47 protein-coding genes and 4 pseudogenes are annotated in these 47,284 nt (G+C 71.2%); 28 read left to right on the top strand and 23 right to left on the bottom strand.

The features are described 5' to 3' along the window. The 3 genes from H0H10_RS01320 to H0H10_RS01330 all read right to left on the bottom strand — a co-directional run. A partial coding sequence (locus H0H10_RS01320; protein WP_188178956.1) for a TetR/AcrR family transcriptional regulator occupies positions 1 to 276 on the bottom strand: 276 nt, incomplete at its 3' end. 51 nt (positions 277 to 327) lie between these two features. Then, a complete protein-coding gene (locus H0H10_RS01325) occupies positions 328 to 1,116 on the bottom strand; it encodes an SDR family oxidoreductase (RefSeq protein WP_188178919.1) in 789 nt (262 codons plus the stop codon). Next, positions 1,113 to 2,279: an acyl-CoA dehydrogenase family protein gene (locus H0H10_RS01330; RefSeq protein ID WP_188178920.1), complete on the bottom strand. Its 1,167-nt coding sequence runs from the start codon at positions 2,277 to 2,279 to the stop codon at positions 1,113 to 1,115. Before H0H10_RS01330 ends, H0H10_RS01325 begins: the two co-directional genes overlap by 4 nt. Positions 2,280 to 2,381: 102 nt before the next feature. Between H0H10_RS01330 and H0H10_RS01335 the strand changes: the two genes are divergently transcribed. The 6 genes from H0H10_RS01335 to H0H10_RS01360 all read left to right on the top strand — a co-directional run bounded on the left by H0H10_RS01335 (position 2,382) and on the right by H0H10_RS01360 (position 8,638). Continuing rightward, a complete protein-coding gene (locus tag H0H10_RS01335; RefSeq protein WP_188178921.1) occupies positions 2,382 to 3,239 on the top strand; it encodes an enoyl-CoA hydratase in 858 nt (285 codons plus the stop codon). Next, positions 3,239 to 4,408, top strand: a complete 1,170-nt coding sequence (locus H0H10_RS01340; RefSeq protein ID WP_188178922.1) for an acyl-CoA dehydrogenase family protein — start codon at positions 3,239 to 3,241, stop codon at positions 4,406 to 4,408. The genes H0H10_RS01335 and H0H10_RS01340 overlap by 1 nt, the downstream gene beginning before the upstream one ends. Continuing rightward, entirely contained in the window at positions 4,408 to 5,397 is a 990-nt protein-coding gene (locus H0H10_RS01345; protein ID WP_188178923.1) for an acyl-CoA dehydrogenase family protein, read from the top strand. Before H0H10_RS01340 ends, H0H10_RS01345 begins: the two co-directional genes overlap by 1 nt. Positions 5,398 to 5,599: 202 nt before the next feature. Then, positions 5,600 to 6,874 (top strand): MFS transporter, encoded by a 1,275-nt coding sequence (locus tag H0H10_RS01350; protein WP_373566785.1) that lies wholly within the window; start codon positions 5,600 to 5,602, stop codon positions 6,872 to 6,874. 40 nt (positions 6,875 to 6,914) lie between these two features. After that, positions 6,915 to 7,988, top strand: a complete 1,074-nt coding sequence (locus tag H0H10_RS01355; protein ID WP_188178925.1) for an acyl-CoA dehydrogenase family protein — start codon at positions 6,915 to 6,917, stop codon at positions 7,986 to 7,988. A 71-nt stretch (positions 7,989 to 8,059) separates the two neighbouring features. Then, positions 8,060 to 8,638: a flavin reductase family protein gene (locus H0H10_RS01360; RefSeq protein ID WP_188178926.1), complete on the top strand. Its 579-nt coding sequence runs from the start codon at positions 8,060 to 8,062 to the stop codon at positions 8,636 to 8,638. On the opposite strand, the gene H0H10_RS01365 is transcribed toward H0H10_RS01360, so the two are convergent. Next, positions 8,566 to 8,814, bottom strand: a complete 249-nt coding sequence (locus H0H10_RS01365; RefSeq protein ID WP_223179223.1) for a hypothetical protein — start codon at positions 8,812 to 8,814, stop codon at positions 8,566 to 8,568. The genes H0H10_RS01360 and H0H10_RS01365 overlap by 73 nt on opposite strands. Before the next feature lie 182 nt (positions 8,815 to 8,996). Here H0H10_RS01365 and H0H10_RS01370 point away from each other — a divergent pair, with 182 nt between their 5' ends. The 3 genes from H0H10_RS01370 (at position 8,997) to H0H10_RS01380 (ending at position 13,267) form a co-directional block, all read left to right on the top strand. Continuing rightward, positions 8,997 to 10,610: a FadD3 family acyl-CoA ligase gene (locus H0H10_RS01370; protein WP_188178927.1), complete on the top strand. Its 1,614-nt coding sequence runs from the start codon at positions 8,997 to 8,999 to the stop codon at positions 10,608 to 10,610. Between the two features lie 123 nt (positions 10,611 to 10,733). Continuing rightward, positions 10,734 to 12,299 carry an FAD-binding protein gene (locus H0H10_RS01375; protein WP_188178928.1) on the top strand — a complete coding sequence of 522 codons (1,566 nt, stop codon included), beginning with the start codon at positions 10,734 to 10,736 and terminating at the stop codon, positions 12,297 to 12,299. Between the two features lie 89 nt (positions 12,300 to 12,388). Next, positions 12,389 to 13,267 (top strand): DUF2889 domain-containing protein, encoded by an 879-nt coding sequence (locus H0H10_RS01380; RefSeq protein ID WP_188178929.1) that lies wholly within the window; start codon positions 12,389 to 12,391, stop codon positions 13,265 to 13,267. A 59-nt stretch (positions 13,268 to 13,326) separates the two neighbouring features. On the opposite strand, the gene H0H10_RS01385 is transcribed toward H0H10_RS01380, so the two are convergent. Both H0H10_RS01385 and H0H10_RS01390 read right to left on the bottom strand, forming a co-directional pair. Next, positions 13,327 to 14,955, bottom strand: coding sequence for a flavin monoamine oxidase family protein (locus H0H10_RS01385; RefSeq protein ID WP_188178930.1), 1,629 nt, complete (start codon positions 14,953 to 14,955; stop codon positions 13,327 to 13,329). Positions 14,956 to 14,964: 9 nt separating this feature from the next. Beyond that, positions 14,965 to 16,512 (bottom strand): APC family permease, encoded by a 1,548-nt coding sequence (locus H0H10_RS01390; protein WP_188178931.1) that lies wholly within the window; start codon positions 16,510 to 16,512, stop codon positions 14,965 to 14,967. A 245-nt stretch (positions 16,513 to 16,757) separates the two neighbouring features. On the opposite strand from H0H10_RS01390, the pseudogene H0H10_RS01395 reads away from it, so the two are divergent. Beyond that, positions 16,758 to 17,054: pseudogene (locus H0H10_RS01395) on the top strand (hypothetical protein); the annotation flags it as partial. Positions 17,055 to 17,686: 632 nt separating this feature from the next. Here H0H10_RS01395 and H0H10_RS01400 read toward each other — a convergent pair. Both H0H10_RS01400 and H0H10_RS39495 read right to left on the bottom strand, forming a co-directional pair. Next, a complete protein-coding gene (locus tag H0H10_RS01400; protein ID WP_188178932.1) occupies positions 17,687 to 18,361 on the bottom strand; it encodes a lytic polysaccharide monooxygenase in 675 nt (224 codons plus the stop codon). Between the two features lie 279 nt (positions 18,362 to 18,640). Continuing rightward, entirely contained in the window at positions 18,641 to 18,922 is a 282-nt protein-coding gene (locus tag H0H10_RS39495; RefSeq protein ID WP_188178958.1) for a hypothetical protein, read from the bottom strand. A 308-nt stretch (positions 18,923 to 19,230) separates the two neighbouring features. On the opposite strand from H0H10_RS39495, the gene H0H10_RS01410 reads away from it, so the two are divergent. Continuing rightward, positions 19,231 to 19,989, top strand: a complete 759-nt coding sequence (locus tag H0H10_RS01410) for a calcium-binding protein (RefSeq protein ID WP_188178933.1) — start codon at positions 19,231 to 19,233, stop codon at positions 19,987 to 19,989. Between the two features lie 162 nt (positions 19,990 to 20,151). Here H0H10_RS01410 and H0H10_RS01415 read toward each other — a convergent pair. Further along, positions 20,152 to 20,481 (bottom strand): annotated as a pseudogene (locus tag H0H10_RS01415) (response regulator); the annotation flags it as partial. A gap of 271 nt (positions 20,482 to 20,752) precedes the next feature. Between H0H10_RS01415 and H0H10_RS01420 the strand changes: the two are divergent. Next, entirely contained in the window at positions 20,753 to 20,935 is a 183-nt protein-coding gene (locus tag H0H10_RS01420; RefSeq protein WP_188178934.1) for a hypothetical protein, read from the top strand. An 84-nt stretch (positions 20,936 to 21,019) separates the two neighbouring features. On the opposite strand, the gene H0H10_RS01425 is transcribed toward H0H10_RS01420, so the two are convergent. After that, positions 21,020 to 21,895 carry a helix-turn-helix transcriptional regulator gene (locus H0H10_RS01425; protein WP_188178935.1) on the bottom strand — a complete coding sequence of 292 codons (876 nt, stop codon included), beginning with the start codon at positions 21,893 to 21,895 and terminating at the stop codon, positions 21,020 to 21,022. A 71-nt stretch (positions 21,896 to 21,966) separates the two neighbouring features. Here H0H10_RS01425 and H0H10_RS01430 point away from each other — a divergent pair, with 71 nt between their 5' ends. The 4 genes from H0H10_RS01430 to H0H10_RS01445 all read left to right on the top strand — a co-directional run bounded on the left by H0H10_RS01430 (position 21,967) and on the right by H0H10_RS01445 (position 26,048). Next, positions 21,967 to 22,683 carry an SDR family oxidoreductase gene (locus H0H10_RS01430; protein ID WP_188178936.1) on the top strand — a complete coding sequence of 239 codons (717 nt, stop codon included), beginning with the start codon at positions 21,967 to 21,969 and terminating at the stop codon, positions 22,681 to 22,683. Between the two features lie 1,095 nt (positions 22,684 to 23,778). Further along, positions 23,779 to 23,949, top strand: coding sequence for a 50S ribosomal protein L32 (gene rpmF, locus H0H10_RS01435; protein WP_007387878.1), 171 nt, complete (start codon positions 23,779 to 23,781; stop codon positions 23,947 to 23,949). A gap of 6 nt (positions 23,950 to 23,955) precedes the next feature. Beyond that, on the top strand, positions 23,956 to 25,143 hold the full coding sequence (locus H0H10_RS01440) for a GTP-binding protein (protein ID WP_188178937.1): 1,188 nt from the start codon (positions 23,956 to 23,958) through the stop codon (positions 25,141 to 25,143). Positions 25,144 to 25,217: 74 nt separating this feature from the next. Next, positions 25,218 to 26,048 carry a class I SAM-dependent methyltransferase gene (locus tag H0H10_RS01445; protein ID WP_188178938.1) on the top strand — a complete coding sequence of 277 codons (831 nt, stop codon included), beginning with the start codon at positions 25,218 to 25,220 and terminating at the stop codon, positions 26,046 to 26,048. Between the two features lie 48 nt (positions 26,049 to 26,096). On the opposite strand, the gene H0H10_RS01450 is transcribed toward H0H10_RS01445, so the two are convergent. The 6 genes and pseudogenes from H0H10_RS01450 to aztB all read right to left on the bottom strand — a co-directional run bounded on the left by H0H10_RS01450 (position 26,097) and on the right by aztB (position 32,429). Further along, positions 26,097 to 27,530: a salicylate synthase gene (locus H0H10_RS01450; protein WP_188178939.1), complete on the bottom strand. Its 1,434-nt coding sequence runs from the start codon at positions 27,528 to 27,530 to the stop codon at positions 26,097 to 26,099. 64 nt (positions 27,531 to 27,594) lie between these two features. Next, a pseudogene (locus H0H10_RS41055) lies at positions 27,595 to 27,777 on the bottom strand (ABC transporter ATP-binding protein); the annotation flags it as partial. A 275-nt stretch (positions 27,778 to 28,052) separates the two neighbouring features. Then, positions 28,053 to 29,255, bottom strand: a complete 1,203-nt coding sequence (gene aztD / locus H0H10_RS01460) for a zinc metallochaperone AztD (protein ID WP_188178940.1) — start codon at positions 29,253 to 29,255, stop codon at positions 28,053 to 28,055. An 88-nt stretch (positions 29,256 to 29,343) separates the two neighbouring features. Continuing rightward, entirely contained in the window at positions 29,344 to 30,321 is a 978-nt protein-coding gene (aztC, locus tag H0H10_RS01465) for a zinc ABC transporter substrate-binding protein AztC (RefSeq protein ID WP_188178941.1), read from the bottom strand. After that, positions 30,318 to 31,553 (bottom strand): hypothetical protein, encoded by a 1,236-nt coding sequence (locus H0H10_RS01470; protein WP_188178942.1) that lies wholly within the window; start codon positions 31,551 to 31,553, stop codon positions 30,318 to 30,320. The genes aztC and H0H10_RS01470 overlap by 4 nt, the downstream gene beginning before the upstream one ends. Before the next feature lie 21 nt (positions 31,554 to 31,574). After that, positions 31,575 to 32,429, bottom strand: coding sequence for a zinc ABC transporter permease AztB (gene aztB, locus H0H10_RS01475; RefSeq protein WP_188178943.1), 855 nt, complete (start codon positions 32,427 to 32,429; stop codon positions 31,575 to 31,577). 16 nt (positions 32,430 to 32,445) lie between these two features. Here aztB and aztA point away from each other — a divergent pair, with 16 nt between their 5' ends. Then, the gene (gene aztA / locus H0H10_RS01480; RefSeq protein ID WP_188178957.1) at positions 32,446 to 33,189 is read left to right on the top strand and encodes a zinc ABC transporter ATP-binding protein AztA; all 744 of its coding nucleotides are present in this window, start codon (positions 32,446 to 32,448) and stop codon (positions 33,187 to 33,189) included. Between the two features lie 1,141 nt (positions 33,190 to 34,330). On the opposite strand, the gene H0H10_RS40425 is transcribed toward aztA, so the two are convergent. Beyond that, on the bottom strand, positions 34,331 to 34,453 hold the full coding sequence (locus H0H10_RS40425; RefSeq protein ID WP_262506220.1) for a hypothetical protein: 123 nt from the start codon (positions 34,451 to 34,453) through the stop codon (positions 34,331 to 34,333). Positions 34,454 to 34,738: 285 nt separating this feature from the next. On the opposite strand from H0H10_RS40425, the gene H0H10_RS01485 reads away from it, so the two are divergent. From H0H10_RS01485 to H0H10_RS01515, 7 genes are all read left to right on the top strand, one after another. Beyond that, complete coding sequence (locus H0H10_RS01485; protein ID WP_223179224.1) at positions 34,739 to 35,170, top strand: Fur family transcriptional regulator; 432 nt, start codon at positions 34,739 to 34,741, stop codon at positions 35,168 to 35,170. Between the two features lie 8 nt (positions 35,171 to 35,178). Then, a complete protein-coding gene (locus H0H10_RS01490) occupies positions 35,179 to 35,385 on the top strand; it encodes a hypothetical protein (protein ID WP_223179233.1) in 207 nt (68 codons plus the stop codon). A 12-nt stretch (positions 35,386 to 35,397) separates the two neighbouring features. After that, entirely contained in the window at positions 35,398 to 36,411 is a 1,014-nt protein-coding gene (locus tag H0H10_RS01495) for a CobW family GTP-binding protein (RefSeq protein WP_188178946.1), read from the top strand. Then, positions 36,408 to 37,439, top strand: coding sequence for a WD40 repeat domain-containing protein (locus tag H0H10_RS01500; RefSeq protein ID WP_188178947.1), 1,032 nt, complete (start codon positions 36,408 to 36,410; stop codon positions 37,437 to 37,439). The genes H0H10_RS01495 and H0H10_RS01500 overlap by 4 nt, the downstream gene beginning before the upstream one ends. Further along, a complete protein-coding gene (locus tag H0H10_RS01505; RefSeq protein WP_188178948.1) occupies positions 37,436 to 37,840 on the top strand; it encodes a (2Fe-2S) ferredoxin domain-containing protein in 405 nt (134 codons plus the stop codon). The genes H0H10_RS01500 and H0H10_RS01505 overlap by 4 nt, the downstream gene beginning before the upstream one ends. Before the next feature lie 4 nt (positions 37,841 to 37,844). Beyond that, positions 37,845 to 38,195: an ArsR/SmtB family transcription factor gene (locus H0H10_RS01510; protein ID WP_188178949.1), complete on the top strand. Its 351-nt coding sequence runs from the start codon at positions 37,845 to 37,847 to the stop codon at positions 38,193 to 38,195. A 100-nt stretch (positions 38,196 to 38,295) separates the two neighbouring features. Further along, positions 38,296 to 38,439, top strand: coding sequence for a hypothetical protein (locus tag H0H10_RS01515; protein ID WP_188178950.1), 144 nt, complete (start codon positions 38,296 to 38,298; stop codon positions 38,437 to 38,439). 277 nt (positions 38,440 to 38,716) lie between these two features. Here the strand turns inward: H0H10_RS01515 and H0H10_RS01520 are convergent. Both H0H10_RS01520 and H0H10_RS01525 read right to left on the bottom strand, forming a co-directional pair. Further along, positions 38,717 to 39,082, bottom strand: a pseudogene (locus tag H0H10_RS01520) (ATP-binding cassette domain-containing protein); the annotation flags it as partial. Between the two features lie 11 nt (positions 39,083 to 39,093). Beyond that, positions 39,094 to 40,032, bottom strand: coding sequence for a metal ABC transporter solute-binding protein, Zn/Mn family (locus H0H10_RS01525; protein ID WP_188178951.1), 939 nt, complete (start codon positions 40,030 to 40,032; stop codon positions 39,094 to 39,096). Positions 40,033 to 40,059: 27 nt separating this feature from the next. Between H0H10_RS01525 and H0H10_RS01530 the strand changes: the two genes are divergently transcribed. Further along, positions 40,060 to 40,284: a hypothetical protein gene (locus H0H10_RS01530; RefSeq protein WP_223179225.1), complete on the top strand. Its 225-nt coding sequence runs from the start codon at positions 40,060 to 40,062 to the stop codon at positions 40,282 to 40,284. Here the strand turns inward: H0H10_RS01530 and H0H10_RS01535 are convergent. Further along, the gene (locus tag H0H10_RS01535) at positions 40,281 to 40,676 is read right to left on the bottom strand and encodes a (2Fe-2S) ferredoxin domain-containing protein (protein ID WP_188178952.1); all 396 of its coding nucleotides are present in this window, start codon (positions 40,674 to 40,676) and stop codon (positions 40,281 to 40,283) included. The two genes, H0H10_RS01530 and H0H10_RS01535, sit on opposite strands and share 4 nt — an antisense overlap. Beyond that, positions 40,673 to 42,652, bottom strand: a complete 1,980-nt coding sequence (locus H0H10_RS01540; protein WP_188178953.1) for a heavy metal translocating P-type ATPase — start codon at positions 42,650 to 42,652, stop codon at positions 40,673 to 40,675. The genes H0H10_RS01535 and H0H10_RS01540 overlap by 4 nt, the downstream gene beginning before the upstream one ends. 133 nt (positions 42,653 to 42,785) lie before the next feature. Here H0H10_RS01540 and H0H10_RS01545 point away from each other — a divergent pair, with 133 nt between their 5' ends. Then, positions 42,786 to 43,229, top strand: coding sequence for an ArsR/SmtB family transcription factor (locus H0H10_RS01545; protein WP_223179226.1), 444 nt, complete (start codon positions 42,786 to 42,788; stop codon positions 43,227 to 43,229). Positions 43,230 to 43,566: 337 nt separating this feature from the next. Here the strand turns inward: H0H10_RS01545 and H0H10_RS39505 are convergent, their stop codons facing one another. Continuing rightward, positions 43,567 to 43,782 (bottom strand): transposase, encoded by a 216-nt coding sequence (locus H0H10_RS39505; RefSeq protein WP_373566783.1) that lies wholly within the window; start codon positions 43,780 to 43,782, stop codon positions 43,567 to 43,569. A gap of 59 nt (positions 43,783 to 43,841) precedes the next feature. Between H0H10_RS39505 and H0H10_RS01555 the strand changes: the two genes are divergently transcribed. Together H0H10_RS01555 and H0H10_RS01560 are read left to right on the top strand one after the other, a co-directional pair. Next, on the top strand, positions 43,842 to 44,036 hold the full coding sequence (locus tag H0H10_RS01555) for a hypothetical protein (protein WP_188178959.1): 195 nt from the start codon (positions 43,842 to 43,844) through the stop codon (positions 44,034 to 44,036). Positions 44,037 to 44,344: 308 nt separating this feature from the next. Continuing rightward, positions 44,345 to 46,030, top strand: a complete 1,686-nt coding sequence (locus tag H0H10_RS01560) for a ribonuclease J (protein ID WP_188178954.1) — start codon at positions 44,345 to 44,347, stop codon at positions 46,028 to 46,030. Positions 46,031 to 46,175: 145 nt separating this feature from the next. On the opposite strand, the gene H0H10_RS01565 is transcribed toward H0H10_RS01560, so the two are convergent. After that, a complete protein-coding gene (locus H0H10_RS01565) occupies positions 46,176 to 46,664 on the bottom strand; it encodes a GNAT family N-acetyltransferase (RefSeq protein WP_188178955.1) in 489 nt (162 codons plus the stop codon). Between the last annotated feature and the right edge of the window lie 620 nt (positions 46,665 to 47,284).

The following is a 47,284-nucleotide window of genomic DNA, read 5'->3' on the forward strand; positions in this document are numbered from 1 at the left end:
CCGGAAGGACTCGGTGACGAGGGCCTCGATCGTCTCCCTCGGTCCGAGCCCGGCGGCGAGCACGGCGTCGTACCGGGCCCACAGCTCGTCCAGGAAGCCGGAGAGGATCTCGTCGAGCATCGACTCCTTGGAGTCGAAGTGGTAGTAGAGGCTGCCCGCGAGCATCCCCGCCGCGTCGGCGATGGTGCGGACGGTGGTGGCGTTGTACCCCTGTGCGGCGAACACCTCCGCGGCGGTGGCCAGGAGCTCCTCGCGCCGCTCCGGCGACGGCCTCATCGCGGGCTTCCCGCTGTCGCTGCTGCCTTCGGACACCCGGCCGTTCCTGCCTCACGCATGCTGGCTGCTGACCGACAGGACCTCTCCCGTCATGTACGAGGAGTAGCCGCTGGCCAGGAACACGATGACGTTGGCGACCTCCCACGGCTCGGCGTGGCGGCCGAACGCCTCGCGGGAGGTCAGCTCCTCAAGCAGCTCGGGCGTGGTGACCTTGACCAGGTGCGGGTGCATGGCCAGGCTCGGCGAGACGGCGTTGACGCGCACGCCGTACTCGGCGGCCTCCAGCGCGGCGCAGCGGGTGAGCGCCATGACCCCGGCCTTGGCGGCGGCGTAGTGCGACTGGCCCTTCTGGGCGCGCCAGCCGATCACCGAGGCGTTGTTGACGATGACGCCCCCGCCGCCTGCCGCCCTCATCCGGCGCAGCGCGGCGCGCGTGCACCGGAAGGTGCCCTTCAAGGTGACGTCGAGGACCTTGTCCCACTGCTCGTCGGCCATGTCGACGAGGTCGGCGGTACCGCCGAGCCCTGCGTTGTTGACGACGATGTCGAGCCGGCCGTGGCGTTCCTCGGCGAGGTCGAAGAGCGCCGTGACCTGGGCCTCGTCGGTCACGTCGCAGGGCAGCGACGCCACGCGGTCCGCGCCGAACTCCGCGGCCAGCTCCGCCTCGGACTCCTTCAGCCTGCGGGCGTGGGCATCGGAGACGACCACACGCGCGCCTTCCTCCAGCAGCCGCCGGGCGGTCGCGCCGCCGATGCCGGCGCCCGCGGCGGCGGTGACGACCGCGGTGCGCCCGGCGAGCAGGCGGTGGCCGGGCACGTACGGCGGCAGGGCCGAGGTCATGGGCGAACCTCCTTGGGGAGACCGAGCACGCGCTCGGCGATGATGTTCCGCTGGATCTCGTTGGAGCCGGCGTAGATGGTGTCGGAGCGGGAGAAGAGGAACAGCCGCTGCCAGTCGGTGAGGTCGTACGGCTCGCCGGCCGCCAGCATTCCGCCGGCGCCGCAGACGTCCATGGCGAGTTCGCCCAGCTCGCGGTGCCAGGTCGCCCAGAAGATCTTGCCGATGGACGCCTCGGGGCCGGGCGCACCCGCGGCGACGCCGTCGAGCATGCGCAGCGCGTTGCCGCGGATGATCTCCAGGCCGATCCAGGCCCGGGCGATCCGGTCGCGGATCAGCGGGTCCCGGGCCGCGCCGTTGCGCTTGGCCAGCTCGATGACGGACTCCAGCTCGCGCCGGAAGCCGACCTGCTGGCCGAGGGTGGACACGCCCCGCTCGAAGCCGAGCGTGGCCATGGCGACCTTCCAGCCGTCGCCCGGCGCTCCGACGATGTTCGACGCAGGGGTGCGGGCGCCGTCGAAGAAGACCTCGTTGAACTCGGAGGTACCGGTCAGCTGGGTGATGGGCCGGACCTCCACGCCGGGCTGGTCCAGCGGGACCAGCAGGTAGGACAGGCCCCGGTGACGGGTGGAGCCGGGCTCGGTGCGGGCGACGACGAAGCACCAGTCGGACTCGTGGGCGAGTGAGGTCCAGGTCTTCTGCCCGGTGACCACCCACTCGTCGCCGTCGGGCTCGGCCCGGGTCCGCACGTTCGCCAGGTCCGATCCGGCGTCCGGCTCGCTGTAGCCCTGGCACCACAGCTCCTCGACGGCGACGATCCGGGGCAGGAAGCGCTCGCGCTGCCCGGGGGTGCCGAAGGCGATCAGGGTGGGGCCGAGCAGCTGCTCGCCGATGTGGCCCACGCGGGCGGGGGCGTCCGCGAGGGCGTACTCCTCGTGGAAGGCGACCTGCTGCTCCAGGGTGGCGCCGCGGCCGCCGTACTCCTTCGGCCAGCCGACGCAGGTCCAGCCCGCGGCGGCCATGTGCCGCTCCCAGGCCAGGCGTTCGGCGAAGGCCTCGTGTTCCCGGCCGGGGCCGCCGCTTCCGCGCAGGGCGGCGAACTCACCCGTGAGGTTGTCGCGCAGCCAGCTGCGGACCTCGGTGCGGAACTCCTCGACGCTGCTCATGGGCGGCTCCGGACGACTCTCGACGAAGGGGCGGCTCGACTTCTCGACGGCCGAGGACCCGTAAGCTAACCTACCAAACACTTGTTAGGGAAGGAGGGGTGCATGTCAGCCGCCCACACCGCGCCCACATCGCCTGTCCGATACGAACGCCGCGGCCCCGTCGCCGTGGTCACCATGGACCGGCCCGACTACCGCAACGCCCAGAACTCCGCGATGACGTACGCCCTGGACCGGGCCTTCTACCGCGCGGCCGACGACGGAGAGGTCAAGGTCGTCGTCCTCGCCGGAGCGGGGAAGCACTTCTCCGCCGGCCACGACATCGGCACCCCGGAACGGGACGCCCACCTGCCGTTCGACCGCAGGGCCGGCCTCTGGTGGGACCACTCCGACAAGGAGGGCGCCGAGAGCCGCTTCGCCCGCGAGTCCGAGGTCTACCTGGGCATGTGCCGCCGCTGGCGCGAGCTGCCCAAGCCGTTGATCGCCTCGGTGCAGGGGGCCTGCGTCGCGGGCGGCCTGATGCTCGCCTGGGTCTGCGATCTGATCGTCGCCTCCGATGACGCGTTCTTCGCCGACCCCGTGGTGCGCATGGGGATACCGGGCGTGGAGTACTTCGCCCACCCGTGGGTGATGCCGCCGCGCATCGCGAAGGAGTTCCTGTTCACCGGCGACCGGATGAGCGCACAGCGCGCGTACGAGGTGGGAATGGTCAACCGGGTCGTGCCGCGCGCGGAACTGTCCGAGCGGACGATGGAGCTGGCCGCCCGGATGGCCGAGATGCCGCGCCTGGGGCTGGCGCTGGCCAAGCGTGCCGTCAACCAGGCCGAGGATCTGCAGGGCCTGCACACCGGGCTGGACTCCGTCTTCGGACTGCACCACCTGGCGCACGCGCACAACGCGGAGACGGCGCGGGACCCGCTCGGCGGGATGGACATCCGCACGATGAAGGAGGCGGGTGCCTGATGGACCTCGGCTTCACGGCGGCGGAGGAGGCGTTCCGCGCCGAGGCCCGCGCGTGGCTCGCCGCCCATGTCCCCGCCAGCCCCCTGCCCTCCCTGGAGACCGCCGAGGGTTTCGCCGCCCACCGGGAGTGGGAGCACACGCTGTTCGCGGACCGCTGGTCGGTCGTTTCCTGGCCCGAGGAGTACGGTGGCCGTGCGGCCACCATCTTCGAGTGGCTGATCATGGAGGAGGAGTACTACGCGGCCGGCGCGCCCGGCCGGGTCAGCCAGAACGGCATCCATCTCCTCGCCCCCACCCTCTTCGAGCACGGCACGCCGGAGCAGCACGCCCGCATCCTCCCCTCCATGGCGAGCGGCGAGGTGATCTGGGCCCAGGCGTGGTCGGAGCCGGAGTCGGGGTCCGACCTCGCGTCGCTGCGCTCCACGGCCGTGCGGACCGACGGCGGCTGGCTCCTGAGCGGCCAGAAGACCTGGTCGTCCCGGGCGGCCTTCGCCGACCGCGCGTTCGGCCTCTTCCGCAGCGACCCCGACGCCGACCGACCGCACCGCGGCCTCACCTATCTGATGTTCCCGCTGGACGCGGAGGGTGTGACCGTACGCCCGATCGGCCGCCTCGACGGCAAGCCCGCCTTCGCCGAACTGTTCCTCGACAACGTCTTCGTGCCCGACGAGGACGTGATCGGGGAGCCGGGCCAGGGCTGGCGGGTCGCGATGAGCACGGCCGGCAACGAGCGCGGACTGACCCTGCGCAGCCCGGGACGCTTCACCGCGGCCGCCGACCGTCTCACCGCACTGTGGCGCTCCGCCGCGGACCCTGACGACACCGCCCTGCGCGACCGGGTCGCCGACGCGGTCATCGGCGCCCGCGCGTACCGGCTCTTCACCTACGCGGGCGCCTCGCGCATCGCCGCCGGCGGTTCGATCGGCGCCGAGTCGAGCCTCAACAAGGTCTTCTGGTCCGAGCTGGACATCGCCCTCCACGAGACGGCCCTGGACCTGCTCGGCCCGTGCGGCGAACTGTCCGACGAGGCCGAGGAGGCTCCCGCGCACGGGAGTTGGGCCGAGGGGTACACCTTCTCGCTCGCCGGGCCCATCTACGCCGGCACCAACGAGATCCAGCGCGACATCATCGCCGAGCGGCTGCTCGGCCTGCCGAAGGGACGCCGGTGATGCGGTTCCTCCTCGACGACGAGCAGCGGGAGTTCGCCCGCTCCCTGGACGGCATGCTGGCGGCGGCCGACACTCCCGCGGTCGTACGGGCGTGGGCGGCCGGGGACACCGCGCCCGGCCGCGCGCTCTGGTCCCGGCTCGCCGAGGCCGGGGTCTTCGCCCTCGCCGTGCCGGAGCGGTACGACGGGGTGGGCCCGCTGCCGGTCGAACTCGCCGTCGCCTTCACGGAACTGGGCCGCCACGCCGTACCGGGGCCGCTCGTGGAGACGGTGGCCGTGGCTGCCTTCCTCGACCGCGTGGGCGACGAGGCGGCGGCCGCCGCCTGGCTGCCCGGCATCGCCTCCGGCAAGACCGTCGCCACCCTCTGCCCGCTCTCCCCCGACAGCCCCTACGCCCTGGACGCCGACGCCGCCGACGCGGTCTTCGTCGTGGACGACGGCACCGTACGCCTGGCTCGGACGGCCGGAACCGTCCAGCCGTCCGCCGACCCGGCGCGCCGGCTGGCCCGGCCGCTCGGCGGGACCGTCCTCACGCACGGGGCCGGGGTGACGGCCGCGGCGGCGTACGCCGCCGGTGTCGCGGCGCTGGCCACAGCCGCCCAGGCCCTCGGACTGGGCCGCACCCTGCTGGCGCGGACGGTCGAATACGCGCGGCAGCGCACCCAGTTCGGGGTGGCCATCGGCTCGTTCCAGGCGGTGAAGCACCGTCTGGCCGACGTCTTGATCGCCCTGGAGTTCGCCCAGCCCCTGGTCCATGCCGCGGCCCTCGCGCTGGCGTCGGAGGATCCGGGCGCCGACCGCGAGATCGCGGCGGCGAAGGTGTCCGCGTGCGAGGCCGCGTACACCGCGGCCCGCACGGCCCTGCACGTCCACGGTGCCCTCGGCTACACCGACGAGCTCGACCTCTCCCTGTGGATCCGCAAGGCCCGCGCACTGCGGTCCGCCTGGGGCACACCGGCCGCCTGTCGCGCGCGCGTCCTCGCCGACTGATCCGCGCCTCCCCACGGCTCACCTTCCACGGGACATCACCGCTCGTACATCCCCTGCACGTCCCCAACACCCCTACCGCTCAAGGGAGTCAGCCATGTCCGCCGCACCGTCCCCGCAGAGACCCCGGAGAGCCGACGGACCGGCAAAGCCGGAGAGGTCACCGAGACCGGAGAGCCCGTCGACGGCTCCGAGTCCGGCCCTGCTGCGCAAGGTGGCGCTGTCGAGCCTGCTCGGCACCGTCATCGAGTACTACGACTTCCTGCTCTACGGCACGATGGCCGCGCTCGTCTTCGGCCCCTTGTTCTTCCCCGAGTCCAATCCCACGGTCGGCACGATCGCCTCGTTCGGAACCCTGGCCGCCGGCTATGTCGCGCGGCCCGTCGGCGGTGCCGTCTTCGGCCACTTCGGAGACCGGCTCGGCCGCAAGAGGATGCTCGTCCTCACCATGGTCCTCATGGGGGCGGCGAGTTTCCTGATCGGGTTGCTGCCCACGTATGCGGCCATCGGCATCGCGGCCCCCGCCCTGCTGGTCCTCTTCCGCGTCGTCCAGGGCATCGCCATCGGCGGTGAATGGGGCGGGGCGACGCTGATGGTCGTCGAGCACGCCGACGCGCGGCGCCGCGGCCTGTGGAACGGTGTCATGCAGATGGGGTCACCGATCGGCTTCCTGCTGTCCACGCTCGCGGTCACCGCGACCACACTCCTCCCCCAGGACGAGTTCATGGCCTGGGGCTGGCGCATCCCGTTCCTGTTCAGCGCGCTGCTGCTGGGCATCGGCCTGTACGTGCGGATCAGCATCAGCGAGAGCCCGCTGTTCCGGCAGGCGATCGCGGCGCAGAAGGAGCGGGAGGCGGGCGGTCCGTCCCGCATTCCGCTGGCGCAGGTGCTGCGCAGGCCCCGGGCCCTGGTCCTCGCGTGCGCCGTCGGTATCGGCCCCTTCGCCCTGACCGGGATGATCAGCATCTTCATCCTCACCTACGCCACGGGCATCGGCTACGCCACCTCCGAGGTGATGAACGGGCTCATCGCCGCCTCGTTCATGGGCCTGGTGACGATTCCGCTCTTCTCGGCGCTGTCCGACCGCGTCGGCCGCCGGAAGGTCGTCCTGAGCGGTGCGGTGGGCATCGTGCTGCTCGCCTTCCCCATGTTCGCCCTCATCGACACCAAGTCGCCCGCCCTGCTCATCGTCGGCATCCTCCTCGGCCAGTTGCTGCAGTCCGCCATGTACGCGCCGCTGGGCCCGCTGCTGTCCGAGATGTTCGGCACCGAGGTCCGCTACACCGGGGCGTCCATGGGCTACCAGCTGGCCGCGCTGATCGGCAGCGGGTTCACCCCGCTGATCGCCAGCGGTCTGCTCTCCGCCTCGGGCGGCATGCGGAGCGCCCCGCTCTCGGGTCTGGTCGTCGTCTGCGGGCTCGTGACCGCGCTGGCCATCTGGCGCATCGCCGAAACCCGCGGCCGGGACCTGACCAGATAGTTCGGACATATGGACAGATGGGACAGAAGGGAGCAGACGAGTGAGGCTGACGGAGGAACAGGAAGAACTGCGATCTGCCGTACGGTCGCTGCTCGGACGCCATGAGGGCGCGGCGGCCTGGCGTCCGCTGACCGAGCAGATCGGCGTCGCGGGGCTCGCCGTCCCCGAGGAGTACGGCGGCGCGGGCTGCGGTGCCCGGGAAGTCCATGTCGTGATGGAGGAGTTGGGGCGGGAGCTCAGCCCGGTGCCCTGTCTCGGCTCCGCGGTGCTCGCGGTGCAGGTGTTGCTCGCCTCCGGCGACAGGGCGGCGTGCGCGGAACTGCTCCCGCGGCTCGCCGAGGGCAGTGCGGTGGGGGCCCTGGCGTGGGCCGAGCAGGGTTCCTGGGACCCGGCGGCGATCCGGGCCGTAGCCGCCCAGGGCCCCGGCGGGAGCTGGCGGATCACCGGGACCAAGGAGCACGTACTGGACGGGGCCGAGGCCGATGTGCTGCTCGTGGCGGCCCGCACGGAAACCGGGGTCTCGCTCTTCCATGTGGCCGTGGACGACACGGGAGCACGCCGCGAAGCGGTGGTCACGATGGACGGCACTCGGGCGCAGGCGCGCTTGGTGCTCTCGGGCGCCGAGGGCCGGCTCGTCGGCGCGGAGGGCGACGGCGGCCGGGTGCTGCGGCACGTGCTGGACCTCGCCTGCGCGGCGCTCGCCGCCGAGCAGGTCGGCGCGGCGGAGCGGTGCCTGGAGCTCACGGTCGCCTACGCCAAGGACCGCGTCCAGTTCGGCCGGGCCATCGGCTCCTTCCAGGCGGTGAAGCACCGGCTCGCGGACGCGTACGTGCTGGTGGAGTCCGCGCGCTCGGCCGCGCTGGGCGCGGCCTTCGCCGCCGCCGAGGGCTCCCCGGAGCTGAGCCGCTCGGCGTCCGTCGCCAAGTCCGCCTGCTCGGAGGCCTTTTCGACGGTGGCGGGCGAGATGATCCAGCTGCACGGCGGTATCGGCATCACCTGGGAGCACGACGCCCACCGCTACTTCAAGCGCGCGCACGGCTCGGGCCAGCTCTTCGGCCCGCCGGCGTGGCACCGAGGCCGAGTGGCCGCCGGCCTGGGCCTGACCGGCCCTTGACGCAAGGACCCGGCCGATGCCCATCTCGGCATTCCGATGAGAAACACTCCTATGGGAAACACGGAGGAGACATGACCACCCTCACCCCCCGGACCGCTCCGCTGCGAGCCGCACAGGTCGACGACGCGGCCATGCGGGAGGTGCTCAGCAGCTTCTGCACCGGCGTCGCGGTCATCACCGCGACCCAGCCCGACGGACGGCCGGCGGGGATGGCCGTCCAGTCCTTCTCCTCGGTGTCCCTGGACCCGCCCCTGGTGTGCTTCTGCCCCGCGCGCACCTCCACCACCTGGCCGAAGATCCGGTCGGCCGGACGCTTCGCCGTCAATCTCCTCGCGGCCGACCAGCAGCGCCTGTGCCGGCAGTTCGCCGTGACCGGCGGGGACAAGTTCGCCGGGGCCGACTGGCACCCCGGGACGAACGGCGCGCCCCTGCTCGACGGCGCGCTCGCGACGATCGAGTGCGAACTGGCGGGCACGCTGCCCGGCGGCGACCACCTGATCGCCCTCGGCCGGGTCACCGCGCTCGCCGCGGCCGACCGCCCCCGCACCGCCGACCCGCTGCTCTACTTCCGCCGCACCTACGGCCGCCTGCGCTCCGGTTCCTCCACGTCGGCCGGCATCGCGTCGGCCAGGCCCCGCTCCGAGGCGTAGTACCGCTCCGCCCACTTGAGGGTGAGCGCGGTGTACGCCCACGCCTCCTCGGCGCGGGCACCCTCGGCGTCCGCCGTGGCCCGCTGCCGCATCGTCTCCGCACAGTCCCGGTGCCGGCCCAGCACCTCGCGCATCCGCTCCGGCCCCAACAGGCGCCCCAGCCACAGCCGCAGCATCACCCCGTTTCACGTCGTGACCGGACAGCTCGGGGCGGCCCGCACGGCACGGTCGTCCGGCCGGGTCTCCCACTGGGTGGGAGATCCCCATGGCCACGACGGGAGGCAGCGATGTGTGATACCGCCCTCGGCAGCGCCGGTGCCACGGCAACACCGCGGAGATCAGGAGGCTCGTGATCAGTATGAACAGCCACCCATGGGGAGAGCCCGGACAGGAAGGGCCCGTCACCGTCGCGCAGTTGGCGGATTTCGCCGCCGACGCGTTCGGGGACGCGGAGGCTCTTGTCGACGGTGAGGTGCGGTGGAGCTTCGCGCGCGTGCGGGACGAGGTGCACGCGGCCGCGCGGGCCGCCGTCGCCCACGGCGTGGGGCCCGGCGACCGGGTGGCCGTCTGGGCGCCGAACAGCCGGCAGTGGATCACCGCGGCGCTCGGCGCGGTCTCGGTGGGGGCCGTCCTGGTGCCGCTGAACACCCGCTACAAGGCGGCCGAAGCCGCTGACATCGTCCGGCGCAGCGGTGCGCAGGTGCTGTTCACCGAGCGGGGCTTCCTGGGCACCGACTACGTGGCCATGCTGACGGCTTCCGGGGAGGATCTCGGGCAGCTGCGCAGCATCGTGGTCCTGCGCGGGGACGCGACCGAGGACGCGGTCCCGTGGGACGCCTACCTGGCGGCCGGCGAGGCCGTGCCCGACGCCGAGCGGTCCGCCCGTGCCGCCGCCGTGCGTCCGGAGGACCTGTCCGACATCCTCTACACCTCCGGCACCACGGGCCGCCCCAAGGGCGTGATGATCACGCACGAGCAGACCCTGCGCGTGTTCGGCACCTGGTCGCGGACCGTCACCCTGCGGCCCGGCGACCGCTACCTGCTGGTCAACCCCTTCTTCCACACCTTCGGCTACAAGGCCGGCGTCCTCGCGTGCCTGTTGAGCGGGGCGACCATGCTGCCCGAGCCGGTCTACGACACCGACCGGATCCTGAGCCGGGTGGCGGAGGAGAAGGTGAGCGTGCTCATGGGGCCGCCGACCGTCTTCCACGGCCTGATCCGCCATCCCCGGCGCGCCGAGCACGACCTGACGTCGCTGCGCCTGGCCGGCACGGGAGCGGCCACGATCCCCGCCGAACTGATCGAGGAGATCCGCCAGGCCCTCGGCGCGCAGGACGTCTTCACCGCCTACGGCCTCAGCGAGTCCGCCGGAGTGGTCTCGGTCTGCCCCGTCGACGCCGACGCCCGCACCCTCGCCCTCACCGTCGGCCCGGCACTGCCCGGCACCGAACTGCGGATCGTCGACGCGGACGGCCGCGTCCTCCCGCCCGGGCAGCCCGGCGAAGTCGTCGTGCGCGGCTACCACGTCATGCTCGGCTACCTCGACGACCCCGAGGCCACCGCCCGGGCCATCGACGCCGACGGCTGGCTGCACACCGGCGACGTCGGCGTGCTCGACGAACGCGGCTACCTGTCGATCACGGACCGGCTCAAGGACATGTACGTCGTCGGAGGCTTCAACGCCTATCCGGCGGAGGTCGAGAACACACTGCGCGGCCATCCGGACATCGCCGAGGTCGCCGTCGTCGGCGCCCCGGACGACCGGCTCGGCGAGGTCGGCGTGGCCTTCGTCGTCCCCGAGGACGGCGCCCGCCCCACGCAGGCCGACCTCACCGGCTGGGCCAGGGAACGCCTGGCCAATTTCAAGGTGCCGCGGCACTTCCGTCTCGTACCCGAACTGCCGCGCAACGCCGGGGGCAAGATCCTCAAGGGCGAACTGCGGCGCGCGGCGCGGGAGAGGCACGGGCACTGACGTCCGGAGGCGGGGGCGCCGAAGCGGCTTCGTAGCCGGGGGCGCCGAAGCGGTGCCGACGCGTGCGTCGAACCTCTCCTCCGGCTCCCCCGCACCGCCAACCAACCGCATGGGAGAGACGAGATGGCGAACACGGACCAGACGTGGGACCAGGAGTGCGACGTCCTGGTCGTGGGCTCCGGCGGAGGCGCGCTCACCGGCGCCTACGGCACGGCGGCCCGCGGCCTGGACACCCTGGTCATCGAGAAGACCGGGTACTTCGGCGGCACCACCGCCTACGCCGGCGCCTGCCTGTGGCTGCCCGGCAACCAGGCCCAGGCACGTGACGGCGTGCCGGACTCCGCCGACCTCGGCCGCGCCTACTTCCGTGCGGTGGTCGGCGACACCACCCCGCACGACCTCCAGGACGCCTACATCGACGGCGCCGCGGCGACCGTCGCCTTCCTGGAGGACAACCCGCACGTCCGCTTCGAACACCGGCCGTTCCCCGACTACTACGAGGCGCCGGGACGCTTCGAGGCCGGCCGTGGCGTCTTCCCCGTCGACCTGCCGGCGCCCGACGGCCCGCACCCGCTGCTCGACGCCGTGCGCCCCCCTGCCTGGGCCGAGCGGCTCGGCCTGCCTGCCCCCGACGGTCCGCTCACCGACGGCCGGGCCCTGATCGGCCGCCTGCTGCTGGCGTTCGAGTCCACCGGCAACGGCCGCACGCTCCGGCACACCGCCCTCACCCACCTGATCACCGACGACGGCCGCGTCGTCGGTGCCGAAGCCGCACACGACGGCGGCACCCTGCGGATCCGCGCCCGCCGCGGAGTGCTCCTCGCCGCCGGCGGCTTCGAGGCCAACGCCGAGCTGCGCCGCGAGTGGCAGGACCTGCCCGGCGCCGACTGGACGATGGGCGCACCCGGCGGCAACACCGGGGACGCGCTGATCGCCGCCGTCGAGACCGGAGCCGCCACCGGCCTGCTCGACCAGGCCTGGTGGTGCCCCTCGCTGCGCTTCCCCGACGGTTCGGCCGCCTTCACCCTCGGCCTGCACGGCGGCATCTTCGTCGACGGCTCGGGGCGCCGCTTCGCCAACGAGTCGCTGCCGTACGACCGGATGGGCCGCCGGATGCTCGCGGCCAAGGCCGGGACCACCCCCGACAACCCGGTGTGGTGGGTCTTCGACGACCGGTTCGGCGACGAACTGCCCGGCATCACCGTCGTTCCCGCGGACCGGCAGGCCTTCACCGCGGCCGGAGTGTGGCGCACCGCCGAGACGCTGGGCGGCCTCGCCCGGCAGATCGGCGTCGACGCCGAGGCGCTGCGGAGCACCGTGCGGACCTTCAACGGTTACGCGGCCGACGGCGTGGACGCGGACTTCCACCGCGGCGAGGACCCGTACGACCGCTTCTTCGCCCGGGGCGAGGGCGCCAACCCCTGCCTGGTGCCGATAGATCGCGGCCCCTTCCACGCCGTGCAGATCGTCCTCGGCGACCTGGGCACCAAGGGCGGCGTACGGACCGACACCCGCGCCCGGGTGCTGCGCGGGGACGGCGCCCCGGTACCGGGCCTGTACGCGGCCGGCAACACCGCCGCGTCGGTGTCCGGCCACCACTACCCGGGCCCGGGCGCGCCGATCGGTTCCGCCATGGTCTTCGGCCACATAGCCGCCGCCGACCTGGCGGGGCGGGAAGCGGACCGTTGACTCCGTGCCCACGTCGCGGGACGCACGGACCGACCAGCGGGACTCCGGCGCGCGTTCCTGGGTCGGTCCGCCGTACCAGCAGCATCGACATGCTGCGGCCGGCCGGGGTGCTCGGTGACCTCGTGCTGCGCGGCCGGGCCCGGGACCTGGCCACGGCTCACGACGGGTCGGCGTCCGTGCTGGGCGAGGCGTCCTTCGACATGCGCGTGGCATTCCTGGACGGGCGCAGGGTCACCCGGGTCACCACCGCCCCGGTGGTCCCCGCCCTCGGAGGACTGGTGGGTGCGACTGCCGGGTCCGGCTTCCGGGCTCGGCTGGACGAACTGGTCCCGTACGAGCGGGACGCGCGCTCGCTGCTGTACACGCTGCTCGACGACGTGCCCGGCGCGACGCTGGTCTCCCACCACGTCATCGAGGCGGCGGGAGTGCGCGGCGCCGGGGGACGCTCGGACTACCGGCCCGTCCCGGACCTGTGCGCCGGCTTCCGGCGGGGCGGGACGGTCCTGGCCGGGATCGAGCGCGGGGGACGCTTCCCGCTCGCCACCGGCCCGGCCGCTCCGCTGCTGGAGTCCGGGGACGACCCCCTCGCCTGGCATCGGCTCGATGCGCTGCCGCCGCACGGCATGCGGCGGCAGCGGCGCCTCGACGTGCTGCCGGGTGAGGTCATCTCGGCGGAGTCGCTGTTCCGTGACAGCCACCTCGCCGCCGACGGGTGCGCGACCGTCATCCACGAGTACGAGGTGCGCGCGAGGGTCGTACCGGAGACGTGGCGCGTACTCGACGCCGTCGCCACACCCCGCGTGCTGCCCTGGCCGGAGTGCCCCGCCGCCGCCGGCAGCGCGGGCCGGCTGGTGGGAGGCGATCTGCGTGAGGTGTGCCAGGAGGTGCGGACCGACTTCCGGGGGTCATCGACGTGCACCCACCTCAACGACCAGTTGCGGTCGCTCCGCGACGTCGTCGCACTCTGAGCCGGTACGGTCCTCGCCGGTTCAGCGGATCCTCCCGGGGGCGGCCGCGACCGCGGCGGCTACGTCAGTTCGGCGATCACCTCCCGGGCGGCGCGTTCCCCTTCGGTCGCGGCGCCCTCCATGAAGCCCTGGAAGTCGTAGCTGCAGTGCTCGCCGCCGATGTGGATGTTGCCCTGCGGAGTGCCCTCGTAGCCGGCGTAGCGGTGCAGGTAGCCGACGGGCCAGTAGGAGTAGGCGCCGAGGGCGTAGGGGCTGTGGTGCCAGGCGGAGAGCTGGGCCCTGCCGGTCCAGGCCGTCGACGTACCGGGGAAGAAGGCGTCGACTTCCTTCAGGCGCCGGGCCGCCAGGTCGCGGACGTAGGGGTCGGACTCGGTGGCGAAGGGCGTCGCCGGGTTCAGTGCGGTGGCGAGGCTGCCGCTGCCGTACTGGATGAGGATGCCGCCCGTGCCGGGCTGGATCTTGGTCGTGTCCCAGGTCTGCTGGACGTCGGAGTCGGTGAAGCAGTCCCCCGCCGAGACGCCCGGCCAGGGGCCCGAGCCCCGCCAAGGCCGGTGTGTGAACTGCATGTTGAGCTTGGTGCAGTGGCCCATCCGGGCGTCCCGGAGGAGATCCGTCATGCGGGCGTCGAAGCCGGCCCGGGCGAGGTCGAGTCGCTGGAGGACCGGCAGCGGGACGCACAGGATCGTCTGGTCGGCGGTGACGGTGCGGGTGGCGCCCGCCTCGGTGAAGGTGAGGGTCTGGGTGCCGTCGGCGTTCGCCCGGACCGCCTGCAGCGCCCAGCCGTGGCGGAGCGTGCCGTCCGGCAGGAAGTCGGCGATGGCGCGCGGGAGTCGGTCGTTGCCGCCGGTGACGTGGTAGCGCTCGTCGGACAGGCCCCAGATGTTGAAGTTGCCGGGGTTCGGCTGGTAGCCCATGAGCAGGACCAGGGCGAGCGCGGACTGGTCGGTGGTGTCGGCGCCGTACTCGACGTTGTAGGCGACGTCGAACCAGCGGCCGAGCGGGGAGCCGTGGCCGCCGGGAACGCGTGAGTCGATCCACTCGTGTATCGACATGTTGTCGAGGGCGGTGCCGGTCGGCGTGGTCCGGTTCCAGAAGACCTCGCCGGCTTCCTGGAGGTCGCGGCGCAACGGCTGGTAGACCGCCTTGAAGTCCTCGTCGGCCTGGGCGCGCGGGTAGTAGGCGCCGTCGAACCAGAGGACTTCCTCGGCGCCGTTCGGGCCGCCGCCGAGGAAGTCCTCCAGGGGGAGGTCGAAGCGGCGGCACAGCTGCTGGATCTTCTTGTGGCCGGTGTCGATCAGCTCGCCGCCGATCTCGGAGGTCTGGCCGTAGGCCCAGTGGTCGCGCTGCGTCCACATGCGGCCGCCGACGCGGTCGGGATGCGCTTCGTAGAGTGTGCAGTTCAGGCCCGCGTCGTGGAGCGTGAGTGCGGCGGTGAGACCGGCGATGCCCGCGCCGACGACTGCGATGCGGGGGGCCGCCTTGGCGTCGGCGGCTCTCGCACGGGGTGCCGTGGCGAGGCCCGCGCCGACGGCCAGCGTGGCCGCGGCGGCGCCCTTGAGGAGCGTACGGCGGGTGGGCGACTCGGCGCGCACGGCGCGGAGTTCGGCGACGGGCATGCCGAGGCGGGCGGCCGCGTGGTGTTCGGCGGCCAGGCGGCGCAGGGCGTGCAGGGGTTGTGACCGGGGCACGAGGACTCCTCAGACGGTCGTGGACGGTTGCCGGGTGTCGCTGTCGTTCGTGCGTTCGGCCGCGTCCTCCAGGACGATGCGGCCGATGATCTCGTAACGCCGCGGCCGCCTGGCCCGCAGATACAGGCCGAGGGCGAGACCGCCGAAGAAGACCAGGCCGACGATCCACGGAATGGCCTTGAAGAAGAGGGAGTCGGCGGCGGACCCTGCCGCCGTGTCCATGTTGATCACCAGGAGAACGACGACGACGATCATGCCGATGCCGCCGAGCAGCGGGGCCAGCAGGGTCCTGAACCAGTGCCGGTCCTCCGGGTGGTTGCGCCGGAAGTAGCCGATCACGGCGAACGAGCACAACGTCTGCACGATGAGGATCGCCATCGTGCCGAGGATCGCGAGCAGCGTGTAGAGGTGGATGTAGGGGTCCTGGCCGGTGAGCCAGAAGGCGGCCACGAGCACGACGGCGATGACGGACTGGACGTACGAGGCGATGTACGGGGAGCCGTGCGCAGGGTGGGTGCGGCCGAGGGCGGGGTGCAGGAATCCCTCGCGCCCGATCGCGTACAGGTAGCGCGAGGCGCACTGGTGGAAGGCCATGCCGCAGGCGAACGAGCCGGTGATCAGCAGCCACTGGAAGGCGTCGACCGCCCACGCCCCGATGAAGCTGTGCGCCGGGTCGAAGAAGAGGTCGAGGGGGTCGGTGGACTGCGAGACCCGCACCGAGCCCGACAGGCCGTTGCCGGCGATCGTCATCCACGAGACGTAGATGTAGAAGAGGCCGACGCCGGTCACCGAGATGAGGGTCGCGCGCGGGATGACGCGCTTGGGGTTGCGGGACTCCTCGCCGTACATCGCGGTCGACTCGAATCCGACCCACGACCAGAAGGCGAAGAAGAGGCCGAGGCCGGCGGAGGTGCCGGTGAAGGCGTTCTTCGGGTTGATCGGCTCGATGGGGATGCCGTCCGGGCCGCCGCCCTGGACCAGCACCGCGGTGGCCACCGCGAAGAGGACGGCGATCTCCGCGACGAGCATCACACCGAGCGCCTTCGCCGTGAGGTTGATGTCGAAGTACGCGAGGACGGCGGTGACCGCGAGCATCGCGGCCGCGTAGACGATCCAGGGCAGGTCGACGCCGAGCTGGTCCTCGACGGTGGTCTTCGCGAAGTACGAGAAGACGCCGACGATCGACGCCTCGAAGACGATGTACGCGAGGACGGCGAGCATCCCCGACGCCATGCCCGCGATGCGGCCGAGGCCGTGCGAGATGTAGCCGTAGAAGGCGCCGGCCGCGGTGATCCGCCTGGCCATGGCGACGTACCCGACGGAGAACACCGTCAGGACGAGCGTCGCGAAGAGGTAGCCGGCCGGCGCGCCGGTGCCGTTGCCCGCGCCGACGGCGATCGGCAGGTTGCCGGTCATCGCCGTGATGGGCGCGGCGGTGGCGACGGCCATGAAGACGACGCCGACGATCCCGACGGAGTTCGCCTTGAGGCGCTGCACCTCGGGTGCGGGTTGCTCAGCCGTACGCTGAGCCGAGTGCTGAGACGTGTGCTCGGACATGGCGGGCACCCTGCCGCGACGTGACGTACGCCACAAGCGACAGAGGGTCGCGCAATTCCCCTGCGAAGGCGACGAGTTGTCGCCCCCGACGGGCCTTCGCCCGCCGCCCGTGACGCCCCGGAGATGTCCCGCGGCCCGCACCCGAGCAACTCACACCCCAGCCGCCGCACGGCACCCTCGCCCCAGGGACGGTGCAGTGAGCCCCGCCGTCCCGGCCTCCTGCGAACACCCCGACCCTCAAGCCGATGCCCGACCCGCTCACTCCGGAGCGGGATATCACCCGCCAGCACTTCGAGCCCGGCGACCAGGTCGTCGTCCTCAGGAGTGTGGTCGGCGGCGACCTGCGGGGCGACGCCATGCAGGTGGTGGCCCCCTCCTGGCACACCCCGACCAACGAGGACGGCTGGCGTCCGCGGGACCCGGACGGCGGCCAGCAGACCTACATCACCGCCCACCACCACTACCTGGTCCACCTCTCCCGCCGCTGCCCGGACTGCATCATCTACATGCGAGCGCTGAGCGACTACCTGCTGCCGATGTTTCCCGCAGCGAGCACCTCGAAGATCCCCCTCCTGGCTCAACCATTCACGGCGAGCCCCGGCGGGGACCGGCGGGCGGTCCTCCACACTCGACGCGCGGCTCCTCCCCGACGACCGCGAGCTGTCCGGTGCGGAGTGGGCCGACTGGACTCGAACAGCTCCAAGCGCAACGCCTCGTTGTCGGGCGTCACGAAGCGGTAGTACTCGTCCAGCCGCGCCAGACACACGTATCCCTCGCCGAGCGACGTGCTCATCGGCGTTTCGGTGAAAACCAGCTGTGCGACGGCCTCGGCTCCACGGGCAGTCCGCTCGCGCAGGTCGGCAGCGTTGAGATACTCCGTGTTGGCACACGTATCGGATGCGATCTTCGCTAGCTCGCGCCTGAGTCTGCCTTGGCCTTCACCTTTGGGGTGCGGCGTCGGCACAGCTGTCGCCTGTAACGAGTCTGCCGAGACGGTGGGGAGCCGGCTGCCGTGCGGCTGCCGTACGTTCGGGCGCGTTCACACCAGGAGCGAAAGGAGCCCCGTCGGGGCAGGGTGAGCACATGGATCCCCTGCCCCGTCGGGGCTCGGCCGGCCAGGCGGCGGGTTACCGGCGCCCGGCAGAGGCCGGTGCCGTGTACTGCGCTCCCCGGCTCAGCCGAAGTTCACGTCGCTGCACCACATGTAGGTCTGGTCGATGTGCGAGGCCTGCCAGATCATGAACAGGATGTGATGTCCGGTGTAGCCGGAGGTGTTGACGTTGAACCTGTAGTCCATCGCCGGGCCGAAGCGGCCGGTCTGCGTGATGAAGTCGAGGTTGCCCCAGCCCAGGGTCTGGGTCTTGGGGTCGAAGCCCTGCTTGCTCACGTAGACCCTGAAGTAGTCGGCACCGTGGGACGCCTGGTCGTACACGTGGACCGAGAAGTTGCTGCCGACGTTGGTCGTCTTCCACTGCCCGGGCTTGTTCAGGCTGGCGTTCCTCGAGAGGTTGTTGCTGCAGAGCGTCCCGTCGGGGGTCCGCGCCTGGAACTGGCCACCGAGGCCGTCGCGGAGCGCGCTCATCCAGTTCCACATGGTGTCGGGGTTGGCCTGGAAGGCCTGCCAACACATGGGGTCTTCGGTCTGCATGGCCGGGTTCGTGTGGTTGTTACCCCACTTTTGCCAGCACTGGTACGCGCGGGAGGGTGGGCCGACGACGGTGCCGTGAGCCTGGGCGGGGGCCGACCAGGTCAGTGCGCCGACAACCACGGCGAACAGCATGACGAGCGCCTGGAGGGGCCGGCGGAGGGCCGACCGGGGACGCCCGGCTAATGGGCTCTGTTTGCGCATGTGGGGGGAACTCCTTCCAGTTGCGAAGCACACCATGGGAGCGCTCCCAAAGGTACGACTTCTGAGTGAAATGTCAATGAAACAAGCGGAGTTGATCTCAGAGTGGGGCGGCGAACAGGGAATCTGCCGAGAGCCGCGAGTCGGAAGAGGCGATGCCGGGGCGCATCGCGCGGAGAACGCGGCCGATGGCACGCAGCGGGACCGTGCGTGCTCCTCGGATCTGAACCGACGGCAGTGGAGCATGGATGTCGCAGCGAGTGAAGCCACCAGCAACGCAGATCAATCTCGGCGCGCTCCAACGCACCTGGGCCGCCGCGACCCCAAGACGCTCACGGACCAGAAGAGCCGCTGGCTGATCACGCCCGGGTCCGTTCCATGTTCGCACCCGACGATCACCGCCACCCCGTCCTCATCGGTCCCGACGGAGTCGGAGATCGCCTTCACCCACCTAGCGGCCACCGGCTCGACGATCCGCCGGTAGTCCACCACGAGCACCTCCACGGTCGCCGCCTCGTGCCAGTGCGGCAGGACAGTCCCCGCGCCGGGGGCCTTCTCCGCCACTTCCTCCGGAGCGGCCGGGGCCTCGTCGAGCTCTTCCCGGTCGGTCCGGCACCGGGCAACGCCGCGTCACCCAGCCAGAGTTGACCGCGCAAATCCTGCCACGGCGACACCGGGAGCATGCCTGACCAGCGGCAACCACCAATCACGTCCGGAGGGTCATCGTCTCTCCATGACGACTCGTCAATCCGAGGTCTTGCAGATCCTCCGGACCAGCAGGAGAGACTGCCCTCCCGACCGGGTCCGCCCGGTCCCCGGCAGCACCACGCCATGCAGGTCGGCCCACCGTCGCTCCACCGAGATGAGGTCTCATGAACCGAAACCGAGCCGCCGTCAGCGCGGTCGCCGTGATCCTGTTCGCCTTCGGTCCGGCAGCCGCCGCCACCGCCACCGAGGCGAAGGCCCGCGTCGAAGCCGACTGGGCAACTCAGTCGATCGTCTTCACCGCCGCTGCAGGGCAGACCAACAACCTCAACATATTCTCCATGTACACCAGTGACGGGATCCGGCGGATCGGCTTCAGCGACGTGGTCCCGCTCGAACCGGGCGACCACTGTGCGTACTCCAGAGCCGAGGACACCACCTCCGTCGTCTGCGAACTGCCCGCCGACAGCCCCCGGCCCGACAGGATCGACGTCTTCCTCGGCGACGGCGACGACACGATCGCCGCCTTCACCCCCGGGGTCGGCACCGTCAGCGGCGGCCCCGGCGACGACGAGCTGCACGCCCACACCGCACGCACGGTTCTGGGCGGCGCGGGGAACGACATGGTCATGGGACCCGCCGCCCTGCACGGCGGCGACGGCATGGACCACCTGATGGGTGACGGCAGCAGCCAGCGGATGTGGGGCGGCCGGGGCGACGACATGATCGAGGGCTACGGCGGTGACGACACCGTGCACGCCGGCCCCGGCGACGACCACGCCATGGGCGGGGACGGCCGCGACATCGTCCTCGGCGGCCCCGGTGACGACACACTGGACGGCGAAGGCGGCGACGACCTCGTCTGCGGTGGCACCGGAAAGGACGCCCTCGAAGGCGGACCCGGCCGCAACATCGTCCTCCCCTAGCGCTTCCAGCACGCGGAACTCGGCCGGGGTGCAGTCGACCCTGCGCCCGTGCAACCGGACCTCGTGGCGGACCTGGTCGAGCGACAGCGCCCCGGCTCGGAGCGGCAGTACGGCGGACCCGTCGGCCGGCCGGGCACGTCGCAGCAGCGAACGCACGCGCGCCATCAGCTCCCCGGAATCGTACGGTTTGGTGAGGTAGTCGTCGGCGCCCAGGTCGAACCCGGTGAGCTTGTCCTCGGCCGTCGTGCGGGCCGTGACCATCAGCACCGGCACGTCGCAGTCACGCCTCAGCACGCGCAGCACGTCCAGACCGTCCGGTTCCGGCATCATCACGTCCAGGATCAGCAGGTCCGGTCGCCTGCTGCGCACATGATCGACCGCTTCGCGGCCGTCGCCGACCACGAGAACCGAATGATCCTCGCGCCGCAGGTACCGCCGGACCAGCTCGGCCTGCTTCGCATCGTCCTCGGCGACCAGCACGAATGCGCACATCTGTCCATCCCTCGTCCACACCGGACCCGAGAGCCGGGCACATCCGCTCCGGCGCCCCTGCCAAGGGCTCCGGCCCGCCGGACGGCGGCGGACGGTGCAGACGACGAACGCCGCACGTGTCAAGACCGTTCCCGATCAGGCAGGTTACCCCGCTGCCAGCTGCCCGCGAGAGATACCGGGGATCAGCGCGGACACAGCCCGCCGCCCGACGGGATGGTGCGGTGGTGATCCAGCGGGCGGCCCGGCGGGGTGAGGGCGGCCGCTCTCGCGGGTGTTCGCCGAGCACGGACTCGCGGGGGCCAGGATCGACCGGACCGGGTGTCCACCCGCTGCACCGGTCGGCTCGATCGCTGCCGCCGCATCGATCGGCTCCGTCGCGGGCTCGTCAACCGCGGTGGTCGAGGCCCTGGGCGGCACCTTCAACGCCGAGCTGATCGAGATGCAGGACGTCTGAAACAGGAGCAACGGGCCCGGCGAAACTCGGGGCGGTGCTCGTTTGCCGCCTGTCGGTCGCCCGGCGCGCCGTCCTGGTGGGTTCTCACTTGGCGGGCTCACGGATTGCCACGTCCTGACAGTCCGGCCCTCTCCCGCTTGTCCCGCCGCACACCGTCGTGGCCAGCCTGCGCAGGGCCCTGGCCGACGGGGATCCGGGATCGGCCGTGATCAGGACGACTTCCTGGTCGTCCTCGGGGACCAGGAGCACGTCGCAGTTCAGCCGCAGGCTGCCCGCCGTCGGGTGGTCGAGGGTCTTGGTGCGGTGACCGGGCGCGTGCACCGGCCCGGTCTCCCAGAGCCGGCGGAACTCCGCGCTGCCCGCGTGCAGTTCGGCCAGCAGGGCGGCGAGCCGCGGGTCGTGCGGGTAGCGGTCGGCGGCCCTGCGCAATCGGGCCACCACGATGTGCCCGAACTCCTCGGCGCCAGAGCTCTCGTACATCCGCCCTTCCACAAGGAAACGGCGCCGGGCCAGGTTCGTCGTCCGCTGCCCGAGGTCGCCGCCCAGCAGGGCCCGGGCCAGCGGGTTCCAGGCGACGATGCCGTAGGCCGCGTCGGTGACGATCGCGCCGGTCTCGGGCAGCCGCCGCAGCATACGGGCCACATGCGGACGTACGTGCCGGACGGCACCGGTGGCGGGCGGCGGCGCGCTCGTCCCGGCGAGGCGGAACAGATGGCTGCGTTCGGCCGGTGTCAGACGGAGGGCACCGGCCAGCCCGTCCAGGATACGGGGCGACGGACGGGGGCCGCGGGCCTGCTCCAGGCGTACGTAGTAGTCGACAGACATGTGGGCCAGTTCGGCCACCTCCTCGCGGCGCAGGCCCGGGGTGCGGCGCGGGACGCCGGTGGGTAGTCCGACGTCGTGCGGACGCAGGGCTGCGCGGCGGTCCCGCAGGAATCGAGCCAGCTCCTGTCGCGCCATGGCCGCTCCCTCCGTTGCCTGGTACAGGTTGTCCCTGGCAGGGTGGTCGCCGCCAGGGGACCGTGGCTGCCATGAACGATCGCACAGCACTCGTCACCGGTGCCAACAAAGGCATCGGCAAGCACATCGCCCGCCTCCTCACCGCGGAGGGCTTCCGCGTGTACGTGGGGTCCCGGGACGCCGAGCGCGGGCGGCGGACCGTCGAGCAGATCGGCGCGGGTGCGCGCCTGCTGGTCCTGGACGTGACGGATCCCGGCTCCGTCGCCGCGGCCGCGGCGCGGGTGGACCGGCTGGACGTCCTGGTGAACAACGCCGGCATCAACGTCTCGCTCGACCCGGTGGCCGAGACCGGCTTGGAGGACTTCCGGCGTACCTATGAGACGAACGTGTTCGGGGTCGTTGCGGTCACGAACGCCTTCCTGCCGGCCCTGCGCCGTTCGCCGTCCCCGCGGATCGTCAACGTCTCCAGCGGGACCGCGTCGCTGACCTGGAGTACCAGCCCCAATCCGCAGTTCACTCCCGGCCGCGGCCATGCGGCCGCGTACCGGTCGTCGAAGGCCGCCCTCAACGCCCTGACCGTCCTGTACGCCCTGACGCTGGCCGAGGAGGGCTTCAAGGTCAACGCGCTCGCCCCCGGTGCGCGGGCCACCGACCTCGTCCCGGGGGCGGCCGCGGTCGGCGGGGACCCGGCCGAGGCCGCCCAGGGGGCCGTACGACTGGCTCTCCTCCAGGACGACGGGCCGACCGGCGCGTTCTTCTCCTGGGACGGGACGCCCGTACCGTGGTGACCGCAGCACCCGGCGCGGCGGACGACAGACGTGGCGGGCGCTTTTCCGAGAGGACATCGGGGCCCTCCGCGGACGGGTCCCGGCTGCCGGGCACCCGGGACTGACGTGGGCTGCCCACGGACGGCATGTACGACCTGTGCCATGTAGTACCGCAGGAAGCTCCTCCGCTGGCACAACACCGGGATCCGGACCAGGTGCGGACCGACTCGGCTCCGCATCAAGCGAGGCACCTGCCTCTCCAGCCGAGTCACCTACCGCCGGCTGCCCTGGGTCCATCAGCCCAAATGACCGAGTTCAACGGAGCGTAGTCAGCACCAAGTCAGCACGGCACCGTCAAATCACCTCGAAATACACCTCTCGGACGCCACTCGTTTCGACTGTCCCTTGCGGGCTTCGCGCGCTCCGGCCCGCGACCGTCCCTGGGCGCACGGCCACGACCCGACTTCTTCATCGAAGCGTGGCGCCCAGGCGAGCCGTCGCGCGTCTTCGTGGTGACGGTCAACGGCAACCACCAGAAGGCCACCAAGCGCACCGCCAAGGCCGACCGCTCGGCATTCAAGCAGCTGGCCAGGGCAGCGAGCGCGCCGAGCACTTCCACCTCGCCGAGTGGAACACCACGCCGTGTCTCTTGATGTCCACCGAGTTGCTCGCGCTGGACGGCATCACCGTCAACGCTCTGCAGGCGCCGGGCGAAGGACTGCTGCCCGCGAGGCCGGCCACACGGCGAGGGAGTGCGGACCCAGTGCTGTCGGAACGGAACCTCGTGTACGCCGGCGCGGTGAAGGTACCTGTCGACGACCACAGAGAACGGATCCAGGACGGGTTCCTCATCCCCCGCAAGGAGCTTGGCTGGTACGGCCGGCTGCTCGCGCGCACGGGAGCCGCAGGCCAGTTGGCGTTCGCCGGAGCGGGCACCGAAATCGCCCAGTACCTGACCGACAAGCAGGGCCACAAACACTACAAGCAGCAGACCTTCGCCGGTTCGTCCAGCGTCAGGGACGCACGGCACAAGATAGGGGCACGAGGTGCGGATCGTAATGACATCCATTTTCATGTATCGTCTGCCTCGCTCACCGATCGCACCCGGAGGTCCTCATGGCCGTACCCAAACGCAAGATGTCGCGCAGCAACACCCGGCACCGTCGCGCGCAGTGGAAGGCCACGACGCCGCAGCTGGTGACGGTCACGGTGGACGGCGTGCCGTACCTCGTTCCCCAGCGGCTGGCCAAGGCGTACGAGCGTGGCCTGCTCCGCCCCGAAGGCTGACCCAGCATGTCCCACTCCCCCTCGCCGCGCCTTCCCGTCACCGTCCTGTCGGGCTTTCTCGGTGCCGGCAAGACCACCCTGCTCAACCACGTCCTCGGTAACCGCGAGGGCCTGCGTGTCGCCGTCATCGTCAACGACATGAGCGAGGTCAACATCGACGCCGCCCTCGTGCGCGGCGGCGAGGCCGCTTTGTCCCGCACCGAGGAACGCCTGGTCGAGATGACCAACGGGTGCATCTGCTGCACCCTGCGCGACGACCTGCTGGAGGAAGTGGACCGCCTGGCGCGCGAGGGGCGCTTCGACTACCTCCTCATCGAGTCCTCCGGTATCTCCGAACCCATGCCGGTGGCTGCCACCTTCGCCTTCGCCCGCGACGACGGTGCCACCCTCGGCGACCTGGCCCGGCTGGACACGATGGTCACGGTCGTGGACGCCGCCAACTTCCTGCCCGAGCTGGCCGGAGGTGACGAACTGGCCGAACGGGGCCTGGACCAGTACGAGGACGACGAACGCACGGTCAGCGACCTGCTGATGGACCAGGTCGAGTTCGCCGACGTCATCGTCCTCAACAAGCTCGACCTCGTCGACGCCGCGTCCGCCGACCGGCTGCGGGCCACCCTGACACGGCTCAACCCCGCCGCCCGCGTGGTGCCGGCCGTACGAGGCCGCGTACCGGTCGGCGAGGTCCTGGGCACCGGCCGCTTCGACCTGGAACGAGCGCAACAGGCCCCGGGGTGGGTCAGAGAACTCAACGGCGACCACGTTCCCGAGACGGAGGAGTACGGCATCTCCTCGACCGTCTTCCGCTCCGGTACGCCCTTCCACCCCGGGCGGTTGTGGACGTTCGTGACGGAGGCTCTGGACAGCGGCGCCTACGGACAGGTCCTCAGGTCCAAAGGCTTCTTCACCCTCGCCAGCCGGCCCCATGTGACGGGGCTGTGGTCGCAGGCCGGTTCGGTGGCGCGCTTCGAGCCTTCCTCCGCTCGCGACACCGACAGCCCTTACGCCCAGGAACTCGTCTTCATCGGAACCCAGTTGGGTGCGGAGCCGTTGCGGGCGGCCCTGACCGGCTGCCTCATGCAGGAAGGCGAAGCTCTGCCCACTTCCGACCCCTTCCCCGCCTGGGACACCTACGGTTTCGACGAGAGCTGCGCGCACGAGCACGACCACCTCGCCACCGTGACGGGGCGCTGAAACTCCGGGCCGGGCGGTGGTCGCAGCCACGGCACCGTCCGGCCCGGTACACACCTGTGTCAGAGAGGCCGCTCATGGACGACAGGAAGAAGCCGCGTCTGGGGACGGTACAGGAGACCCTCCTCATACCGCTGTACGCCCGCGCCGTGGAGAACCGCAAGGAACACGCACTGCTGAGGGACGCGCGGGCCGAAGAGATCGCCGCCTCGATCGACTACGACTTCAAACGCTTCGACGATCTCCCGAGCCTCACCGGCGCACTTCTGCGCACCCTCCTCTTCGACCGGTGGGTGGCGGACTTCCTGTCCGCGCATCCCGACGCCACCGTGGTCGAGATCGGCACCGGGCTGAACACACGCCACGAACGTGTCGACAACGGCCGCGCCCGGTGGTTCGATCTCGACCTGCCCGATGTGATCGCCCTGCGCCGGAACTTCTTCACGGACAGCCCCCGGCGGACGATGATCGCGGCCTCGGTGACGGACGAGGCGTGGGCCGCGGAGGTGGCCTCGCACGCCACCGGGCCGTACCTGTTCGTCGCGGAGGCCGTACTGCCCTACCTGCACGAACCCGATGTACGCCGGGTCATCGACCTCCTCGCCGACCGCTTCCCGGGCGCCCTGCTGGCCCTCGACACCGCCGGCCCCGGCTTCTTCGACACTCAGGAACAGCACGACGCCCTCAGCAAGGTCGAGGCCCGTATGCACTGGTACTGCCCTGATCCGGCCCAACTGGCCGACTGGCGGCCGGGTACACGCGTACTGGCGTCACACACCCTCACCAGCCTCCCCGAAGACCTGGTGGCCCAGTTGCCGCTCCCCTACCAGCAGCTGGTGTCCGCAATCGCCGCGCAGCGGCTCCCCCAGGCCGAGGGCTACCGGCTCAACCTCCTGCGCCTGCCCTGACGTCCGCAGGCACGCCAAGCGGCCGGTGCCGGCCGTGACTCCGCCGAGTCACGGCCGGAGGGGACCCGTCGCGCGAGCGACGCGGCTACGAGGAGGACTCGCCGAGGCTGGCCTCGCGGCCGCAGTCGGCGACCAGCGCACGAGTTCGGGGCTGGACTGAGCGGTGACTCCCGCGCCCGCGCGCAGCCACGTCTCGTCGCCCTCGCCGATGAGGGTGCGCAGGACGAGTGCGGCGTCGAGGGCGCCGCCGGTGCTCCCCCGGAAGACCGCGCCGCCGTACAGACCGCGTGGTCCCTCCTCGTGGCGTGCCAGGGCCCGGAGGGCGGAGCGCTTGGGGACGCCGGTGGCGGTGATCGCGGGGAAGAGGGAGGCGAAGGCGTCCCGCGGTCCGGCGTCGGGCCGCAGTCGGCCTGTCACCCGGGAGGCGAGGTGCTGCACCGAACCGCGCGGCCGGACCGCCATGAACTCCTCGACCGCGACGGAACCGGGCCGGCACACCACGGCCATCTCGTCCCAGGCCAGACGTACGGACACGGCGTGCTCGTGTATCTCCCTGGGGTCGGTGAGCAGTTGCGCGCGCAGGCGCTCGTTCTCCGCCGGGTCCGTACCGCGGGCGCGGGTGCCGGCGAGCGGCTGCGTGCTGACGCGGCCGTTCTCCCCGACCTCCAGGACGGTCTCCGGGCTGAACCCGGCTGCCCGGTAGCCGCCGAGATCCAGCAGGTAGGAGCGGGCGGGGATGTTGGCCCGGCGGCCCGCGAGGTAGGCCGCGGGGAAGTCCACGGGTGGTCCGGCGGGCAGTGGAACCCTCCGGGAGACAACGGCCTTCTCCAGGAGCCCGGCGCGGATGTCCTCGACCGTGCGGGACACCGCGCTGCCGTAGGCGGCGGTGCCGGACGAGATGATCCGCTCGGTCGCCTCGGGAGTGGTCCCGTCGGGTGGGAGCTGCCGGGTCGTCGGCTCCGCCAGCAGGTCGGCGACCTTGCGGAGCCACGCCTCGTCCACCGCGCGGACCACGGTCCGGTCGCCGGTGAGGGTCACCTCGGCGGACGGGATCAGCGCGTGTGGCAGAGGTCCGTCACCGGTGGCCGCAGGGTCGGCGTGGAGGATGTGGGCGAGTTCGAAGGCCGCCCAGCCGTAGAAGTGACGTCCGCCGTCGTGCGCGCCGCGCGCCGCGGACAGGGCGCTCAGTGCGTCGGCGAACACCGTCAGTGGCCTGCCGTCGGTCGGGGAGGTCCAGGTGCGCCCCGCCGCCCGCGCGGTGATGGTGGTCGGGTGCGCGGTGAGGTCCACGGCGGAGCCCGCCGCGAAGTACCAGACACCGCCTGCTGCCTCGTAGACCATGTACTGGTCGGCGAGAGCGGCTTGGGCGAGGCGGGTGGCGGCGGCCGCGGGGTCGTGGCAGGGCTCCAAGGTGCTCGAGTATGCGAGTGGCGGGACGGAACTCGCCCATGAGTCCCAGGTGTTCCTCAGGCCGGCGCTCATCGTGTCGTGCCTTCCCTCTGACGCTGCGGCTGTGTCCGGTAGGTCGCTGGTGCCGGGTGCGGGGTCATGACCGTGCCGCCTCCAGCCGCCAGCCGTGGGCCCGGGCCCGCCGCTGCCAGAAGGACGCGTACGTGCCGCCCGCCGTCACCAGGTCGTCGTGCGTGCCTCGCTCGGTGATCTCGCGGTCCTCCAGGACCAGGATCTGGTCCGCGTGCACGACGGTGCTCAGCCGGTGCGCGATGACCAGCAGCGTCTTGCGGTCGGCCAGGGTGCGCACGGCCTCGGCGAACAGCGCCTCGTTCTGGCCGACCCGCGCACCGTGCCCGCCCCAGGAGGGGGGCGGTGGACTCGTCGAGGATGAGGACTCGCGGGCGGACCAGCGGTCCCGTCGGCGGAACCGGTCGGCGTCCGGACGCCACGCCCTCGTCGCGATGGGCGGCCGGATCCGCCGCGCGGGCGGTACGTGGTGTGCCCTCGCCGCCGCGGCCGGAAGACCGTGGCGGCGAGGGCACGGGTGCGGGTTCAGTGTCCGGCGACGACACCCGACAGCTCGTTGGTGCTCTCCGGCAGGGTGACGGAGGTGATCTTCTTCCCCGTGTCCAGGTCGATGGCGTGCAGGGCCTTCTTGCCGGGCTCGGAGACGTACGCGGTGTGCTCGCGGACGAACAGGGTGGGCCGGGCCTGCTGCCAGTCCAGCGGCTCCTGCCACTCGCCCACGGCGGGGATCTTCTTCACGGTCTTGCCGGTGTTCGGGTCGATGACGTGGACGGCGCCGTCGGTGCCGAGGACCAGCGCCTCACCGTGCGGGCCGCGGGCCAGTGAGCGGAAGGAGTAGCTGGTGCCCAGGTCCACCAGGCGCAGCTTCTTCTTCTCGGTGTCGATGAGGGAGACGCGGGTGGGCCGCTCCAGCTCGGCCTCGGGGTCGGTCTTGTAGTCGCCCAGGAGGATCGGCGAGGTGTCGCTGCCGGCCTGGTTGCCGATGCGGCCGTAGTCGTCGGGGGCGTCGACCTTGGTGAACTTGCCGTCCTTGTAGATCAGGATGCCGTCCTCGCAGCCGACGGCGACGGCTTCGTCCTTGGCCGCCGCCTCGCCGTGGACGCCTGGGCAGTTCTCGTTGCGCGCGATCTCCTTGTTGTTCTCGTCCAGCACCAGCGCGCCGGTGCGCTTCTCCTCGGTGCCCAGGGTGCTGAGGAGTTCGCCGTTGGCCAGTTCGATGGCGACACCGTGGTGTGCCACGGCGGAGGTGTAGGTGCGTCCGGCCGGCTTCTTGCCACTGCTCAGTTCGGCGGGGTCGAAGACGTTGACCTCTCCGGTGCCGTCGGTGAAGAGCACGGTCTTGCCGGCGTGACGTACGACGTGGCCGGGCTTGGCGCCCTTGTACTCGATGTCGGTGAGGGTCTGGCCGGTGGCGTTCAGGACGCGGAAGCCGCTGTCGGTGGAGAGGACGACGTGGTCCTCGTCGCCCGCGGGGTTGACTCGGTTGAAGCCGGGGATCTCGATGGTCTTGGCGAGTTTCAGGCTCTCGCCGTCCAGAATGTAGAGGCCGCCGTCGAAGGTGGCGACCAGCGGGTCCTTGACCGCCGCCGCGGGCGTGGCGCTCGCGGTGCCGCCGGCCTTGGCGTCGGCGGAGGCGGAGTCGCCCCCTCCGCAGGCGGTCAGAACCGTGGAGGCCGCCAGGGCGAGTGCCGTGCCGGTGAGGGCTCTGTTCCGTATCGACTTGTTCATCGGTGTGTTCCTTTCCGCGCCGCCCGGTGGCGGCGATGTGGTGTGACGGTGTCGGCCCGTCCGAAGGCGGGCAGGGAGAATCTGTGGGTCAGGCGCCGGTCAGGCCGTCGACCATGGCGGTGGTGTTGGCGCGCATCATCCGCAGGTAGGTGTCGGCGCCCTCGCCCTTGGCGGTCAGCGACTCCGAGTAGAGCTCGACGACCTGGACCGGGCCGCCCAACTCTGTGCGCAGTACCTCGGCGAGCCGTGTGGGCTGGGAGGAGTCGGCGAAGACGGTGCGTACGTCTGCCCTCTCCATCGCCTCGGTGAGTGAGCGGAGGTCGGAGGAGCTGGGGGAGGCCAGCGTGGTGCCGCTGGGGATGACCGCGCCGATCACCTGGAAGCCGAAACGGTCGGCGAGGTAACCGAAGACGTGGTGGTTGGTGACCAGGGCCCGTTCGTCCTCGGGGATGCGGTCGAAGGACTTCTCCATCCAAGCGGTGAGGTCCGCGAGTTCTTCGGCGTAGCGGTCGGCGTTGGCGCGTATCGTGTCCGCGTCCACGCCGTCGACGTGCTCGATGACCTCGTCGGCTATGAGGCCGGTGGCCTTGCGCACCCGGTCGGGATCGGTCCAGAAGTGCGGGTCGGGCTGCCCTTCCTCGCCCTCGGGGCCGCCGTCGTCGGCGGTGTGGAAGGTGAGCGGGTCGGCCGCCTCGCCGGCCGCGAAGGCGGCGACGCCGGACTCGCGGGCGGCGTCCACGTGTCGCAGTACGTTCTCCTCGAGTCCCAGACCGTTGTAGACGACCAGGTCGGCCTGTTCCAGCTCGGCGGCCTGGACCGCCGAGAGTCCGAAGGAGTGCGGGTCGGCGTTGGGCTTCATCAGGACGGTGACGTCCGCTTCGTCACCGACGATCTCCCGGGTGACGTCGCCGAGGATGTTGGTCGTGACGACGATGCCGGGCCGGTCGTCGTCGGTGGTGCAGGCCGTCGCGGTGGCGGCCATGACGAGGGCGAGCAGGCCCAGGATCAGGCTGCGCAGGCGTGCGATGCCCACCCTCGCGCGCTGCTTCACCTCGGTCCGGCTCATCGTCCGGTCTCCGCCATGAGGACCGGCTTGACGTCCAGGTCGAAGGTGCGCGCGATGCGCAGGCCGTCGTTGTAGTCGATTTCGAACACCTTCTTGCCCTCGGGGTCGTTCACATAGGCGCGGCTGCGGTCGACCTCGATGACGGGGGCGCTGCCGTCGGTGCCGGTCTGCTTTCCTCCCGTCAGCAGCGGCTTGGTCCGCGTGGTCTGTTTTCCGGTGGCGATGTCATAGCCGTGCAGCGAGCCGTCGGTCTCCAGCACGAGCAGCGGGGAGCCCTCTCCGGCGGTGTTGGCGGCGACGACCGGTCCGGTCTCCACCCGGGTCCAGGTCCGCTCGGTGACGTCGAGGACCCATACGGCGTCGCTTCCGGCCGGGGCGGTGAGGGTGTCACTGCCGGGTCGCTGGCGGAAGGAAGCGGCCCGTTCCTTCGCCGGGACGTCCTTTCCGTAGGGGATCTCCTCGGCGGTGAATGCACCGTCCTGCGCACGGACGAGCAGGGCGCCGTCGGCGCAGCCCAGGATCACGCCGCGTCGGGTGACGGCGTCTCCTCGCGGCTCCTCGCACTCCACGTCCGGGGAGGCGACGCGCTCACCCTCTCGGTCGAGGACGACGAGCTCGGCGGTGCCGCCCTCGTCCGCGAAGGCGAGCAGGTGCTCCTCGTACGGCACGACGGCGCCGGTGTAGGTGCCCGGCAGCGCCCGAGGGGAGGCGATGCTGCCCTTCTCCGGCTCGCTCCGGTCGTAGAGAGAGGCGCGCCCGTCCTCGTCCGTCACCGCGGTCACGACGACATCGCTGCGCATCTGCGCCCGGCTGCCCGCGGGAAGCTCACCCACGTCCCGTACCGCCGCGCTGTAGTAGTGGACGTGGTCTCCGTGGTCCACCATCCAGGCGCCGCTGTCGAGCACATGGGTGCCGCCGGACGTGTGGAGGTAGCCGAACCTGCCGTCCGTCCCCAGCCGGACGGCGCCCTTCACCGGGGCGGTCCTGTGCACCTTGCCGGTGATGAGGTCGAGGACCCTGTTGTTTCCGCTGTCGGGGTCGTTCAGGAGGAGCCGGGACTGCTGCTCGGCGGCCTCCTGTGCTCCTTCGACGTACCCGTGCGGAGTGGCGGAGGGGGAGCTCGCCGCGGGACGGGAGTCGTTGTCCTTGTCTCCCGCGCAGCTCGTGGCGAGCAACGCGGTGAGTACCAGTGCGGCCGAGGCCCACGGAGTGACGTTTCTGCGGACGGTCATGACGATCGCCTCAGGCTTCTTTCAGTTGACTTCGAGTACGGGTGCGGGGGCGTGGCGCGCACGGCGGTGACGCAGCCCGGACAGCACGTGGGAGAGGAAGAACAGGGTCACCGCGAGGGCCGCGACGGTCGCGCCGGCGGCGGTGCTCAGGTGCCAGGACAGAAGCAGCCCGCCGAACGTGGCGCCGGCGCCGAGCAGGGCGGCGAGCGCCATGACCCCGCGCACGCTGCGGGCCCAGGGCAGAGCGGCCGCCGGCGGTGCGATGAGCAGTCCGAGGACGAGCAGCGTTCCCACGATATGGAACGAGGCGACGATCGCCAGACCGAGCAGGCCGAGCAGCACGGCGTGGGCCAGGCGCGGCCTCAGCCCCAGGGTGTGGGCCTTGCGCGCGTCGAACGCCAGGGCCAGGAAGGCGCGGTGACCGAGGACCGACACCACCAGCGCCGCGAGCAACGCCACCGCGAGCACGAGCAGGTCCTGCTGCCGGACGGCGAGGACGTCACCGAAGAGAAAGCCGGTCAGGTCGACCGCGAAGGACTGCGAGCGCGAGACGATGATCACGCCGAGCGAGAGCATGCCGACGAACAGCAGCCCGATGCCAGTGTCCTGGGACAGCCTCGGTGTGCGGCCGAGAGCGGTGACGCCGGCCGTCATGACGGCGGCACTTGCCACCGCTCCCACCATCAGGTTCCCGCCGAACAACGCGGCCAGCGCGACGCCCGGCAGCAGCCCGTGGGACATGGCGTCACCGAGGAAGGCCATCCCCCTCAGCACCACCCAGGTGCCCGCCAGCGCACAAATCGCGGACACGAGTATCCCGCCCCACAGGGCGCGCTGCACGAAGGTCACCTCGAACGGGGCCGTCAACCATTCCATGCCGAAGCACACTACAATGAAAATCATGTTCAAAACACCGCGGCCCTCACCCACCCCACCCCTGAAGCGGACTGCTCACATCCACTTCTCCGGGTTGTGCGCCGGCTATCCAGGCCGCCCAGTGCTTCGCGAAGTCAGCGCAGAGATACCCAAGTCGGCCACGACGGCGCTTGTCGGCCCGAACGGCAGCGGCAAGTCGACCTTGCTCGGCGTTCTCGCCGGTGTGATCCACCCGACATCCGGCGATCTCCACCGCAATGGAGATCGGCCACCCGCGTTCGTACCGCAGCGCGGAGCGGTCGGCGACACCCTGCCGCTCACCGTCCGGCAGACCGTGGAGATGGGACGCTGGGGCGAGCGCGGGCCGTGGCGCCGGCTGACCCGACAGGACCACGCGGCCGTGGACGCGGTGCTCGACCGGCTCGACATCCGGGACCTCGCCTCCCGCCAACTGGGGGAGCTGTCGGGGGGACAACGTCAACGCGCGCTCATCGCACAAGGATTGGCGCAGGAGTCGGACCTGCTGCTCCTCGACGAGCCGACCACAGGTCTGGATCCGGAGGCGAGGGAGCGGATCGGTGCGCTGCTGACGGCAGTCGTCGCCGACGGAGTGACCGTCGTCCAGGCCACGCACGACCTGGAGGTCGCGCGCGCGGCGGACGCATGCCTCCTGCTCCAGGACGGCCGCCTCGCCGAACAGGGGCACCCGGACCAGGTCCTCACCACGTCAGCGCTGGCACGCGTCTGGCAACCACTCTGACGAGCGCCGGCACACCCAGCCGCGACAGCCCGGCCGAGATCGTCAGCCGGTGCCCAGAGTGCTGAGGCGCTCGCCTGGTGCAGCTTCACCCGGCCGCGACCGCATGCCGGATCCTGTCGCGAGACGCTCTTCGGCCTGGACCGGCGTGACCGACGCGCATGCCAACGTACCTCGCGGCGAGCGAGGGTGAGTACACGGCCCCTGATCGCGGCATGGCATCGGACGATGTCGGGCTGCGTCCGAAGCCGGCTGCGGGCCCCTGCCGTTCCACCCGAGACCTCCGCCAGGACAGCGGCGCGCTTGCGGTACCTGCGTCGCTCGGCAGGCGTCCGCCGTGCGCTGGGTGAGGATGCGGACGGTGCGCTCGCCGGCGTGCGGGTCCCGACCGTGCCAGCAGCGGTGGCGGTGGACGAAGATGTCCATCTCGGCGAGCCGGAAGCGCGGCAGTCGGAGTTCGAGGGCGTGCACTGCATCCTGGAAACGGTGCAGCATGGCACTCATACGGCCCTCGGCCGGGTGGCGGTGCATCGGGACTGCGCCATCCGCCCAGGCGTAGCACCCGCCTTCCCGTGCGGGTGTACTCGATACGCCGGGCGACACGCGGTGCCGCCGGGAGCCCGCTCATTCCCGGCCATGCACCCTGGAGACCGACGTCGCTGCCGCTGAGGAAGTGCAGGAGCGCGGGGCCTGCCATGACGAGCCCCTCGGCGAACGCGTACGCGTCGATGGCGAAGGAGTCACCGCCCGTCGGCGCGGCCCTGGCGCACTGGGCCAACACGTAATCCTCGTCGGGATGGCGGCGCCCGTGGGGTGTGCCTGCGACGACGATGCGAAGCTGTCCGCGTGCATGTGGACTGGGCCGCCGTCGGTGGACGTGCGTACGCGGTCCGGGTACAGCCAGCGCAGCCTCCGACGAGAGCCCGAACGCCGTCTAACCGGCGACGGATGGGGCAACGGCTCCTCCAACGGCACGGGCGGAACGGGCACGGCGGACGACGGTTCATCCGGCATCGGAGCAGCCGATGCGTCCCCGGCCCGCGGTTCCTCAGACAGCGACGGTTCAATGGCCTCGACGGGTGCCGGAAACGCCGTACTTCTGGGCGGCACCGCAACGGCGCTCGCGGGACGGCCTTCGCCGCCGTCACGCCCAGGCGCCGAAGACCGGCCCCGCATCCACCTCGGAGGCCCAGACCACCGCCGGCCGGGTGGGCAGTGCGACCAGGACCACGATCGGGCCCATCGCCTTGTCCAGGATGACCGCCACGAGTCGGCGAAGCCGAACAGGCTGATCAGCAGGGTAGCCGGACCGCCTCACCACCCAGGCCGTTCATTCCGCCCAGCATGCCAATAGCCACTCCCGCCCGCGCCGGCTCCGGCCGCACCCAGGCACCGTCCACGCACCCGGCAAGCCCGCCGAACGCAGCGATGCATGACATCTGATTCATATGGATATGGATTTCATTTTCATTTAGCTTGGGTGCAGCGTTCGACGAGTGCCAGGAGGTGATCTGCCGTGGGCGGCCGGACCACCCGGCAACGAACGGCTGTCATGCGTGCGCTTGCGCGCCGCCAGGACTTCGTGTCCGCGCAGGAACTGCACGCCCTGCTCGTCACGGACGGAATCCGCATCGGCCTGACCACGGTCTACCGCGCCCTGCGCGACCTGGAGGCGTCGGGCGGCGCCGACGTCGTACGCGACGAGGCCGGCGAACGGCTCTACCGGACCCGCCCCGCCGACGGCCACCGCCACTACCTGCTGTGCCGCGCCTGCGGTCGCAGCCGCCCCGTGGACTCGGACGTCGTGGAGGAGTGGGCCGGGCGGATCGCCGCCGACACCGGCTACGCCGCGGTCGAGCACACCGTCGAACTCACCGGCATCTGTGCCAACTGCCAGCCCTCCGGGGACGAAGGAGAACCGCCATGCCACCACTGGGAGCGCGCCCCGGAAGCCGCGGGCCGAGCCCGCAGCTGCGCGAACTGAAGGAGACCGTGCGCGCCCTGCTCGGACTGGACGACGACACTGCCGTGATGGTCCGTCAGCTCGCCTGCACCGAGCCGGGCTGCCCACCGCTCGAGACGGTCGTCGCCGTGCTGCCCATGGACGGCCGGGCCCACCGCTGGACGCTGTACCGGCCCGCCGACCAGATCACCGAGGACGACCTGCGGGCCGCCCTCCTGACCGACCCACAACACTGACAGGAGCCCGACTTGACCACCCCCGACGCGCGCGACGAACGCGTCCCCGTCACCGTCCTGACCGGCTTTCTCGGCTCGGGCAAGACCACCCTGCTCAACCGCGTCCTCACCGAGAACCACGGAATGCGGATCGCCGTCATCGAGAACGAGTTCGGCGAGGTGGGCATCGACGACGCGCTCGTCCTCGACGCCGAGGAAGAGATCTTCGAGATGAACAACGGCTGCATCTGCTGCACCGTGCGCGGCGATCTCATCCGCATCCTCGGCGCGCTGATGCGCCGCCGCGAGCAGTTCGACCACATCCTCATCGAGACCACCGGGCTCGCCGACCCGGCACCGGTCGCGCAGACCTTCTTCATGGACGACGAGATCGCCTCCCAGTTGCGTCTGGACGCCATCATCACGCTCGTCGACGCCGCCCACGTGCTCCAGCACCTCGACGAGGTCAAGCCGGAGGGCGTGGAGAACGAGGCCGTCGAGCAGATCGCCTTTGCCGACCGGGTCGTCCTCAACAAGACCGACCTGGTGGACGAGGAGACCGTCGCCGAGGTCGAGACACGCATCCGTGCCATCAACGCGCCCGTTCAGATCCTGCGCGCCCAGCACGCCCAGGTGGACCTGCGCAAGGTGCTGGACGTGGGAGCGTTCGACCTGGACCGGGTCCTCAGGGAGGACCCGTCCTTCCTCACCGAGACCGAACACCAGCACGACACCACCGTCACCTCGGTCGGCATCGACGTCGACGGTGAACTCGATGAGGACCGTCTCAACGCCTGGCTCGGCAATCTGCTGCGTACCAAGGGCGTCGACATCTTCCGCTCCAAGGGCATCCTCGCCATCGCCGGAGCCCCCGAGCAGTACGTCTTCCAGGGCGTGCACATGCTCCTGGTCGGCGAGTTCGGCCGCGCCTGGCGCGAGAGCGAGCCGCGCCGCAACCGACTGGTCTTCATCGGCCGCAACCTCGACCGCGACGAGCTGGAGCGCGGCTTCACCGGCTGCCTGGCCACCGCTGGAGCCGCCGCGTGAGCCTCACCGTCGACTCCGACCTGACCGTCGCCTGGGACATCACCATCGACGACGCCCCGGTGACACTCACAGCGCGCGACGACCTGGTCGCCGTCGCCGGCGCTGAGGGCACCGTCAAGGTACTCGACGCCGCGATGGGCGCCGAGATGGGGGCACTCGACCTGCCCGGCGGGGCACTGCGCACCGAACTCGCCCCGGACGCGGGCAACTTGGCGGTCTCCGGCGCGATGGGTTACGCCCTGTGGCGGCGCAAGGACGGGCATACGACCGTACGCGAGTCCGGTGCCTGGTCGGCAGCAGCAGCCTGGGCCGATCACGAACGGGTGGCGGTCGCCTCCGGCCGCCGCGCGCTCGTCCTGGACTCCGGCGGCACCGAGTTGTGGCGCACCGAGCCCGCCGCGTCGACCGTCACCGACCTGGCCTGGATGCGGCAGGGGAGGCGTCTGGCCGTGGCAGCGTACGGGGCCGTGCGCTGCCACGAACGCCACACCCACAAGCCGGTGGCCACCTACCCCTACGTCGGCTCGCACCTGGCACTGGCCGTCGCACCGACCGGCAAGTGGATCTGCAGCGGCAACCAGGACGCCTCCATCCACATCTGGCGCACCCGCGACGGCAGCGAGCTGACCATGTCCGGCTACCCCGAGAAGGTCTCCCGCCTCGCCTTCGACGACACCGGCTTCTGGCTGGCCGCCGACGGCGCACCCGACGTGACCGTCTGGGACTTCTCCGGCAAGGGACCGGCCGGCACCGCGCCGCGCCAACTGCGCTGCCACGAGACGATCACCGCGCTGACCTGGCGACCGGGCCCGGCCGGCCATCTGGCCAGCGGCGGCCACGACGGCACCGTAGCTCTCTGGTGCGCCACGGCGGGTCGGCCCCGGACACGTCTGAGCCCGGTACGTGAACTGGACGGGCACGGCTCGGCCGTCGCGGCGCTGTCCTGGGCCGGCCCCCATCTGCTGATCGCCGCCTGGCGCGACGGCCGTATCAGGGCCTACGGCGTGCCCTCCCGGACCGCCCTGTGAACCGCTCCCTGATCCAGGCCGCGAACCGGCCCTGCACCCTCGTCGTGTGCCGGGGCTGCTGCTGCGGCAACCCGCGCAAGCACCCCGGCACCGACCACACATGGCAACTCGACCGGCTGCGAGCCGCAGCCGTCGGCTCGGGCGGCCGGCTCGCCGTCCGCACGACGGACTGCCTCGGCCCCTGCGACCAGGCCAACATCATCGTCGTCCAGCCCTCCACCGCCGGCCGCCGTGCCGGCGCCCGCGCCGTGTGGATCGGTTTCGCCCTGGACGACGACTGCACAGACGACCTGCTGAACTGGGCCGCCGCCGGCGGGCCAGGCGTCGCCGAACCACCGACCACGCTGACGCTGCAGTTCGTCCGACCGCCCCGGGAGGCACGGGCCCGTGCACGCCGGTGAATCCGTGCAAGCCACGGGCGGCCGCGACACCATCGCGGCCGCCCGCCTCGATGAAACCACCGCGACGTCCGTCGCTGCCACGCTCCAGGCACTGGCCACCCCCTCCCGGCTGCTGATCCTCACCACCCTGCGGCACGCGCCATGCTCCGTCGGCGACCTCGCCGCCGCCGTCGGCATGGAACAGTCCGCCGTCTCCCACCAGCTGCGCCTGCTACGCACCCTCGGCCTGGTCACCGGCCGGCGCGACGGCCGCCGCATCGTCTACACCCTCTACGACAACCACGTCGCCGAACTCCTCGACCAGGCCGTCCACCACATCGAGCACCTGCGCCTCGGCGTACGTGACATCGATTGAGCCGACACAGCCGGCCTCCGGCGCGTAGTCCCGCCGGGAGGGCGTTGGCCGCCGGGCCGCCGCACACCGACGCCGCCCCACCGGCGTGGCCCGCGTCGACATGGCCGGACCTGAAGACGACATCCGACGTTGGTGCGGCGGAACGCCCCGCGCTCTGCTCACCGTGCCCGGCATCACCGGCCTGCTGCGGGTCGAGATCGGCTTCATCGATGCGACCACCCTCACGCTCGGTGGCACCGCCTGAGCCCACCTGTGCCGTCCAGCGTGACATGGCACCGGCCTCATGTGCCCCTGGAACGTGTCCGGACGGGGGCGCGTCAGTGGGCTGGCCTGGCTCGGGCGCGGTTCTCGCGACTCTCCATTGCCTGGTCCGGTAGGCGCCCACGAGCCTGCACACCATGTAGATCGTGAACGAGATCGTGGTGACGTAAGGACTGATGGGGATCCTGCTGCCCAGGGCCGGCAGGATGCCGCCCTCGATAGAGATCATCGCGAACACCGTGCTCAGCAGGGGCAGCAGCACCGGTGCCGTGCCCGTCGATGCCGAAGCGGACCAGGTCCCGGGCGCGCAGCATCGCGTGCGCGGACAGCGTCGTCTGCTGCGGGACGTAGCCGATGTGCCGGCTGCCCTTGCGGGGTGGGCGGCCCAGGACCCTCAACGTGCCGGCAGACAGCTGCCGCTGGCCGAGCAGAGCGCGTACGAAGCTGGTCTTGCCCGACCCGTTCGGCCCGAGCACGGCCAGGAACTCGCCCGGCTGTACGTCGAGATCGAGGCCCTGCCACAGCACGCGCTCGCCATAGGACAGGGCCGCACAGCGCAGACTGATCACCGCGGCGCCCGCGCCTTGGTCTTCGGTCGTGTTCTCCCGGGCACGCAGTACGGACATGTCGGGACGCCTCACTTGTCCAGTGCGCTCGCCAGCGCGTCGGCATTGGCGGTCATCCAGCCGAGGTAGTCCTTGCCCTCGGGCAGGGTCTCGGTGACGGGGACGACCGGAATTCCGGCGGCCTTGGCCGCCTGCCGGACCTTCTCGGTCTGCGGGCCGGAGGTCTGCTCGTTGAAGACCAGCGCCCTGACTTCTCTGTCGGTGAACAGCGCCAGGGTCTCCTGCAGGGTTCTCGGGGAGACGTCGTCGCCTTCCTCAATGGCCTCGCTGAACGCCGCAGGCGTCGCGTTCTCGAGCCCGCCGGCCTCGATCATGTACAGCGGCACGGGCTCGGTGACGGCCACCGCCTCGCCGCCGTGAGCGGTCCTGATACGGGTTTCCTTCTGCTCCAGCGGCTTCAGCTTCTCCTTGAAGTCCTTCGCGTTCTCGGTGAAGGTGGCTGCCGCGTCCGGGTCGGCCCTGGCCAGGGCGGCCGCGATGCGGTCGGCAAGCCGGGCCGCCGTGGGGAAGTCGTACCAGACGTGCTCGTTGAGCTCGCCGCCCGCCGGGGCGGTCTTTCCGGAGACCTCGACCGCATTGATCACCTCGGCGGACGAGTCGCCGCTTCCGAGCATGCGGTCCATGAAGTCGTCATAACCGCCGCCGTTCTCGATGACGACCTTCGCCTTGGACAGCGCCAACCGGTTCAGGGTGTCGGCCTCGTAGGAGTGCGGGTCCTGGTCGGGGTCGCTGATGATCGAGGTGACCTCCGCCTTCCCGCCCCCGACCTGCTGCACCATGTCGCCGTAGACGTTCGTCGAGGCCACCACCGGGACGGCAGACGACCCGGTGGCGCTCCGCGCGGCATCGACGCCCCTTCCGGAATCCGACGGACTGCCGCAGTCCGCGAGGAAGACCAGGGAGACGCCGGTCATCAGCGGAGCCAGGGGCCGGGGTGAGGACGCACGCATGGAGGATCCCTCACCCACTCCTCCCATGTGGCGCTGGAGACCGCCGACATCGCCCTGGCCGGTAACGACCTGCGGAATGTCGCCGCTGTGGTGGAACTCAGCCGCCACACCCTGCACGTCGTACGGCAGAACTACGCCCTGTCCATCGGCGTGAACCTCGCCGGCCTCATCGCCGGCGCCGGCGGCTCCATCAACCCCGTCCTGGCCGCCGTGCTGCACAACACCAGCAGCATCGCCGTCGTCACCAACTAGCCCTCGACGGCCCGTCGTACGCGCCGGGACGGGCCGAACTCGTACAGGTCGAGGATGTCCGGCGGTTCGGCGAGGCCCGGTCCGCCGGAACGCACCCACGCCACGATGTCGCCCGTCGCGTCAGGGTCGTTGACCAGGCCGAGCCAGACCGGCCGCCCGCCTGCGGCCCGCCCGGGTGAAGACGGCTGTACGACGATGACGTTGGCCTGCTCGCACGCGTCGAGACAGTTCACCGCCCGGACCTGGGCCACCGCCCCCAGTTCGGCCTTCAGCACGGCGATTTGGGCGGCGTGATCGGTGCCGGGTACCTTGGCCGTGCCGCAGCAGCACCCCCGGCACACGGTCACCGTGCACCGGGGTGCCGCCTGTGCGGGAGCCTTGCGGCGGCTCACTCGGCGGCCCGCTTCCAGGCCGCTTCGCGCAGCAGCCGCAGTCCGTTGAGGCCGACGATGACGGTGGAGCCCTCGTGGCCCGCGACGCCGAGCGGCAGCGGCAGGGTGCCGGCCAGGTCCCAGATCACCAGGCCGGTGATGAAGACTCCGGCGATGACCAGGTTCTGCACGACGAGCCTGCGGGCGCGCCGGGACAGGGCGATCACGGCGGGGACTGTGGAGAGTTCGTCGCGGACGATGACGGCGTCGGCGGTCTCCAGGGCGAGGTCGGAGCCCGCCCGGCCCATCGCGATACCGGTGTGGGCAGCTGCCAGCGCCGGGGCGTCGTTGACGCCGTCGCCCACGACCATCACCTTGCGGCCGGAGTCCTCCAGCTCTCGCACCGCACTCACCTTGTGCTGGGGCAGCAGCCCGGCCCGTACGTCCTCGATGCCGACCTCGGCGGCCAGGCGGGCGGCGGCGCGCGGATTGTCGCCGGTCAGCAGTACGGGTGCGGTTCCGGTGAGGGACGTCAGTGAGGTGACGGTGGCGGTGGCGTCGGGCCGCAGGCGGTCCGCAATGCCGAGCACGCCCACCGGCGTACCGTCCACCGTGACCAGGACCGCGGTCCGTCCGCCGTCCTCCAGCTCACCGACAAGCACCGCCGCGAGGGCGGAGTCCGCGTCCGTCGCCCCACGAAGGAGCCGCGCCGGGGCGCCGACCGCGACCACGCGCCCGTCGACGGTGGCTGTCACCCCGACGCCGGGCGTGGAGTCGAAGTCCTCTGCCATCGGCAGGGCGAGCCCGCGTTCGCGTGCCGCGTCCACGACGGAACGGGCCAGCGGATGCTCGCTCGGGTGCTCAGCGGCGGCCGCGAGGACGAGCAACTCACCCTCGTCCAGCCCGGAGCCGGCGAGCGGCCGGACGTCCGTGACCCGCGGCGTGCCCTCGGTCAGCGTGCCGGTCTTGTCGAGCGCCACCGCGTCGACCTGCCCCAGCCTCTCCATCACCACCGCCGACTTGACCAGCACACCATGCCGTCCGGCATTCGCGATGGCCGACAGCAGGGGCGGCATCGTCGCCAGGACGACCGCGCACGGTGAGGCCACGATCATGAAGGTCATCGCCCGTAGCAACGCATCGGTGAGGTCCGCGCCGAAGGCCAACGGGACGAGGAAGACGGCCAGCGTCGCCACCACCATGCCCAGCGAGTAACGCTGTTCGACCTTCTCGATGAACAACTGGGTCGGCGCCTTGGTCTCGGACGCCTCCTCCACCATCCGCACGATCCGGGCGACGACCGTGTCGGAGGCATCACGGTCCACACGGACGCGCAGGGCGCCGGTGCCGTTGAGGGTGCCCGCGAAGACCTCGTCGCCCCGCTCCTTGGCCACGGGCAACGGCTCACCCGTGATGGTCGCCTGGTCGACGTCGCTCGTCCCGTCGAGCACCCGGCCATCGGCACCGATGCGCTCGCCGGGCCGTACGAGGATGGTGTCGCCGACGGACAGCTTCTCCACGGCGACGGTCGCCTCGCTGCCATCGGCGTCGACGCGGGTGGCCGTGGCCGGTGCCAGATCGAGCAGTCCGCGCACCGAGTCAGCGGTTCGTGCCGTGGCCAGCGCCTCCAGCGCACCGGACGTGGCGAAGATGACGATGAGCAGCGCACCGTCCATCACCTGCCCGATCGACGCCGCCCCGAGAGCGGCGACGACCATCAGCAGGTCGACATCGAGTGTCTTCTCCCGCAGCGCCTGCAGGCCCGCCCACCCCGGCTCCCAACCGCCGGCCACATACGTCACCGCGTACAGCGGCCCCCACGTCCACACCGGAGCACCGGTCAGCTGCAGCGGCAGCGCGAGCAGGAAGAAGACGGTGGCTGCGGCGGCCCAGCGCGCCTCAGGCAGGGCGAGGACACGGGTACGGCGCCGGGGCGCGCCGCCGTCGCGCGGAGAGGTGGCCCGGCCGGGTGGGGCTGCGGTGACGGTGGAGGTCATCGGAGCGGAACTCCTTCACGAGGGCATGACGAGACAGCGGCCAGCCGGAATGCCGGCGCCACTCCTTCCACCGTACAGGACTACATGAAGACTCATTCATGCGTTCATGGGTTCCTTCCGTAGGATGACAACCATGGGCCATGGAGCTGACGCCAAGACCACCGCCACCGCGCGCGAGCGCCTCGAGACCGTGGGCGCCGCCGACGTGGCCGCCACACTCCAGGCTCTGGCCACGCCCTCCCGGCTGCGGATCCTGGCCCGCCTCCAGGAGGGCCCGTGTGCGGCGACCGAACTTGCCGACGCCGTCGGCATGGAGCAGTCCGCCTGCTCCCATCAGTTGCGTCTGCTGCGCAACCTCGGCCTGGTCACCGGCGAGCGTCGGGGCCGCTCGGTGATCTACGCGCTCTACGACAACCACGTCGCCGAACTCCTGGAGCAGGCCCTCTACCACGTCGAGCACCTGCGCCTCGGCCTGCGCGACGCGCCGGCCACCGTGGCCGGGGCTCGCTCTGTGCTGGGCAGGCGGCAGTCCGGCAGCGCCGCTACGACTGCCCCCTCGGGGCGCAGGCCGGCGTAGTACATGCCGACGAAGAACCAAACCAGCCGACGGCCGCGAGCCCGCCGGTAGGCGCGATGACTGCCCAACTCGTTGGAGCGCATGCCTCAGCACCCTGCGCTTGCGGCGCATCGTCCCACCGCCGCCTCACCACCGTCCAGCCTGGGGCGCGCAGCGACTCCAGCACATCACGCCCGGACCGGATCGTTCAGGTAGACCAGCGGCCGGGATGCCTTCGCCGCCCTCCCCGAGGGGCCACCCCCGGCAAAACCAGTCTGTCCTGCGCCGACCACTCCTGCCGCCCCGGCCCGGGTACGACAAAGGCCCAGTGGCGCAGGGCACGGCGCAGCAGTTGCCCCTACGGCCGGCCAGGAAGTTGCGCCTGGGTGCGCGGGTCGTGACGCAGCCGAGTGAACACGATGGGGTGCAGAGCGGCGTTGGCCTGGCGGTCGCCGCCATGGTTGAGCCGGCGCGAGGTTCGACGGCCCGAAGAGCACTCGACAGAACTGACTCTGCACAGAGCGGCGAAGGACGCCTCGGTGGTCAGCCGCTCGGGGTTGTCTCCCATCGGCATGAGGAGAGTGACGGCACTGTCCGGGCTCCGTTGCCCACCGGCATGAGCACCTGCGGGGCGTGGCGTTCGACGAGCCGGGTCAGGCCCTGGTTCAGCGCATCGATCTGCCCGGTGAGCTGTTCGATGCGCTGGGCCGGCTGGCTCAGGCCATGCGGGTGGCCTGGGCCCACGGCGTCCTCGTCGCCCCCGCCGTCTCGGTGGATTCACGCTTCAGCAGTGTCTTGATAGCGCGGCGTTCGTCCATGGCCTTGTAACCCTCGGCGACCTGTTCCACGGGCTCCGACGGCGCCGGCGAAGTCCTACCGGTTCAGCAGAGGTGCGCGGACGGAGTGCTCGCCGCCCGCGCGACCCGTGAAGCGACCCCGACACGCGCGGGCCGCAGCGGTCGCTGCGGCCGCGGCTGCCCTCTTGTCCTGGGGCTGGGGCAGCGGGCGGACGAGAGGGATGCCGACCTGAGCTTCAGTACGTCGTCATGGCCGCGGGTCGTATCGAGCGCTTGCTGAATCACACGGGCAACGGATCAATGGATCACCCTGTCCCGCTCTCCGGGTACCGTCAGGGTATGAGTCATCCGCACCCCGAGCTGAAAGCCGCCCCGCCCCTTCCCGAAGGAGGGCTGCGGGTCATCGCCCTGGGCGGCCTGGGTGAGATCGGCCGCAACATGACCGTCTTCGAGCACGCCGGCAAGCTGCTGATCGTCGACTGCGGCGTGCTGTTCCCCGAGGAGACCCAGCCCGGCGTGGACGTGATCCTTCCGGACTTCACCTCGATCCGGGACCGGTTGGACGACGTCGTGGCCGTGGTGCTCACCCACGGCCACGAGGACCACATCGGCGGCGTGCCGTACCTGCTGCGCGAGCGGTCCGACATTCCGGTCGTCGGTTCCAAGCTGACGCTGGCGTTCCTGGAGGCCAAGCTCAAGGAACATGGCATCCGGCCACGCACGGTGCGGGTGCGGGAGGGCGACCGGCGCGGCTTCGGGCCCTTCGACTGCGAGTTCGTGGCGGTCAACCACTCCATCCCGGACAGCCTCGCGGTCGCGATCCGCACCCCGGCCGGGATGGTGCTGCACACAGGCGACTTCAAGATGGACCAGTTCCCTCTCGACGACCGCATCACCGATCTACGTGCCTTCGCCCGCCTCGGCGAGGAGGGCGTGGACCTGTTCCTCACCGACTCCACCAACGCCGAAGTACCCGGCTTCACCACCTCCGAGCGTGAGCTGAACCCGGCGATCGAGCAGGTGATGCGCACCGCGCCGCGCCGCGTGATCGTCTCCAGCTTCGCCAGTCACGTGCACCGCATCCAGCAGGTCCTGGACGCCGCCCACCAGCACGGCCGCAAGGTCGCCTTCGTCGGCCGGTCGATGGTCCGCAACATGGGCATCGCCCGGGACCTGGGTTATCTGAAGGTCCCGTCCGGTCTGGTCGTGAGTACCAAGGAGCTGGAGAAGCTCCCGGACCACAAGATCACTCTGGTGTGCACCGGCTCCCAGGGCGAACCGATGGCCGCGCTGTCCCGGATGGCCAACCGCGACCACATGATCCGCATCGGCAAGGGCGACACCGTCCTGCTCGCCAGTTCCCTGATCCCCGGCAACGAGAACGCCATCTACCGGGTGATCAACGGACTCACCCGATGGGGCGCCCACGTGGTCCACAAGGGCAACGCCAAGGTGCACGTCTCCGGACACGCCAGCGCCGGCGAACTCGTCTACTGCTACAACATCGTCAAACCGCGGAACGTCATGCCCGTGCACGGCGAATGGCGCCACCTGCGGGCCAACGCCGACCTCGCCATCCGTACCGGCGTCGACCCCGACCGGGTCGTCATCGCCGAGGACGGCGTCGTCGTCGACCTCGTCGACGGGCGCACATCCATCACCGGCAAGGTCCCCGCCGGCAACGTCTACGTGGACGGCATGGAAGTCGGCGGCGCCACCGAAGCGTCCCTCAAGGACCGCCTCACCCTCGCCGCCGAAGGCGTGCTCACGGTGGTGGCCATCGTCGACGCGGACACCGGCGCCCTCGCCGAGGCCCCCGACTTCCTGGCCCGGGGATTCGTCCACGACGACGCCACCTTCGAACCGGTCATCCCCCTCATCGAGAAGACCCTGGCCACCGCGGCCGAGGAAGGCGTCGGGGACGCGCGCCAACTCGAACAACTCCTCGCCCGCGCCGTGGCGAACTGGGCCTTCCGCACCTACCGCCGCAAGCCCCTTATCATCCCCGTCATCATCGACGCCTGAGCCACAGCCCGGCAGCACGGCCCCCGGCCCCGGTCGTGGCCCCGCCGGCATGGAGGTCGGGCACGGGAGTCAGCAGCCACCCACGGCTCCTGCGCGGCGGCCACCACGCAGGCGCAGCCGGTGCCCTGCGAACCGGCACACCGCGTCATACCGAAGGAATGCGAAACTCGAATTCGGGACGGTCCCACGGCACGGCGGGCGGGTTCGCGAGCGCGGTCCCGATCCGCACCGCGCCAACGCGGTGATAGAAGTCCTCTGCGGGAAGATGCGACACGACCTTGACACGGTCCAGCCCAGCGGCACGGGCCTCGGACTGCATGTGGGCGACGAGCAGCCGTCCAATCCCCCGTCCCTGCGCTTCGTCGGCGACGAACAGCAGGTCGAGCTCCGATGCAGCGAGGACGAGCGAGTAGAACCCGAGGACCCGGTCTCCGTGCTCGTCGGCGCCTACGGCTACGAAGGCGCGGTGGGCCTCAAGGTAATCAGGCCCGACCCGGTAGCCCGCGACTGCGGCTGCGTACTTACCCGCGTAGGCGCCTGAGCCACGCACGAGCCGCGTGAGCCGTTTGGCATCCCGCGCAACGGCCCTCCGTATCGTGACCGGCTGGCTGATCGGGGAAGTGCGTGAACTCATCGGGAGAGTATTTCGCACCGGCGCGTGCCGTCGTGCGGCGGGTCGGCCGCTCGGGCAGGATTCCTGCACCGCTCCCGGGAACCACTCCTCCAAGCCCCGATCGACACGTCAATGCCGCCGAATCGGCCGCCCGCCAGCAGCAACTGGGCGCCCGGACCGCTGCGGAGGAAACCTGAGAACGGGGTGGTCGACGGCTGCTCTCCCGGGGCCTGCCGTGGCGTAGCAGAGCCGCAGCCTCGCGGGGACAGGCAGTGCCGCAGAGGCATCCGGAGACGTTGAACTTTGCGCCTGCAAACGGACGTCACGACTGCTTGCCGGAGTGAAGAGCCGCAGAACGCGCCCTCCGCCTCGAAGCGCCCTGCTGGAGCCGGCGACGGCAACCAGGGGACAAGTCCCTGTCCGAGCAGCTCACCATATGCCCGAGTTCGACGCAGCGTAGCCAGCACCAAGTCAGCACGGGAGTCAGTACCGCACCGTCAAATCACCCCTAACCACACATCCCGGCCAGCGCTCGTCTCGGCCTCCTCCAGCCCACTGAACCAGCCCTCCGTAAGCCGGCATGGTGGCCGCGCGCATACCCAGTCCCCGAACTATGGTGCCCCGCCACATGTGCCCCTGAC

The organism is Streptomyces griseicoloratus, assembly GCF_014534645.1.
Lineage (GTDB): Bacteria > Actinomycetota > Actinomycetes > Streptomycetales > Streptomycetaceae > Streptomyces > Streptomyces griseicoloratus.

Coding starts and splice junctions, on each gene's coding strand:
- H0H10_RS01560 (WP_188178954.1), top strand. CDS start 44,345: ATGAGTCATCCGCACCCCGAGCTGAAAGCCGCCCCGCCCCTTCCCGAA.
- H0H10_RS01375 (WP_188178928.1), top strand. CDS start 10,734: ATGGCGAACACGGACCAGACGTGGGACCAGGAGTGCGACGTCCTGGTC.
- H0H10_RS01365 (WP_223179223.1), bottom strand. CDS start 8,814: ATGCTGCGGCTGTGGCTGGGGCGCCTGTTGGGGCCGGAGCGGATGCGC.
- H0H10_RS01440 (WP_188178937.1), top strand. CDS start 23,956: ATGTCCCACTCCCCCTCGCCGCGCCTTCCCGTCACCGTCCTGTCGGGC.
- H0H10_RS01340 (WP_188178922.1), top strand. CDS start 3,239: ATGGACCTCGGCTTCACGGCGGCGGAGGAGGCGTTCCGCGCCGAGGCC.
- H0H10_RS01470 (WP_188178942.1), bottom strand. CDS start 31,553: ATGACCGTCCGCAGAAACGTCACTCCGTGGGCCTCGGCCGCACTGGTA.
- aztC (WP_188178941.1), bottom strand. CDS start 30,321: ATGAGCCGGACCGAGGTGAAGCAGCGCGCGAGGGTGGGCATCGCACGC.
- H0H10_RS01445 (WP_188178938.1), top strand. CDS start 25,218: ATGGACGACAGGAAGAAGCCGCGTCTGGGGACGGTACAGGAGACCCTC.
- H0H10_RS01525 (WP_188178951.1), bottom strand. CDS start 40,032: ATGCGTGCGTCCTCACCCCGGCCCCTGGCTCCGCTGATGACCGGCGTC.
- H0H10_RS01540 (WP_188178953.1), bottom strand. CDS start 42,652: ATGACCTCCACCGTCACCGCAGCCCCACCCGGCCGGGCCACCTCTCCG.
- H0H10_RS01565 (WP_188178955.1), bottom strand. CDS start 46,664: ATGAGTTCACGCACTTCCCCGATCAGCCAGCCGGTCACGATACGGAGG.
- aztA (WP_188178957.1), top strand. CDS start 32,446: ATGAAAATCATGTTCAAAACACCGCGGCCCTCACCCACCCCACCCCTG.
- aztB (WP_188178943.1), bottom strand. CDS start 32,429: ATGGAATGGTTGACGGCCCCGTTCGAGGTGACCTTCGTGCAGCGCGCC.
- H0H10_RS01370 (WP_188178927.1), top strand. CDS start 8,997: ATGAACAGCCACCCATGGGGAGAGCCCGGACAGGAAGGGCCCGTCACC.
- H0H10_RS01515 (WP_188178950.1), top strand. CDS start 38,296: ATGGCCGGACCTGAAGACGACATCCGACGTTGGTGCGGCGGAACGCCC.
- H0H10_RS01335 (WP_188178921.1), top strand. CDS start 2,382: ATGTCAGCCGCCCACACCGCGCCCACATCGCCTGTCCGATACGAACGC.
- H0H10_RS01430 (WP_188178936.1), top strand. CDS start 21,967: ATGAACGATCGCACAGCACTCGTCACCGGTGCCAACAAAGGCATCGGC.
- H0H10_RS01450 (WP_188178939.1), bottom strand. CDS start 27,530: ATGAGCGCCGGCCTGAGGAACACCTGGGACTCATGGGCGAGTTCCGTC.
- aztD (WP_188178940.1), bottom strand. CDS start 29,255: ATGAACAAGTCGATACGGAACAGAGCCCTCACCGGCACGGCACTCGCC.
- H0H10_RS01330 (WP_188178920.1), bottom strand. CDS start 2,279: ATGAGCAGCGTCGAGGAGTTCCGCACCGAGGTCCGCAGCTGGCTGCGC.
- H0H10_RS01545 (WP_223179226.1), top strand. CDS start 42,786: ATGGGCCATGGAGCTGACGCCAAGACCACCGCCACCGCGCGCGAGCGC.
- rpmF (WP_007387878.1), top strand. CDS start 23,779: ATGGCCGTACCCAAACGCAAGATGTCGCGCAGCAACACCCGGCACCGT.
- H0H10_RS01360 (WP_188178926.1), top strand. CDS start 8,060: ATGACCACCCTCACCCCCCGGACCGCTCCGCTGCGAGCCGCACAGGTC.
- H0H10_RS01390 (WP_188178931.1), bottom strand. CDS start 16,512: ATGTCCGAGCACACGTCTCAGCACTCGGCTCAGCGTACGGCTGAGCAA.
- H0H10_RS01400 (WP_188178932.1), bottom strand. CDS start 18,361: ATGCGCAAACAGAGCCCATTAGCCGGGCGTCCCCGGTCGGCCCTCCGC.
- H0H10_RS01380 (WP_188178929.1), top strand. CDS start 12,389: ATGCTGCGGCCGGCCGGGGTGCTCGGTGACCTCGTGCTGCGCGGCCGG.
- H0H10_RS01345 (WP_188178923.1), top strand. CDS start 4,408: ATGCGGTTCCTCCTCGACGACGAGCAGCGGGAGTTCGCCCGCTCCCTG.
- H0H10_RS01485 (WP_223179224.1), top strand. CDS start 34,739: ATGCGTGCGCTTGCGCGCCGCCAGGACTTCGTGTCCGCGCAGGAACTG.
- H0H10_RS39505 (WP_373566783.1), bottom strand. CDS start 43,782: ATGCCGATGGGAGACAACCCCGAGCGGCTGACCACCGAGGCGTCCTTC.
- H0H10_RS01325 (WP_188178919.1), bottom strand. CDS start 1,116: ATGACCTCGGCCCTGCCGCCGTACGTGCCCGGCCACCGCCTGCTCGCC.
- H0H10_RS01425 (WP_188178935.1), bottom strand. CDS start 21,895: ATGGCGCGACAGGAGCTGGCTCGATTCCTGCGGGACCGCCGCGCAGCC.
- H0H10_RS01410 (WP_188178933.1), top strand. CDS start 19,231: ATGAACCGAAACCGAGCCGCCGTCAGCGCGGTCGCCGTGATCCTGTTC.